Here is a 57671-nt window from a genome sequence, read left to right on the forward strand (position 1 = left end):
TGGCGAGATAGCTCAGTTGGCTAGAGCACGCGGTTCATACCCGCGGTGTCGAGGGTTCGAATCCCCCTCTCGCTACTTTTTATTATGTGTGTGTAGCTCAGCTGGATAGAGCACTTGGCTACGGACCAAGGTGTCGGGAGTTCGAATCTTCTCACGCACGCTAAAAAAGACTTTGGAATTATCCAAAGTCTTTTTATTTTAACTATTAGCTGTAAGCAATTCTTCTATTTTCATATTTCTATCGTCGATGTAGATGTCACAAGTTATTTTTCTACTGTTATTTCCGTATAGCTCAACTATTTCTGGAAGGTTATCATTGATTGCATCAAAAATAAGGCCGTGCTTTTTACACCAGTCAGTAGCATCTTCAAGAGGCTTGCCAGCGCGACAGGTCCAAAGAATGATTTTGCTTCCGGATGCTTTTTGTTTTTTTAGGTATTGTATTAGCGGTAGATTTGGCTTGCCTAGATTAGGCCAATCACTGAAACATAGTGTATTATCGAAATCTACTGCAATGATTTGATTTGCAAGTTCCATAGGCTTTCTCTCCATGTTTGTATTTGTATATGAGATTATGCAGCCATGTATTCTAAATAATCGTCCTCTGTAGCAAATAACTCGTATTCGCCATCAACATATCCCATATATCCTGCGTCAATAATGTATCCTTTCATAAAAACACCTCCGTATAAGTTGCTATTTACTGTATTAACTGTGTATATAGTAACTTATGATGGTGTCCATATTTACTCCCACCAAAGAGAGGATAAGTCTAATAACGGCTTAATAGTATTTTCTCTGCAACAACATCTGATAATGCATAAGGAATTAATTCTTCAGGACTTGAGGAAGGATTTATCCATTCATCAACTTTATCTTCAGGTAGCATTAAGGGCATTCTGTCATGTATTTGCTTAAGATTTTCTGTTGGTTCTTTTGTAAGAATAACGAATACTGGATATCCATTTTCAATATTATATAAACCACAAAGCCAGGTAATAGTAGAACCATTTGGCTGTATTGCGTATTTGTCTCCAGTTTTGACTCGACCATCTGGGCTTCTAAAATGTTCCCATTCAAAATAGTATGATGCTGGAATAATACATCTGTGAGTTCGCCAGGCTTCTTTGAAAGTGGGCTTTATGCTGGCAGTTTCGTAGCGAGCATTGAAGATTGATCGTTTATTATCTCTGCCGATGAACCCCCATTGCATTGGAAAGACACTTCGCGCTCCCTTTGAATTAGGAGCTATAACGGGAACAATATCAGTTGGACGTACTTCGCCGTCAGTGATAAGTGGCTTGGCATGGGTATCGATAAACTTTGTTGTGAGAGAAGAACGCTCTGCTATTTCAATAATATCTTTTAATCCTGTAAGGCTTTTTTCTAAAGCATATCTTGTACACATAATAATTCTCCATTTATCGAACATAATTTCCGAAAATATGTTTGCTTTTTGTAATCAGATGATACACCCTAAAGAAGTGTTTTTCAATCCCGAACATTAATGAAATTTTTATGAAAAAACAGAACAAAAATTAGTTATAACTAACCTCGGGGAGGGACTTAATTAAGCCCCATTTTATTAAAGCACTATGATATACTTTTGATAGTAGATATGTAGGGAGAAATGCTTAATGTAGGTGGTTTATGAAAATATTACTTGTTATTGATGTACAACAACGATATTTAAAGAACTATAAGCCAGATTTGGTTGAGAGGGTAAATAATAGAATAGCTGAGGCAATAAAAAAAGATATTCCTGTAGTTTATGTTAGAAATACAGGAAGAAGTGGCAATGATGACAATTTTGATTTAGCCGAAAGCCTCTTAATTGAATCAGATTGCGTATTTAAGAAGAGATTGCCTAGCGCCTTTTCTAATGCAGATTTTGAGCCCTTTCTTAACAAGATGAATGTTGATACTATAAATGTTGTTGGAGTTGATGGAAGATGCTGTGTATCTAGAACAGTGATGGATGCATTAGATAGGGGATATGGAGTGCATCTTCTTATGGATGCAATAGAAGCTCATAATGATAAATTCTATTATACGGAATTAAAGACCATGGAACAAAATGGAGCTGTGGCGCATATGAAATTAGAAAAAATGTAGCGTCTATCAATAGATAGGCGCTATTGTTTGTACATGAAGAAATTCACCATCAGGTTCATGAGTGGTACACAGACGTTTCTGGAAGAATTCTCCTTTATGCTTAATATTTTTTTCTTTCATGATTGTCAGAGGTAGTGACAAGTCCCAAACGTTTTCACAGAGCTTGCCCTCATCGTCGTACTCTGTAGGAATGCTATATTCATAGACAAAACATTTGCAGTTTCCAACTGGGATTATTGTTTGCTTATCGTCATTTGTAAGCTGTTCTGTTAAATCGGGCTGGATAGCGCCCCACATTCTTTCAAATTTTCCAGGTTCTAATTGGTATGCTGAAGAATCCTGCATCTTCACGTATTGTGTGGCATTCATACTAAAGTTGTCTTTCCAAATAGCAGAATCTCTTCCTTGTTTTCGTTTATCAAAATCAATAAATGTAAAATAGGACAATGGTAATTCTTCTATGCGCCAGCTTTCTTTATTTTTAATTCTATCTAGAGCAGAAGTGGTGTCATCAATTTGATTCATTAAAAACAGTAAATTAATGATTTCTTCGCGTTTGGCTTGAAGAGCATTTTTATAGACATCAAGACGTTCTTCAAGACTTGATGTATCAATAATTGATTTTGCATCCTCCAGTGATATCCCCATGTTATTTAACTGTTGTAGCTCAATAAAATGGATGATTTGAAAATCAGCGTAATATCTGTAGGCTCTGTCATCCTTCCATATAGGTTTTATTAAATTCTTTTTATCGTAGAACTTGAGATATTCAGGGGATACCCCTACCATTTTGGCGTATTCACCAATAGACATAAATGATTTTGACATAACATTAAAACCTCTCCTTTAGCCATTATATAGGCAGAATTAACAAATATCAACGACCATATTTTTCCTTGCTCGGTAGTAACTACCGGCCAATATAATCAAGGAAAATCATAATTTATCAAAGGAGAAGGATGAATATGAAGAGAAAGATTTTTTTAGCATTAGCTCTAGTTTTAGCGCTAGGAGCAACAGGGTTTTCAAGCATTAATGTTTATGCAGCTACGAACGTTTCTGTGGAAAACCAGACCGCAACAGCTAGTTTAGTAAAAAACACACAGTTTGGAGCAGTGGAAGGAACAAGTAAAGATAATTGTAATGTATGGTATTCGATTCCATACGCAGCTGCACCTACAGGAGATTTGCGCTGGGAAGAGCCAAAGGATCCAGCAGCTTGGACAGATGTATTAGATTGCACCTCTGTAGGCAATAAAGCAATTCAGGCAGGAACAGATTATGCAACAGGTGAGACAGTTGTATCTGGCTCTGAAGATTGCTTGAACTTAGATGTATATGCACCAAATAATGCAAAGGATTTGCCAGTGCTTGTATACATTCACGGTGGAAATAATCAGACCGGAAGTTCATCAGAAATTGAGGGATCACAGATTGTTGTAGATGAGAACTGCATTTATGTATCTCTAAATTACAGACTTGGAATATTAGGATTTAACGCACTTCCAGCATTCCAGACTGATGCAGATTCTACAGGAAATTACGCAATGCTTGATATTGCAAAAGCTCTAGATTGGGTTCGTGCAAATATCGAACAGTTTGGAGGAGACCCAAACAACATTACTGTATCAGGATTTTCAGCTGGTGGACGTGATGTTATGGCCATGCTCATCAGTCCTGTCTTTGAAGGCAAATTTGATAAAGCAGTAGTATATTCAGGTGGTATGACAGTTGCAGACGAAGATGCAAGTGCAGATAGAATCGCAGAGGCAGTTGCTCCACTTGTTGTAGAAGATGGCTTAGCATCAAATGAGGAGCTGGCAAAGGCGTGGTTACTATCTAGTGACCCAGCGGTAGTTACATATATGAAGTCTGTTGATGCAGATCGTTTGTGTCAACTTATGTCAAATGCAGGAATAAGAATGAGCGTGTTCCCTCATCTTTATACAGACGATGTAGTTATTCCTTCTGAAGGTTTTGATACTACTGAATACAATAGTGTACCAATCCTTATGTTAACAGGAGAAACAGAGTTTAGCTTATTCTCAGCTTTTGATGGATATTTCTATAGTCCAGATGTGATGGCATTAGATTCTCAAACACAGGATTTAGCAAAGTCATTTGCAATTGAGTATGGTTCTGAAATGTACAGAATATTTAATGCACAGTGTTCAGCACAAAAGATGTATGCAAATTATGATAACAATATTTATATTTGTCAGGTTAGATATGGTAGTGATGACAGTGCAACCCAAATCCCAATGATGGGATCATTCCATGGAATCTTTGTCCCAATGCTTACAGACAATCATTCATATGGAAGTTTTGCAAATTTTGATAATGCAGGATATCAGAATATGGCAACAGTATTCGATAGCTATCTGAGCAACTTCCTAGTATCAGGAAATCCAAATGGTGATTCACTTGCTACATGGAATAATTGGACACCAGCAAATCCTGTATCATTAGTACTAGATGCTGATGATTCGAATGCTATTGTCACTGTAGAAAACACAACTTCATCTTACAAGCAGATAATTGGTCAGATGGAAGCAGACAACAGTATTTCAGATGATGTTAAGAATCTTATGATTAATCATGTAATGAATGGAAGATGGTTCTCTGATGTATTGGATGAGACATATAAAGATTAAGTAGAAAAAAGGAACTCTCATTGGAGAGTTCCTTTTTTTTAATCCAATTCCTGTTCAAAGTATGATATTAACGTATTTACGTTAGTGTCGGAGTGCTCAACTTCTCTAGAATATAGATATATGTTTTGGGCTAAGTCCATATTAGGATGTGCAGCTTGAATCATCATAATCCAATGAGTGCTCATTATGGCAATCATAGCTCTGGCATAAATCTGTCCATCATATACAGCGCCGCAGAAGTAATTAAATAGAAGAGAAATTAGTATCTTTTCAAAAACAAAGGTTGCATCCTCTGAGCATGGTTTTGCGGGATTGTTATTCCAATAGGATATCGTTTCACTAATAGTTTCATGCCATGATTCTTCTAACACTTCTAATTCAAGGAGGGTGCTGAGTCCACTCATGGCATATTCTAATGAAATGTTGGACTTATCTTCATAGGAGATGTTATCCATCTCAAAGATTTCACCTTCATCGTAGAGATTCTGCAAGGCAAATGCAGAACTTCTAATGCGTTCCAATCGTTCTGAAAAAGGAAGAGAGCTATCTTTTGCAAGTTCCATCATTTTATCTCTAGCATATTCCAACTTGTCAAAGAGCAGGAAGTCAAAGTCTTCAAATTCTTCTGGCTCGTCGAAAATATCATCCTCAGTCTCCTCAAATGAAAAAGTATAGTCAGGGGCTATAAGCATTCTAACTGCCTCAGGACATGAAAGAGATAGTGAATATTCGCGGATGTCCTGAAATTCTTCAACATGACGAGGATACTTGCGGCAGGTGTTGCAAAGATAGCTTTCCCCTAAAGTAGATTGCAAATCACAAAGACCTGTTTCATTAAGCATGCTACAACGAGTGTTGCTTTGAAGGAATGAGCCTTCTTCATAATTAATAGAAGATTTTAATCTATGTCCAAAGTCTCCAGATGTGGTAGCGTATTTATCAAGACTATCCTCATCAATCATGATTTGCCAACCGATACAGCAGCTTTTGGGACATTTATCGGCAATGCATTTGAAGTTATCAAAATCTTTTTGTTTTCTGTAAATCATAAAAATACCTCTAATATAAATCTTTACCATGGTATCACGTATAGGAATGAGTTGCTAGTCATTGCATCAATCTGTAACATGGACTATTATGTCATGAGAATAAAATAGCAGATAAAAGAGGACAGGATTTTGAGAATATTATTAGTACGACATGGACAGACAGATTTAAATGCACAAAAAAGATTGCAGGGAAGTTCGGAAATACCCCTTAATGAAAGAGGGCGTCAGCAGGCAAGAGAGACACATGAACTAGTGAAAAGTCTTGGCCTTATTCCAACAAAACTAATAACCAGTCCGCTTGGAAGAGCAATTGAGACAGGCTGTATAGTAGCTGGAATTGATATTAGTGACTATCAGGAAAATGAAATAACTAAGGACAATAAGCCTGATGATGTGGTAATTGAGCCAGATTTAATAGAAATGTCTTTTGGAATATATGAACAGAAAAATATGGAACAGGAAAATCCGGAATTTCTTGTTGAATGTTTCGATAAACCTGAAACTTATAATCCTCCTGAGGGTGGAGAAAGCTATGACGAGGTTATAGCAAGAGCGGGACGTGTGGTAGAAAAGATTAGAAGTGCTGTAAAGACTGGTCAGTTTAATGATGATGACATTGTTATGCTAGTCAGCCATGGAGCACTTAGCCATGCTATTTTTGAGACTATTAAAAAGACTCCACGAAGCCAGTATTGGGATGTGGATTTCAACAACTGCGCCATAGCAGAATTGTTTATAAGTGAAGATGGCACAAAAGACAATTACCAGTTTATCTCAGATGGATTTGAGAAAAACTGGTAATTGATAATCTTATTATTCAGAGAAGACAACCTTGTTGCGGCCTGTTTCTTTGGCCTCATACAAGGCTTTGTCAACTTTGGCAAAGGATTCAATCTTATCCATATCCTTGCTTATTAGGCAAACGCCGATGCTTATAGTTACCTGATTAACAGGACTAAAATCTGTCACCGATACGCTTATGCGGATACGCTCTGCCACATTAATAGCAGTTTCTTTATCGCAATTTGGAAGAAGACACATAAATTCTTCTCCACCCCAACGTGCAAAAAACGCATTATCTGGAAGTCTTTCCTTTATTGTATTTACAACTCCTGTAATTACTTGATCTCCTACGTCATGACCATATGTATCATTCACACGCTTGAAGTGATCAATATCAAACATAATCATAGCGATGGTGTCTAAGGCTGAAATATTGTGAATTAGCTCATCATAATAATAGTCAAGAGCTGCTCGATTATAGATTTTTGTAAGCTGATCATGACTAGCCATATTTGCAAGAAGGTTTATATTCTCATTTAAATCCTCTGTTGTTGATTCCAGGAATGAAATAAGTCGATCTCTTAAATCTATAACCTCAGGCTCAGCTTGTAATCGTGGGTCGGTAATAGGAGAGGTATCTGCGACTGGTTTGTTACCTTCCTTTATACCTACAGCAACCAGCGAACCGTTTAACAAGCCATCCCCTTGATCATCATAAAGAAGCTCTCCGTATCCACATGACCAAGTTACATTAGGATTAACCTGTTTAAAGTATGAAAATTCTCTTTCAGCTAGTTCATCCCCCATAAGAGTTCTACGGCTCATGCATGCATAAATTAATATTGCATCAGGATTAAACTCCTTCATCTTATTAGCGCAGGTCAAGGATTCATCCAAAAGATAATTCGCTTTTGCATAGGCTAAGCTGAACTTTGTTCCCTCTGGTATTTCAATTCCAAACTGAAGAGAGGTTACTGTGTGCTTTAATGCAACACGGGCAACCAGCTTATTGTTATGCTTGAAAATAAAAGGAAATGCTGCTGTATTCTCGAAAAAGTATTCATTAATAGGAACCCCTAAATACTTATTATATACAGTGACAGCAGGCTTATCATTTATTTTGTAAACCTTTCCATCAGATGAGCTTTCTGTAACAGTAAAGGTGTTTCCTAAAGGTTTCCAGCCAAGATTATAGTGGGTGGTTATCTCCAGAGTAGGTCCGTGAAATACCACAATTACCATACCTCTTTCATATACGTTGTTGTTATGGAAAACCAAAGACTCGTCTGATTTTAAAGTTGAAGTGCCAGCCAAAGCACCAAACAAAGGAATATTAGGATACTTCGCTGATACTACATCTATAAAATCCTGAGGAGTCAGTGTAATATCTGAGCCCATCATTAGAATACCTTTTACATCTTTGATGTTTTCCAGTTCCTTACATAATTCAATACCTACTTCTCTAGGAGTTAGTTTATGGCAGTCATAAGAGAAGGCTGTATAATCGTTTTCTTCAAATAAAAGAACGGATACAACCGGAAATTTTGCGGCATGAGTATCATGGGTCATAGCACAATGAGAAGTCATACCAATGATTGTTATTTCTGGAAGTGCAATATGAGCATACTCCAGTCCATTTTTTATATAATCAATATCGCCGCTAGGCTCTACAGCTTGAAAAAGAACTTTTTTGTGTGGCGTTTCTTCAATAAAGTTAAGCAGCTGTAGGGCAACATCATCCATTTCATCAGCTTTGTCAAATACAATAGTTCGTTGCTTCATATTGCCTCCTAAAACGATATGTCAATATTGTCACTTTGGGACATAACGTGACAGTATTAGTATATTGAAAAAAAAACAACATTTCATGGAAATTGTGTGAACATACTCGAAAATAGAAAAAATTTGTGATACAGTTAGGTTGCTGGGGAATATATTGTCAGAAAGGGGTAATTATGCAAATATCAATTGGTACATCAATGAAGGCTGATGTCAATTCAGCCGTAGCCGAAGTAATTGGAAAGGCTAATAATCCTAAATTATTAATTTTATTATGCGCATACGAGCATTTGAAGGACGCTTCGGAACAGATTGCTAATAAGTTCCCTGGTGTTGATTTAATCGGCACAAGTACAACGTCTTATTATGAATCAGAATCATCAGATAAGCGAATGGTTTTGATTTCGTTTGGTGCAGATGCAGAGGTTGAAGTAGGAATCTTGCGAAATCTATCGAAGGCACCTCTTCAGGATATTGCATCAATGGAACAAAAAGTTTCTAAGATTGGGGCAGGAGATGGCAACACAGTTTGCATTGAGTTCTGTACTAATGATGAGGAACGTTTGGTTTCATCTATGAATGTGGCTTTAGAGAAAGCTAACATTCCTATTGTTGGTGGTACAATTTTTGGATACCCAGCAGATGCAACAGGATATGCAATGCTTAACGGTGTTCTTTATCCAGATGCATGTTGTTATGCTTTAATTAAAAATAAAACAGGAAAGATTAGAACATATTCTGAGCTAATTTTCAGACCTATAGAAGGGGCAAATACACATATTGCAACAAAGGTTAACCTGGCGAAGAAGGAACTTATTTCTTTGGATGGTAGACCTGCAGCTGATGTGTATTGTGAGGATGCTGGCGTTAGTAGAAGCGAGTTAGTAGACAATGTTTTGGTTAGTCCGCTTGGTCGTGTAATCGGTGATGAAATCTTCATCAGTAGCCCTTATGCGATTGGTGAGAACGGTTCATTGATTAATTACAAAAAAATCAATGAAAATGATACCATTCAGATAATGGAACTGATGGATTACGACGAGATTGGTGCAGAAACAAGACGACAAATCAAAGAAGAGAATAAGAAAATCTCATTTGTATTCTCTGTAAATTGTATCTATCGTCATCTACTCTACACTCAGAGGAATTATCTAACCGAATATTTGACAGCCATGAAGGGCGTTGGCCCACATGTTGGAATCATCGGTGGTGGTGAGCAGTACAAGAAACAACATGTAAATCAGACAATGGTATGTGCAGTATTTGAGTAGGGTAGATAGGAGGACGATATGGGACTTTTTGGTAAGAAGAAAGTAGTTGAGCAGGAAGTTGCAACAACTACGCCAGCAAGTGAGAAAGCTGTTAATTTAAAAGATAAAATGCATGCCTTAAAAGAGGTTGGTAGATTCTCGATTGAGCAAAAGAATATGCTTCAGAGAGAAGAGGCAAATACTATTCAGGGTATTGAGACAATCAGAGATTCTTTCTCAGTTGTTGAGGAAAAGTATGGTAACATTTCTGATTCAGTTGCCAGATTCCAGGATCAATTCAAAACAATTGAGGAGATTACACAAGCCTTTGATGAAATCGTAAAGAAGCTTGAAATTACAGCTGACGATTCTCATGAAGGTATGGAAAATGTAGATAGAAGCTCTAGTGCAGTTTCAGATACAATCGCAGAGGTTGAGGAAGTGTTTGAAGCATTCCAGAAGAGCTTTGATGACATTCGTGAAAAGGTTGAACAGATTGGTGGCTTTGCAAAGCAGACAAATCTTTTGGCCCTTAACGCTTCAATCGAAGCTGCACGTGCAGGCGAGGCAGGCCGAGGATTTGCCGTTGTTGCTGATGAAGTAACAAATCTTTCTACTGAAATCCAAAGCGTTGTAACATCTATCTTTGATAGTATGAAAGAACTTGATGAGAATAATAACCGCTTGGTTGAATCAGTTGATCATACAAAGGATGCTATCAGTGCTTCGCATGAGAGAGTAGTTGAAACTCAGGAAGTTGTTGGAAAGATTAAGGACGTTGCAGATGAAGTAACAGGCCAGAGTGCTCAGATGGCAGATGTATTTAAGAACTGCGAATCATCAATCAATGAAATCTCTGACAACATTGACGACTCTCAGAGATACTTCGATACAGTTTCAGACGACATCGAAGATATCAAAGTTAAGATTACTAAGAAGGGATTTATGTTTGAGGATATGAATAATGTTCTTGAGCAGATTGCTCCTCTTACTGAACTTTAATTGAAAAGATTTATCACGAGTGGGACCGGCTTTTTGCTGGTCCCTATTTAATGTGGTAGAATACTACAGAATAACAGTTTAGAGGAGACGCAAAATGAATTTTCCAAAAGATCCAGTGATGCTTCTTTCTGTAGTAAATACTGCATTAAGAGATTATTATTCAAGCTTTGATGCATTGGTGGAGGATAATGAAATTGATGGTGATGAAATAATTGCAAAGCTTGCAATGATTGATTATCACTACGACGCTGAAAAGAACAAATTCAGATAATAGAGAGAATAAGCTTATGAAAAAATTTTTTGCAGGATTAATTAAAACAGTACTAGTACTGGTAATAATCGGTGCTGGTATGTGGTATGCATTCGGTGAAAATGGGCCATTTAATGAGCAGGCAAAAGCCTTTGCCAAAGAGCAGGGAATGGAAGATGAGCTTCAGTGGCTAATAGGTGAGACGGAAACCACTGAGGATGAGCCTATTGCCACGGAGGCAGAAGATACTGAGGAAACAACAGAGGCAGAATCTACACCAGAGGATTTGACCACATCAATAGTATTTACTGGTGATGTAGAGCTCAGCGAATATGTTCAGTCAAATTATGATAGTCAGGGAATTGATGGTGTTGCATCAGCTGAGATACAGTCACTTTTAAATGACGCCACATTTACCATGATTAACAATGAATTTTGCTATTCGGAGCGAGGACAGCAGGCTCCAGATAAGCAATACACATTTAGAGTAAATCCTACTTATGTGACAATTCTTAATGACTTAGGTGTAGATATAGCAGGGCTTGCAAATAATCATGTACTTGATTATGGTCAGGATGCACTGACAGACACCTTTACAACACTTTCTGATGCCGGTATTGAATATACAGGTGCTGGAAACAGTCTTGAAGAGGCTAGTAAACTTATTGTTAAAACAGATGCGAAAGGCAGAACTTACGGCTTTTTAGCAGCCAGCCATGTGATACCAGTAGGAAGCTGGAACGTTCTAAACTCACAGCCAGGAGAATTCTGCTTCTATGATGAGACAGATTTATTGAATGCTATTTCAGAGGCAGACAGTCAGGTGGATTATCTATTCGTAATGGTTCACTGGGGCGTGGAGCACACAACTGAGCTTGAAGATTACCAGACCAATGATGGCTACAAAATGATTGATGCTGGCGCAGATGCTGTAATAGGCATGCACAGTCACTGCTTGCAGCCAGTTGAGTACTACAATGGTAAGCCTATTTTCTATAGCTTGGGTAACTTCATTTTTAACCAGACAATCAAGTCAGGTGGAGGTGGTGCAGTTCAATTTAAAATTGATGAGAATGATGCTATTAGCTACAGAATAGTACCAATTAGCGCCTCAAATGCAGTGACTTCAATAGACGAATCAGGCTATTCATATGTTGAAAGTATTTCTAGCAATGTAGCTGTTGATGAGAATGGATTTATATCAGAAAAAATACAATAAAGTACAAAATCGAGAACAATAAAAAAAGCCATCCATTTTTCACAAAAAAGGTGTACACTAGCTATGGTTTGTAGTAACTAATTAAATTTTAAATAAATAGTTAAAGAAAGAAGAGGAATTAAAAATGGCAGGATTTGGAGCATTAATTGACATCCTTAAAAAGGATCCTAAGAAAATCGTATTTACAGAAGGTACAGACCCACGTATTATTGAGGCTTCTAGCCGTCTTCTTGGTTCAGATTTCCTTCAGCCAATTCTTATTGGTAAGGAAACAGAGGTTGCAGCAGCTGCAGAAGATGCTGGTTTCAACATCCGTGGAGCAGTTATCATTGATCCAGATAACTATGACAGATTTGATGAGATGTGCGAGCTTTTCTGTGAGCTTAGAAAGAGCAAGGGCGTTACAATGGAGCAGGCAGCTGCTACATGTAAGCAGGCAAACTACTTCGGTACTATGCTTGTAAAGATGGGCGTTGCAGATGCACTTCTTGGTGGCGCTACATACTCAACAGCTGATACAGTACGTCCAGCACTTCAGGTTATTAAGACAAAGCCAGGTAACAGCATCGTATCATCATGCTTCATCATGGTACGTAACTCTGCTACAGGTGATAGAGAAGTTCTTGCTATGGGTGATTGCGCAATCAACATAAAGCCAAACGCTGATGAGCTTGCAGAAATCGCTGGCGAGACAGCAGCATGTGCAAAGATCTTCGGTATCGATCCAAAGATTGCTATGCTTTCATACTCAACACTTGGTTCTGGAAAGGGCGAGGATGTTGATAAGATGCGTGAAGCTACAGCAAAGGCTAAGGAGAAGTATCCTGAGCTTGACATCGAAGGCGAGCTTCAGTTTGATGCAGCAGTTTCACCACGTGTTGCAAAGACAAAGTGCCCAGGCTCTACAGTAGCTGGTCATGCAAACACATTTATCTTCCCAGATATCAATGCTGGTAACATCGGATACAAGATTGCACAGCGTCTTGGTGGTTTCGATGCTTATGGCCCAATCCTTCTTGGACTTAACGCACCAATCAACGACTTATCTCGTGGATGCAATGCACAGGAAGTATATTCAATGGCTATTATTACTGCCGCTCTTGCTTAATATTTATAGAACGACTAAATTCCGCGACGGAAGTCGCGGAATTTTTTTAACGGAGAGAAATTGTTATGAGTAGATGGATTCTACAAAGAAAAGCTGCAGACTATGCAGGCTTAAGTTCGAAATTAAATGTGGACCCTGTTATTGTGCGCCTTATGGTAAATCGCGGTCTTAAAACATATGAGGAGATGAATGAGTATCTTCATCCTACGTTAAATAATTTCCCTGACCCTCATCTTTTTGCTGATATGGATAATGCTTGCGAACTACTTCTTGAAGCTATTGATGAAGGAGTAAAGATTCGCGTTGTAGGTGATTATGATGTAGATGGCATCATGTCTACATACATTCTGACCAGGGCTATCCAGGAGGCAGGGGGAGATGTAGACTATGCAGTACCTGACCGAATGATTGATGGATATGGCATAAATCCAGATATGGTTCAAAAAGCGTATGATGAAGGTGTTAGATTCATCATTACTTGTGATAATGGTATTGCAGCAGCTCCAGCAGTCAATTTGGCGAAAGAACTAGGCATGACAGTTGTTGTAACGGATCATCATGAGGTGCCATTCGAATTGGCAGATGATGGAGTTACTAGAAAGCAAATTCTTCCTAATGCAGATGCTGTGGTCGATCCTAAGCGAGAGGATTGCCAGTATCCATTTAAAGGAATCTGTGGAGCACAGGTAGCATGGAAGCTTGTAGAAGTTCTTTACGAGTTCATTGGAATTGAAAAAGAAGAATCTGATAAGTTTCTTCAGTTTGCCAGTATTGCTACGGTTTGCGATGTTATGGAATTAAAGGGTGAAAATCGCTCCACTGTATATCACGGAATCAAGGCAATTGAAACTACTGACAACATCGGCTTAAGCGCTCTTATTGCTAGAACAGAGCTTTCAGGAAAACCATTGAGCTGCTATCATCTTGGGTTTGTAATTGGGCCATGCCTTAATGCCAGCGGCCGTTTGGATACTGCAGCTAAAGCAATAGAGCTTTTGATGGAGGAAAATCAGGCAAAAGCACTTGCAATGGCAAATGAGTTGGTGGAACTTAATGCGGAACGAAAGGCAATGACACAAACCGGTATTGATAAAGCTAGAGAGCTTATCGAAACTACCGACATTGTAAATGATAGAGTTCTAGTAGTGTACATTCCTGAGCTTCACGAAAGCTTGGCTGGTATCGTGGCAGGACGTATTAGAGAAAGCTACAGCAAGCCTGTACTTGTGATTACAGATGCTGAGGATGGAGCAAAGGGAAGTGGCCGTTCAATTCCGGCTTACAATATGTTTGAGGAGCTTACAGCGGTTAAGGATGTGTTTACAAAGTTTGGTGGACATCCAATGGCAGCAGGTGTCAGCCTTCCAATAGAAAAAATAGATGAGCTTCGCCAAAGACTTAATGCAAACTGCAAATTGACAGATGATGATATGCAGGAAATTATTAATATTGATTGCGATATGCCTCTAGGATACATCACTGAGGAGCTTGTAGATTCAATAGACTTACTTGCTCCATTTGGTACAGGTAATACAAAGCCATTGTTTGCGTTGAAAAATATACCTATAACCAGGGCGGCTTATATTGGTAAGGAAGGTCAGTATTTACGCTTATCATTACTTACAGAAAAAGGCCAAAATATAACAGCTCTTATGTTTAGAAATGTTCCTGAATTCGAAAACGCTGTTATCCAAAAATATGGAGATTCCAGCTGGCAAGGACTCTTTTCAGGAAGAAATACAGGCGTTAAAATGGATATTGTATACGAGCCATCTATTAATGAATTTAGAGGCCAGCGCAGTGTACAAATTATGATTGAACAGTTTCAATAGATTGCGTGTGATTTATTGAATCTCGCTGTTAAATCATTTAGAATCAATATAAATGCAAATATAAGGGGGATATATTTATGGGAAAACAGGAGACTTATACATTTGTTTCAAAGGATGGACATTCTGTAATACATTGTAGAAAGTGGCTTCCAGACAGAGAGCCAGTAGCTGTTTTACAGCTTGTTCACGGCATGGTTGAATATATTGAAAGATATGATGAATTCGCTACATTCCTTGCATCAAAGGGATACGTCGTTGTAGGTCATGATCACATTGGTCATGGTCAGTCTGTTACAAAGGATGAAGAGCTTGGTATCATGACAGGCAAGCATCCTGCTGACGATATGGTAGAGGATATTTATACACACTATGCAAAGACCAAAAAGGAATATCCTAATCTTCCTTATTTCATTTTAGGACATTCTATGGGCTCATATATGCTTCGTAAGTTCTTATCTGATAAAACTGCTTATTTGGAAGAGCTTACTGGTGCTGTTATTATGGGTACAGGTCAGGAATCTGCAGGCACATGTAATGGCGGTCTTGCTGTTATTGCTGTTCTTTCACTTTTAAAAGGCAAAAATTACCGAAGCACATTTGTAAGAGATATGACATATTCTGCACCTTACAAGCAGTATGATTGCTACGGAAATGATTATGCTAATTCATGGCTTTCTAAAAACATTCAGAGCGTTGAAAAGTACTACCATGATAAATATTGTACATTCACATTCTCTTTGAATGCATATAAGGGCTTAGTAGAAGCTACAAAATATGTTGGAACAAAGGCTTGTGTAGAAAAGATGCGCAAGACTTTACCACTTTTAGTTGTATCCGGAGACGAGGATCCAGTTGGAAATATGGGCAAAGGTACAACAGCTGCAGCAGATGCTTTTAAAGCTGCAGGCATAAAGGATGTTACTCTGAAATTATACAGGGGTGACAGACACGAAATATTAAACGAGCTTGATAGAGAGCAGGTTTACGAAGATATCTATCAGTGGCTTGAAGCACACAAATAAAGGTAAAATGGAGTAGTTATGGATTCTTTGGAGCATTTAATAACAAGGTCAATAAAGACATATTATAAAAGTAAGCTATATGCTCCTATTGTCTTTTTGGTGATTCTTATTGCGGTAACATTTATTTTCCCAATAGGACATTTGCTTTTTCCAAGGACACACAGCGAGGATTCAATCAGCTTATACGAAATGTATAACGATGGTGAAAACTACGCCAAATTTGATTTAAAGAACTTATATTTTACAGGATATACCAGCAAATGGCTGGATAGAACCAGAGGCTACTATTATTACACTATGATTAATTCTGAGTGTGTTATAGTGCTTCTGGATCCTGATACTTGTGAGCAGGGCTCACCTACTATTGAAGAACTTACCATAAAAGGTGAAATCCTTTATGATTCTGAGGCAGCCAGAAACCTTTTAGCAAATTTGGCTAGTGATTTGAATTGGAGCGAGGAGGGCATTCTTTCTACAGTTTCTACATACACTATTTCAGAGCCAGATGCTACAGGACCTTCGGCAGAGGCCTTCCAGTTTTTCTATACGATTTTTGGTCTATACAGTGTTGCATCAATCATAGTATACAGTTTGTATATTGCATTTCCGGTGTTGTCTTTGCCAGTTCAGAAAACAAGAGCTTACGGCAAGCCAGCAGAAATACTTGAGGAAGCTGAGGAAGAGCTTGCTACATTACCACAGCTTGCAACAGAGGATATGTTTATTACAGAGCATTATTTTATTGAAACAAGTAGCTATGGTGTTGCCATTGTTCCAATTGATGCTATAATTTGGATTTACAAGTATTCAACAATGCACAAGTTTTTATGGCATCATTTCTCTATTACTTATACATTGCACATTACTGCAGGAAAGAGACACTATATCAAGTGTCCAAAGAATATCAAAAGTGATATTGACGGTATTATGGACTATTTGGCTGAGGCCAACCATGATATACTTGTGGGATTCTCGGAGGAGAATCGTCTCAAGGTTGAAGAAATTCAAAATGATTTTGATGTTATCAGAAAGATAACAAGCTTTTTATCTAAGAGGGTATAACAGGATGGAAGCTTATACAGGCTTTGCCACAGTCTACGATAGATATATGGACAATATTCCATATGATGATTGGGCACATAATATAAAAGTACTATTTGAAAAATATAATATGCCAATGGAAATCGTATGCGATTTGGGCTGTGGTACAGGACAGATGACAAGACGCCTTAAGGAAATGGGCTACGATATGATTGGTATCGATGTCTCCTACGATATGCTTATGGAGGCTATGAGTCAGGAGGATTCCGATGGAATCCTTTATCTATGTCAGGATATGCGTTCCTTTGAATTATACGGAACAGTAGGAGCGGTAATCAGCCTTTGCGACAGCATGAATTATCTGGCTGATACAGATGAATTGCTTCAGGTTTGCAAACTGGCAAATAATTATCTTGATCCTAAAGGGCTTTTTATATTTGATATGAAAACAGACAGCTACTATAAAAAGCTAGGAACTGGTACGATTGCGGAAAACCGCGAAGAAGGAAGCTTCATTTGGGAAAATGAATACAATCCTGACACCAGAGACAATTATTATTACCTGACCATTTATGAAGAAAATGAAGAGGGCACTTTTGACAGATTCGAGGAAGAACATATGCAGCATGCGTTTACCGTCGATGAAGTGAAGGCTGCCATTAAAGAAAGTGGCTTAGAACTTCTTCAGGTGCTTGATGTTTCCACAATGGAAGCACCTACAGAAGATAGTGATAGATTGTATTTTATAGCAAGAGAGGTTACAAAATGAAAGACTATATAGTTAGAGCAACAGCAGCAAATGACGCAGTTAGAGCATTTGCAATTACAAGTAAGGATTTAGTTGAAGAGGCAAGAACTCGTCACAATACATCTCCAATCGTTACAGCAGCCCTTGGAAGAATGCTTTCTGCAGGCTCTATGATGGGTGTTATGCTTAAAGGCGAGGATGATTTGGTTACACTTCAGATTCAAGGAAGTGGTCCAATGAAGGGAATCACAGTTACATCCAACAGCAAGGGTGAGGTTAAGGGATTTCCTAATGTATCAGTAGTTGATTTGCCACCTAAGAATGGAAAGCTTGATGTAGGCGGAGCAATCGACCTTGGTATTATGAGGGTTATCAAGGATATGGGCCTCAAGGAGCCATATGTTGGTACTGTTGAGCTTCAGACTGGTGAAATTGCAGAGGACCTTACATACTATTATGCAGTTTCAGAGCAGATCCCATCATCAGTAGGACTTGGCGTTCTTATGAATAAGGACAATACAGTAAATTGTGCAGGTGGATTTATTGTTCAGCTTATGCCTTTTACTCCAGAGGAAGTTATTACTCAGCTTGAGGAGAATTTAAAGACTCTTCCTTCAGTTACAGATATGCTTTCAAGTGGTAAGACACCAGAGGAGATGCTCCAGATTGTTCTTGCAGGATTAGATGTTGAGATTAAGGAAACATATCCAGCAGCATACAAGTGCGATTGTTCAAGAGATAGAGTTGTAAAAAGTCTTGCATCACTTGGCAAGGAAGATATGGACGAAATCATTGCAGATGGCAAGCCAGTAGAGGTTAAGTGTCAGTTCTGTAATGAGGCATATGAGTTTACAATTGACGAGCTCAAGAGCTTTAGGAGGAATTAGTCAAATAATTGCGCCCTATTAGATAAAAGTTTAGTTGTTTTTATTTGCTGATTTCCTGTAAACTAACACACGGAGATTTATTATCATTTTTAGAGGATTATGCACAATGAAAGCAAAAGGTCGCAAAAAGATTTATCCACCAAGTTATTACAGAGCAAAAAGAATCAGACTTGGAATAATTCTTGGTATTATTCTAATAATATATTTGGCAGGAAGCTTGTTCTTTAGAAATCACTTCTATATCAGAAGTAAGGTTAATGGCGTTGGTGCTTCATTTAGAACAGCTCAAAGCACATACGACAAAATCATCAACAGCGCTGATAAATACACTATTTCATTTATTGACGCTGATGGAAATGTTATCAACGAAGTCAGCTCAAGTGAATTAGGCGTAGGAGTTAACTACGACGAATCAGAGGTTCAGACACTTCTTGATTCTCAGTCAGGTTTCAACTGGGTACTTCGTTTGTTTGCCCCAGCTGAGTACTACACAGCTACAGGCAACTCATATGATTCAGCAAAGGTCACAGCAGTAGCAAGCAGCCTTGATTTTAGTAATCAATCATCTACAACAGAATCACAGGACGCTACCATTCAGTTTGATGGCGAGAAGTTTGTGATTGTTGATGAAGTATATGGAGATAAAATCACAGAAGAGGGCGTAGAAGAAGCAATCATCTATGCAGTTGAGAATCTTCAAACTGAGATTAATCTTGCAGATGGCACATGCTACGAAAAGCCTAATGTATTAGCATCTGATGCTAATATTCAAAAGGCTGTTGATGTTTTAAACAATTACATGGATACAGATATCCATTATGATTTAGGCGAGGGCATTACAGAAGAAATTCCAGCTGATACAAAGGCTACATGGTTCACATGGGATGACAGCTTTAATGTTTCCTTCGACAGAGATGCTATAGGCGAGTATGTAAACTCAATGGGAGATAAGTACAACACCTATGGCAAGAAAAAAGAATTCACCACCACATCAGGTGAGACAATAGAAGTTCCAGCAGGTTCATTCGGTTGGAGAATAGCATATGATGGCGAAATTGATGCAATTATTGCTGATTTAGATGGGGGCGAGGATGTTACTCGCGACTTCACATACCTTTATTATGGAACAAGCCATGGCGAACACGATTATGGCAATTCCTATGTAGAAGTTAACCTTACAGAACAGCATGTGTATGTTTATAAGGATGGTGAAATGGTATTTGATACAGATTGTGTATCAGGTAAGATTTCAGCAAACCACGGTACACACACAGGTGTATACCCAATTGCTTACAAGCAGACAGATGCCACACTCAAGGGTGACAATTACGAATCACATGTAAATTACTGGATGCCATTCAACATGGGCGAGGGGCTTCACGATGCAACATGGCGCTCAAGCTTTGGTGGCACAATTTATAAAACTGGCGGAAGCCACGGATGTGTTAACCTTCCACTTTCCGCTGCAGAGCAAATCTACAATATAGTAGAAGCTGGTTGGCCTGTTATTGTTTTCTACACTGGCGACACAGAGGAAGAAAACTACCTTATCCAGAATCCACAGGTTAAGGTATCAGAGCTTATCGCAGAAATTGAGACAGTTACACTTGAGTCTGAACCTCAGATTGCTGAAGCTAGAGCACAGTACGAAGCTTTAACAGAAGAGCAGAAGGCACAGGTTTCAAATTATCAGGATCTTGTTAACGCAGAGCTTACACTTCAGACATTGAAGTTACAGGCTGCCGCAGAAGCGGCTGCAGCAGCTCAGGCTGGCGGTACAGATACAGGCGTTGTTCAATAGTGCACGATAGCGAGGCAAAATATGGCTAATTGGAAGAGTAATGTTAGAGAGGTAGTACCTTACACTCCAGGCGAGCAGCCTAAAACTAAGGTAATTAAGCTAAACACAAATGAAAATCCATACCCACCAAGTCCTTTGGTGGGTAAAGCTATTTCTAAAATAGAATTGGATTCTCTTAGAAAATACCCGGATCCAGGATGTCAGTCACTGATTTCGGCGTTGGCTAAATATCATGGGTTTGATGCGGAAAATGTTTTTGTCGGAGTTGGCTCAGATGACGTTCTTGCAATGAGCTTTCTTACATTTTTCAATTCAGATAAACCAATCTTTTTCCCAGACATTACCTATTCGTTTTATGATGTTTGGGCATCACTTTTTAGAATTCCATTTGAGACTAAAGCACTTGATGAGGATTTTAAAATTATAAAAAGCGATTATGACACGCCTTGCGGAGGAATAGTTATTCCTAATCCTAATGCACCTACAGGAATAGCAGAGCCTGTTTCATTTTTCGAGGACATTGTTAAGGCACATCCTGAGTGTGTTGTGATTATAGATGAGGCTTATGTGGATTTTGGTTCGAAGTCTGCTATAGACTTGGTTCGTAAATACGATAATGTTTTGGTAGTTCGTACATTTTCTAAATCAAGAGCTATGGCAGGAAACCGTATTGGCTATGCTATTGGTTCGAAGCAGCTTATTAAGTATTTATCAGATTGTAAGTTCTCATTTAATTCATACACAATGGATACAATCACACTGCAAGCAGGGGTTGCTTCAATCGAGGATGACAGTTATTTCAAGGAAAAGCTTGATGCTGTTATTTCCACAAGAGAATGGACAAAGGCTCAGCTAAAGAAGCTTGGATTTACATTCCCAGATTCAAAAAGCAATTTTATTTTTGCAAAGCATGAATCTGTGGAGGCTTCAGTTATTTTTGAAGAGCTTAAAAAGCGTGGTATTTATGTGCGCTACTTCTCAAAACCACAGCGTATATCAAATTACTTGCGTATTTCTATTGGAACAGATAAAGAGATGCAAGTATTTATAGATGAATTAGAAAAGATATTAAAAGGAGTTTAGATTTAATGATCAAGTATTTAACAGTATTTTTTGTATCAATGGTTCCACTTATTGAGCTTAGAGGGGCTATTCCATTTGCCTATGGATTTAAGGCAGCAGATCCAAGCTTCAATTTACTTTTAGCTTATATTCTTATTGCCATTGGAAACATGATTCCGGTACCAATCATTTATTTCTTCGCAAGAAAGGTACTTGAGTGGGGCAAGGATAAGCCAGTTATCGGTGGTTTCTTTACATTCTGTCTTGAAAAAGGTGAAAAGGGTGGTAAGAAGCTTCAGGAAAAAGCTGGTAGAGGTCTTTTCGTAGCATTGTTATTGTTTGTTGGTATTCCACTTCCAGGAACAGGTGCATGGACAGGTACTCTTGCAGCTTCAATTCTTGATATGGACTTTAAGTCTTCAATTCTTGCAGTAATCTGCGGTGTAGCTTTAGCGGGAATCATCATCGGTGTTTTATGTACACTTGGTCTTGGTGCATTTATAGGAGTGACAGCTTAATGGAAACAGTTAATATGTTGATAAATGTTGTAGCTATTCTTGTTGGCCTTGGGCTTTATATGGCTGTAATGAATTCTGCCTGGGGCAAGAAACATCAGGAATACATGTATGCAATAATGCTAGGAACAATACTTGTGGCTGTTCTAGTAGGAGGTTTTATTAGATGGCTAGTAATAGTAAGGTAAAAAAATCTGGTAGTACTGCCTGCGAATATTGTAACAATTTCGTATGGGACGAAGAGGATGAACAATATTATTGCGAAATGGATATGGATGAGGATGATTATGTTAGATTGGTAACAGGTCATTACAGTGAATGCCCATATTTTGTTAATGGAGATGAGTACAAGGTAGTACGCCATCAGATGTAAAATATTTGTATTTATCAGTTAAATAATACAAATTATTATGATATTATATTACTAGTTTTATTTAGGAGGTCAATGAAGTGAGAAAATTTAAAGCTTCAAAAGTGTTTAAGTCACTTGCAGCATTGATGCTTGCTGTAGTGATGACTGTATCCACACCAATCACTGCAAATGCAGCTGGTGCACAGGGTATCGATGTATCAAAGTATCAGGGGGCAATTAACTGGGCAGCAGTTGCTCAGTCAGGAGTTACATATACATTCATTAAGGTAGGAAGCACAAAGAGTGGTGTTGATCCTTATTTCGCAGCTAATGTAGCAGGAGCTCAGGCTGTAGGTATTCGTACAGGTGTATATATTTATTCATACGCAACAACAGTTGAGGCTGCTATCCAGGAAGCAAATCTTGTTCTTCAGTGGATTGAGCCATACAACATCAACTTCCCAGTAGCATTCGATTTCGAAGATGCAACTCAGAAGGGTATTGATGCTAATACATGTACAGCAATGGCAAATGCATTCTGTAGTGTAATCGCTCAGGCTGGTTACACACCAATGCTTTACACATACACAAACTTCTACAAGGCACACTTTACATCAGCACTTGCTTATGATAAGTGGATTGCTCAGTATTCAGATCACAATGATATTGCTGGATGGGCTATCTGGCAGTATTCATCAAGCGGAGCAGTTGCAGGTATCAGCGGCCGTGTAGATATGAACGTAGCACAGAAGGACTACACAGCATTCATTCCAGCAGCAGGTCTTCTTGATTTAGGCGCAGGAAATGTTTACTTCTTCAACAACTACCGTAAGCAGTTTGGTTGGGTAGATATTGCAGGAGTTAAGTATCATACAGATGAGACAACAGGTATTGTTACAACAGGTTGGTATGTAGATCCAGCAGGTACAGGTACATACTACTTCACACCTGGTACAGCTAATGCAGCTGTTGGTCTTACAACAATTGACAAGGCAATTTATTACTTCAATGAGGCTTCACAGCTTCAGACAGGTTGGTTAGAGCTTGGCGGAAGCACATTCTTCTTTGATCCACTTGCAAACGGTGCACTTTACACAGGATGGTGGACAGATCCTACAGTTGGTACACGTTACTTAGATACAACAGACGGACACATGCTTGTTGGTCTTGCTGTAATCGGTAAGGATATGTACTACTTTAACGAGCAGGGCTTACAGCAGGTAGGCTGGGTAACAGTTAATGGTCTTACATACATGTTCAATCCTAACGACAACGGAAAGATGTACAAGGGATGGTGGACAGACGCAACTGGCACATACTACTGTGATCCTTCAGATGCGCACAGAGTATCAGGTCTTGTAGCAGTTGATGGTTCTATGTACTACTTCAACGAAGCAGGTCAGATGCAGGTAGGTCTCATCACAATCGGTGGTGCAACATACTACTTCGGAGCAGACGGAAAGATGCTTACAGGCTTACAGACAATCGGAACAGCAGCTTACTACTTTGGAGCTGATGGAAAGATGGCAACAGGTCTTATAAACGCAGCCGATGGTAGTGTTTACTATGCAGGTTCAGATGGAATGCTTATCGCTGGTCAGACAGTAAAGATTGGTGGAAGTGATTACCTCTTCGGGCTTGATGGAAAGCTTGTAATCAATCAGACAATCCAGATTGGAACAACTTTGTATCAGACAGATGCAAATGGTGTAGTAGTAGCTTCAGCTCCAGCTGCAGCTGCTGCACCAACTAAATAATTAATATATGTTAGATGAAAAATAAGAAGGTCCCTAGTAGACATCAAGCTCTGATAGTTCTAAAGCGAAACATGTTGTTGAGAGTAGAACTCATCAGGCTTGTAGTCGTAACTAGGGACCTTCTAGATTTTTAGTATTATTTCAGACCTACGTATTTCTCTTCGCAGTATTTGCAGCGATAGATTTCACGTTCCTCATCAGTGAGGATGAAGATTTGGTCTAGCTCTTGCTCTACGGTGCTGATGCAACGTGGGTTTTTGCAAGAGATTACATTTTTTATTTCGTGAGGAAGCTTAAGCTGTCTCTTTTCTACAATAACGTCATCTTTAATAATGTTGCAGGTGATGTTGTGATCAATGAATCCAAGAATGTCTAAATCGACACGTTCGATTGGACATTCTATTTTTATAATGTCTTTGCGGCCCATTTTGTTGGACTTGGCATTCATAATCATGGCGATAGTGCAATCGCTGCCAAGGTTATCCAAATGAAGGTCGCGGTAAATTGTCATGGATTCGCCTGCCTTGATATGATCAAGCACGAATCCCTGGTGAATTCCACTTATATTTAGCATATTATCCTCCTATACTAATTCCAAAAGAGTAAGTATCAAAGCCATTCGGATGAATACTCCGTATTTAGCTTGAGTGAAATACATAGCTCGTGGATCATCGTCAACGTCTACAGAGATTTCATTAACTCGTGGAAGTGGATGAAGAACCATCATATTTTCTTTTGCAAGCTTCATCTTTTCTGGTGTAAGGATGAAGAAATCCTTCAAGCGGATGTAGTCTTCTTCGTTGAAGAAACGTTCTTTCTGTACACGTGTCATGTAGAGAATATCCAGCTCTCCCATAACATCGTCTAAAGAATCAACTTCTTTGTACTCATATCCATTTTTTTCTAAAACATCTTCGCGAATATACTCAGGAACTTTGAGTTCTTCAGGTGAAATTAGTACGAATTTGATTCCAGGATAACGTACTAACGCATTGATAAGAGAATGAACAGTACGGCCAAATTTTAAATCACCGCAAAGTCCGATAGTAAGATCTTTGATTTCTCCACGTAAAGAGCGGATAGTAAATAAATCTGTAAGTGTTTGAGTGGGATGCTGATGACCGCCGTCTCCTGCGTTAATAACTGGAATAAGTGATCGCTGAGAAGCAACGAGTGGAGCGCCTTCTTTAGGATGACGCATAGCGCAAATGTCTGCGTAAGAAGAAATAACGCGAATGGTGTCGGAAACACTTTCGCCTTTGGCTGCTGAAGAAGAATCAGCTGAAGAGAAACCAAGGACTGAACCACCAAGATTAAGCATGGCAGCCTCAAAAGATAGTCGTGTACGTGTGCTTGGTTCGTAGAAACATGTAGCAAGCTTTTTGCCGTGGCATTTCTCGGAATACGAGTCTGGATGATTTTTAATATCCTCCGCCAGGTCCATTAGCTGCTCTAGTTCCTCTCTAGAAAAATCTAGAGGGCTCATTAGATGACGCATTGGAAATCCTCCCTATTTAAATTAATTTCCTGATAACTAAATCGTCTAATTATATCACACTCGTTTCAAAAATAAACTAGTTATGTTAAAATTGTTTCCATGAAATATGCGGATATAATTATTGATATCTCTCACGAGAGATTGGATAAGACATTTGAATATATTGTGCCTACAGAGCTTGAAAATCAAGTAACTGAGGGCGTTCAGGTAGTAATTCCATTTGGACAGGGCAATCGCGCCATCACAGGATATGTGGTGGGATTGCACAACAAGCCGGAGTTTGATGTTACAAAGCTGAAGCCTATTGCAAGAGTGCTAAAAGATAGCATTGCCATAGAGTCTCAGCTTATTTCTTTGGCTGCATTTCTTAAAAAGAATTATGGTTCTACTATGAATCAGGCGTTAAAGACAGTTATTCCTATTAAGAAAAAGGAAAACGAAAAGCTAAAGAAAGAAATCAGCCTGAATATTTCACTTGAACAGGCCCAGATTGAGTTGACACAGATTCTTACTAAAAAGAATCATGCAGTGGGAAAAGAACGCCTTTTGAGGGAGCTTCTTGAGGTGGATGTTCTTGACTGGGAGCTTGCTACAAAAAAGCTTCAGATTCCATCGTCAAATATCAGGGATTTAGAATCTAAGGGAATTGTTAAGGTTGAGTCCGTTAGAACATTCAGAAACCCTCATATCAACAAGGACGCAAATCAAAAGCACATCGTTTTAAATGAGGAGCAGGAAGCCGCTGCAGAAACAATCAAAGCAGATATAGATACAGGTCGAAGAAAGACATATCTTATCCATGGTGTTACAGGCTCAGGCAAAACAGAAGTATACATGGATGTTATGGAGCATGTGATTTCCATGGGACAGCAGGTAATTGTCCTCATTCCGGAAATCGCCCTTACATACCAGACAGTTATGCGATTTTACACCAGGTTTGGTGATAAAGTAAGTATCCTGAACAGTAGGATGTCTCCTGGAGAGCGTTTCGATCAGTTCGAGAGAGCTAAATCAGGGGAAATCAGCATTATGGTAGGACCTCGTTCTGCGTTGTTCACACCATTTGCAAATCTTGGATTGATTATAATTGACGAGGAGCACGAGCCAAGCTACAAATCCGAAGTCATCCCTAGATATCACGCTAGAGAAACTGCAGTGTACCGTGCAAAGCTAGCAGGTGCTACTGTAATTCTAGGTTCCGCTACCCCTAGTCTTGAGGCATATAGTCGCACACAGACTGGCGAATATCAGCTTATTACTCTTCATTCCAGAGCGATGGGGCAGGATATGGCCTCTTGCGAGATAGTAGACCTTAGGGCGGAGCTTCAGTCTGGCAATCGTTCTATGCTTAGTCGCAGATTGCAGGAGTTGATGGCAGATAGATTGAACAAGCATCAGCAGATTATGCTGTTCTTAAATAGACGCGGGCTTATGGGTTTTGTTTCTTGTAGGGCCTGCGGCCATGTGTTAAAATGTCCACATTGCGATGTTGCCCTTCATTTACATGCAGGTGGCAAGATGAAATGTCACTATTGCGGTTACACAACAGTGGCAGCAAAGACTTGTCCAAGCTGCGGCAGCAAATATATCGGCAGTTTCAAGGCTGGTACTCAGCGCCTGGAGGAAATCGTAAAGGAATTATTTCCAACAGCCAGGGTACTTCGAATGGATGCCGACACCACAAAAGGCAAGGATGGTCACGAGGAAATCCTTTCAGCATTTGCAGCACACGAGGCAGATGTTTTGATAGGTACTCAGATGATTGTCAAAGGTCACGATTTTGCAAACGTCACTTTAGTTGGTATAATAGCAGCAGATATATCACTAAACGAAAGCGATTATCATAGTGGGGAGCGTACATTCCAGCTTCTTACCCAGGCAGTAGGACGAGCTGGTAGAGGCTCGGAGCCAGGCATAGCTGTTATTCAGACATATCAGCCTGACAACTATTCAGTAGTTGCCTCTGCAAACCAGGATTATGACAGCTTCTATAGTCAGGAGTATGCATACAGACGCTTGCTTTCATACCCACCATGCTCACATATTTTGGGCATACAGGTTAGCTGCGACAAGCAGCAGGATGCTATCAAACAGGCAGATATTCTAGCAGATATCATTAGACAGGCGGATTCAAACATCATTATCATGGGGCCAGAGGACGCCTATATTGGAAAGCTAAAGGACGTTTACCGTAGGGTAATCTACGTAAAGGCCGACGAATACGATAGGCTTGTTAATGTAAAAGATACTATCGAGGCATTCTTATTGCAGCAAAAGCAATACAGAAATACCTCTACATGGTTTGATTTTGATCCGATATCTACAATATAACAGGATTTTAGAAAGGAATTATTATGGCACTTTTAGAAATTAGAGAATATGGTAAAGACGATGTTTTACTTAAGAAATGTAAGCCAGTAAAGGAGCTTACACCACGTCTTAAGACACTTATCGAGGACATGCTTGATACAATGTATGATGCAGACGGTGTAGGTCTTGCTGCACCTCAGGTTGGCGTTCTTCGTCGTATCTGCGTTATCGATATAGGTGAGGGCCCAGTTGTTCTTATCAACCCAGAGGTTCTTGAAACATCTGGCGAGCAGACAGGCAGCGAGGGATGTCTTTCAGTTCCAGGCAAGACTGGTATTGTGACTCGTCCAAATTATGCAAAGGTAAAGGCATTAAACGAAGATATGGAAGAGATTATCGTGGAAGGTGAGGAGCTTATGGCAAGAGCGCTTCTTCATGAAATCGATCACTTAGACGGTAATATCTACGTAGATAAGGTAGAGGGAGAGCTCTACAATGTAGAAGATTTCCTTGAGGAAATTGAAGACGAAAATTAATAGTATCCTTTTTGATAAAGGCCATCAACTGTATGTTGATGGCCTTTGTTACATTTAATGGTTAAAATATAGACATAGATGATAAAAATTTAACAATGTGCCGGCAAATTAATTGTTAAATGTAAAAGGAGGAAATAAATTGAAGTATCAAGGACTTTTCGAGCCTATTAAAATTGGCAAGCTCGAAATTAAGAACCGTTACGCAATGGCTCCAATGGGACCACTTGGTCTTGGAGATTGCGAAGGTGGATGGAATGACAGAGGTATTGATTACTACACAAGACGTGCTCAGGGTGGCATTGGTCTTATCATTACAGGTGTTACTTTCTCTGATACAGAGGTAGAGAAGCCTTCATTCCCTAACACACCAAACTCAACATACAACCCAGTTCAGTTCGTAAGAACTAGCCGCGAGATGACCGAGCGTGTACATGCTTATGGCTCAAAGATTTTCTTACAGATGTCAGGTGGATTCGGACGTGTTACTATCCCTACAAACTTAGGTGAGTTCCCACCTGTTTCTGCATCGGCAGTACCTCACAGATGGTTAGACAAAACATGTCGTCCACTTACTGTAGAGGAGATTCATGGTATTGTAGAAAGCTTTGGTAAAGGCGCATACAATGCAAAGCGCGCTGGTTTCGATGGTGTTGAAATCCATGCTGTTCACGAAGGATACCTTATTGACCAGTTTGCTATTTCATTCTTCAATCAGAGGAATGATGAGTACGGCGGAAGCTTAGAGAACAGACTTCGTTTTGCTAAGGAAATCCGTGAGGAAATCGCAAAGACATGTGGATGGGACTTCCCAGTTGCAATGAGATTCTCACTTAAGTCTATGATTAAGGACTTCAGAGAAGGTGCTCTTCCAGGCGAGGAATTCGAAGAGAAGGGACGTGACATCGAGGAAGGTATCGAGGCTGCAAAGCTTCTTGAGAAGTATGGCTATGATGCCCTTGATGTAGATGCAGGAACATACGATGCATGGTGGTGGAATCACCCACCAATGTATATGGAGAAGGCTCCTTACAAGGAATTTGCAAAGATTACAAAGGAGCATGTAAACATCCCTGTTATTATGGCAGGTCGTGTTGATAATCCAGATACAGCACTTGATTGCTTAAACAATGATATCTGCGACATGATTTCACTTGGTCGTCCAACACTTGCAGATCCAGATATCGTAAACAAGATTCGTACAAACAAGCTTAGCCAGATTCGTCCATGTATCAGCTGTCAGGAAGGCTGTATGGGACGTATCCAGACATACTCACTTATCAACTGTGCAGTTAACCCACAGGCTGGTAAGGAAAGACTTAACACATACAACCCTATCGTAAAGAAGAAGAGAGTTCTTGTTGTAGGTGGTGGTGTAGCAGGTTGCGAGGCTGCACGTGTACTTGCAGAAAGAGGACATGAGCCAGTTCTTTACGAGGCAGCAGGACGTCTTGGTGGAAACCTTATCCCTGGTGGTGCTCCAGCATTCAAGGAGGACGATATCGCCCTTGCTAAGTGGTATGAGGATGAAATGACACGTCTTGGTGTGGAGGTTCACCTTAACACAAAGGCTACAGAGAAGGAAATTCTCGATAAGAGCTTTGACGCAGTTATCATGGCTACAGGTTCTCGTCCAAAGATGTTCTCACTTGGCGATGATGAGAAGGTTTACTCAGCAGAGCAGGTACTTCTTGGACAGAAGGAAGCTGGCAACAATGTTATCGTTGTTGGTGGTGGACTTGTAGGTTGCGAGCTTGCACTTGATCTTGCTCAGAAGGGCAAGAAGGTAACAATCGTTGAGGCACTTGATAAGCTTATGGCAGTGAACGGACCACTTTGTTCAGCAAACAAAGAAATGCTTGAAAAGCTTATTCCTTTCAACGGCATCGATGTTGTTACAGGTGCTCGTGTTACTGGATTCAACAATGGCGTACTTACAGCTACTGTAGGAGAAGAGACAAAGGAACTTAATGCTGATAGCGTAGTTCTTTGTGTCGGTTATGCTAGCGAGAACACTCTTTACAACCAGTACAAGAACGAGCTTGACGAAGTTTATCTCCTTGGTGATGCTAGACAGGTTTCAAATATCATGTATGGTATTTGGGATGCCTTTGAAGTAGCAAACCACATTTAATATAAATTAGTTTAATAACCACTTTTTTCGTATAATTTTTTTACTCCCCGTGAATGGCCTTGATGGACATATTGTCTATCAAGGTCATTTATTCTATAATTAATTTTATGAATACAAGAAATTTTAAATGTTTTCAAGCTGTATATGAGGAAAGAAATCTACAGGCGGCAGCCAACAAGCTGTTTCTATCACCACAGGGCCTTAGTAAAATTATTAAGGGCATTGAGGATGAGTTTGGAACCAGTTTGTTTATTAGGTCAAAGGAAGGTTTCATTCCAACTGAAAGTGGAAGATTATTCTACGAAAAATCTAAAACAATAAGCAGAGATTTAAATGATTTGTTTTCATCAATAGAGGCGTTAAGTGAAAAAGAAAAACGCTTCAAGGTGGGATTTGCAGCAGGAACAATTAGAGCAATTGATGTTCCTAGTGTTGCATCTTTTATGACGGATAATCCTGAGATTCTCGCTAGCTGGTATGAGTATGAAAATGAAAATGTAATCCAGCAGGTGGTGAATGATGAAATAAGCTTTGGATTTGTAGTAGGAAAGCAATCTTTACCAGGCGTAGTCTGCGAACACGTAAAAGCAATTGATTTGGTGGTCTATGTCTATAAAGGACATAGATTTTGGAATGAAAGTCAAATTGAGCTAAAAAATCTGAGGGATGAGAAAATCATTTCCATGAATGAGAAATATCATGTATATCATGATATTGTGAATGCATGCCATCTCAATGGTTTTGCACCAAATATTGTTGCCAAGGTAGATGAAGGAGAGTCGCTGTATCTATTATCAAAGAATAGAGCTGGCCTTGGAATCTCCCCAAGATTCTTCCCAGAAACAGATGAAATAAAACCACTAGTCATTAAGGACTCATACACCTGGAATGTGTATGGAATCTACAGAGAAGACTCTGCGGACAAAGATTTAGCCAAGAAGTTTTTAGCGGCTATTAAATAATTGGGAGAATAAAAATGAATAACGGACATCGTGGAAGTAGCAGACGTCGCAGAAGATTGAGACGTAGAAGACAGTTGATGATGGCTGCCTGCTGTCTAGGACTTGTAGTATTGGTATTGGGGACAGTTCTCATCGTCAAAAAGGTAAAAGGTACGGACGATGAGCCTGTTGAGGTTGCGGCAGAAGTAGATGTTGCAAATGAAGAGCCTGAGGATGGAACTACAATCGAAGTGGTAGAGCCTGAGGAGACAGAAGAGACAACAGATGAGACTGATGCGGAAGACCCAGGGGCTTCAACTCAGTCAGAACAGGGAGCCTCAGTAAATGTGGAGGATATTGTTAATGCCAGCAATGTTGGTGAAAACAGTACCACTACATACGGAATCGACGTATCAAAATTCCAGGGCACTATCGATTGGGCTCAGGTTGCCAGCTCAGGGATTAATTTTGCAATGATTCGTGTCGGCTATAGAGACTCTACAACAGGAGAAATAAAGCCAGATACAAATGCAAAATACAACATGCAGGAAGCAGAGAAAAATGGCATAAAAATCGGAGCCTATTTCTTCTCTACTGCAGTTACAAAGGATGAGGCCATAGAAGAGGCCGATTGGGTTGCAAGCTATGTAGCTCAGTATCCAATCACATATCCAGTAGGATACAACTGTGAGGGCTTTGAAAACAGCACTAGCCGCCAGTACAATCTTACAAAGGATGACAGAAGCAATATTGCTATAGCATTTCTTGGAGAAGTTTATAACAAAGGATATACTCCAATCTTTTATGCTTCTAAGAATGAAATGGCATCAGATGCAAAATGGAATACATCCACAATTTGTGCCAAGTACAAAATCTGGATGGCATGGTACAATCAGGATTCTTCAAATTTGGCCACAGGCCCATCGGCAGGATTTAAATACGATATGTGGCAGTACACCAATCAGGGAACAATTCCTGGCATTACAAAAAAGGTGGATGTGGATGTAGCATACTTTGGATACAACGGCACAGAAACGGCTAAGGACACTTCAGAAAGAGCAACGGCATCAGCAGATGTGGAAGCACTGATGAAGTTTACAGAGGTTAATGAGACTGTCACAGCAAAGAGCAAGACAAACCTTCGTAATAAGCCTAGTCAGGGCGCAGATAGCAAGGTAATGGTTACCCTTGAAAATGGTCAAACAGCCACAAGAACTGGCACAAGCACAAGTGGTTGGTCGAGGGTGGTTTATAATGGCGCCACATACTACGCTGTATCAAGTTATTTGACCACAGATTTAAGTGCACCTGCACAATCTGCAGCGCCAGCTGAGCAAGCTCCTGCAACAGAGGAAGCACCAGCTCAGGCACCTGGTTTTAAAACTAAATTTACAGATGTTAATGAAACAGTTACTGCAAAGGAAGTTGTAAATCTTCGTTCAAAGCCTAGTGTTACGGATGCTGATTCTCAGGTAGTGGCTACACTTAGCGCAGGCCAGACAGCCATTCGAACAGGTATCAACAACGAATATGGCTGGTCGCGAGTGGAATACAATGGACAAGTTCTTTACTGTGTAAGCAGTTATATAAAGGTTGTGGAATAAGAAAAAGCTGGCAGCAATGCCAGCTTTCGATTTATTCATGCTTCAAATAGAATATAGCAAGTTGAGTTCGATCTCTCAGGTTGAGCTTTTCTAGGATGGTAGACAGATAGTTACGTACAGTGCCTTCCGAAAGGAAAAGCTTCTGGGAGATTTCTTTGTTTGAAAAGCCTTCAGCTACAAGTTGGATGACTTCAAATTCTTTTTCGGATATATCGTATTTACGATAGTCAAAGCCTTCATCATCAGTGTTGGCCTGATTCATGAGAGTAGGAAGTTTGTCGATAACAGCGCCTCCAAATACGCTTTGACCGTTGATTGCAGCGTGAAGTGCAGCAGGAAGAGATTTATAGTCCTGTTTAAGTAAGTAGCCTTTTACGCCAAGTTTCAACGCTTTTACGATATATTCATCATCTGAGAATGTAGTTAGGAAGAGGATAGTGGCATCACGATGATTTGTAAGAATCTCTTCGGCAGCTTCCAATCCATTCATATCGGCCATACGAATGTCCATAAGAAGTAAATCTGGATTGAGCTCATCATAGAGAGCTATAGCTTCCCGACCGCTTCCACCTTTTCCAACTATTTCAAAATCAGCCTCAGCAGAGATAATCATCTCTAGTGACATTGTGATAAGTTCGTCATCGTCTACAAGTAAAATTCTTTTCTTTTCCATAATCTATCCTCGCTTGTTTTCAAAAGGTAATCTGGCAAACACTGTAAAGCCATCGTTTAAATAAAAGTAAGCTTCTCCGCCTAGGGAGCTTGCTCTGTTTTTAATGTTGGTAAGTCCTATTCCGTCATAGTTCTCAGCACCAAGCTTTAACTTCATATCAGAACTAAGGGTTCCATTATCTGTAATGGAAATAGTGCAGAAGCTGTTATTCTGATGGAAAATCACTGAAACAGTATCTCCATTGGAATGCTTTATTATATTTGTAACAGCCTCCTTTAAAATACCAATCAGTGATAGTTTGATATTTGTTGGAAGTGCTTCATCCAAATCTAATTCCGTATTTACGGTAAAGTTTTTTAGTTCTCCAAGAATTTCATCTATATTTTTCTTTAAGTCTATTGAATCATCATGTAAATCATGTACGGAGCTTCGCATCTTTTCCATAGACTCATCCAGGGTGTCCGAAAGCATCTTTAATTGAGGCGCGATATTTTCATCTTTGTTTACTGTGACAATGGCTCCAAGCAGTAGGATTCCGCGGGAAAGCAGATGGCCTACATTATCGTGGATTTCTCTGGCGATGCGGTTTCTCTCTGCGAGGGTAGCAAGATGTACCTGCTGGTCCTGCTCAGAGAGAAGACGTTTATTTTTATCCTTTAGAATGGATTCCAATTCAAAGCTGTCATCACGGGTGCGGTGCAGCTGTGCCTGCAATTCCATCATTCTTGCCCAAAGAATAGTAGATATAAAAGTGAATCCTCCCAGGACAAAGATTGAAAAAACAAGTGGAAGACTGGCATCTATAACCGCCACCATATATACAAAGGTTATAACAAATGGAATTCCTGTCAGAGTGAGATAGACTGGTTTTTGATTAAACAGAAGGCTTATTTCAAGAAGTAAAAAAACACAAATAGACATTACAACCGAGGTGGTTGTAATGCCATTTGAATTAATTATTAATCCTAATCCTACCGCTGCCAGAGAGCGGATGACTATATCATATAGCATATTGCTCCTTTTTCTTTGTGATGATAAGACCTGCTGCGAAGAATACCATTGCAAAGAGCACTTCTATTAATAAGTAACTAGCGAACTGACGGCTCCAGATGTTGTTGATTGGAGTATCGTTTATAAATTTGATTGCTGTGGTGTACCAGTAGAGTGGCAAAAAATGTGCTGCCTTTACAATTGAAGCTGATAAATACTGGGTGTCTACAAATACTCCGCAGAGGAAACTCATGGAGAGTACAAACATATTTGCAACCATGTTTATAAGGCTCTCGTTTACTGTGATTGAACAAATGAAATATGCCATTCCAAGTCCTACAAACATGAGAGTGTAGGTGTCTATTGCGTAGAAGATGAATTTCGTATTTTCGTATTCAAGACCCATCAGGCTGATTACTATGATTGCCACAGTAGTGATAGCAAAGCCGATGAAGATTACTGCTGCGATTGAAGCAGCGTTTCTGGTGAAGAAATGCATTCCACTAACGGAAATACGATTGTTTACATCTCTGTTCTTCATGAATGTAAGAGTGCATGCGCAGCATACACAAAGTAACATCATAAGTGTGTAGCCGTTGAAGGTATACATTCCTGAGTAGTAAGAACGATGATTTTCTTCTGATTTATCAACGACTGTAGCCTGTGTATTGCTAAGCTTTACCATCTGGTCGTGAGTGAGAGAAATAGCCTCATTCTCGCTGTAACCACTATTTAAATATACCACAACATCCTGTAAATAGTCATTAAGCTTCTCTGTAAGTAAGAACTGTGAAGCGGTAGTTCCAGGGGCGATGTAGGTAAGAGCATCTTCCACATCACCTGACTTAATCTGTTCCTCAAATCCCTCTGGAATAATAAGTGCATAATCGTAAATTGCGAAACGCACATTGTCATTCATTACCTGTGGATCATCGGTTCCAGGGGCAACAACTTCCTGAGTTTCTGTAAGATAATCAACCAGTGCCTGGCTGAGGTTTGAATTATCATTATCAGTAACTGCTACCTTCACTGTGACTTCTTCAAAGGCGCTTTCCTGAGTGCTTGTGGTTGCCTTAGCCTGCATATTTCCGAATACTGTAAAGATAGTTAAATATACAATGATTGTTGTGATATTTGCTTTTAATGATTTTAGTATTGCATTAAAGACTGACATATTTTCTCCTCCTTAAAAGGATTGCGCTTATGAAAAGGCTGACTACAATCATGATGCTCATAATTGTTATATCCTGGTAGTACATTGCTGTTTTGCCGTAGGTGGCTCTTGTGTAGAGGCAGTCGACTAAAAGGGCTGCTGGATTAATTCTGTTAAGAATAGGTGCTTTGCTTTCGATAAGCTGTCTAATCTGGTGCCACATAAGGCCACTGAAGAATGAACAGGTCATTGTGAAGCAAAGTGGAACAACCATTAATAGTCTTGAATTCTTTATGAGGGAACCCATAAGGACACCACAGGATACACCAAGAGCACTTCCCAATGTTGTTATGGTGATTATGTTTACAAGTGGAGCTCCAAAGCTTATCTTTAATATTTTTTGTACATAGATAACAACTACTGCATTTGAGACTGCCTGCATTATCATTGCTGCGCAGATACCAGCCACGATGGCCATCAACTTGCTTGTTGGTGAGCACTCAAAGCGTTTTCCCTGCTCAGTCATATTTGCACAGATGCCTTCAAGGATTGTTGTGCTAATCCATGAACTGAAAAGTGATGACATTGCAATTAATGCGAAGAAGTACTGCACATAAGGTGATGTGTTATTTCCAAAATCATGTTCCTTTATTATTGCAAGATTTTCTGTCACCATATCCAGGGCTGACTGGATGTTCTCTGGATGATCCTTTGCTATCGTATCAATCACATTCTTTTTGTTCTCGTATTCTCGTACAATTTGGTTCATGACGGTGGCGTTGTAGCCATTGGTAGGAACGATAGTTTCGATTTCTTCACCATCCTCCATGTAGAATCCAAATATTTCATCTGAATTCATGGCATCCATAGCTTCCTGCTTTGAACCGTATTTACGAAGGGAGAGGATAGCTTCATTTCCATCTGTTTCTTCTGTAAGTTCATCAAGAACCGTCTCGAAGTTTGATTCCGCCTGATTCGTATTTACGTATCCTACTTCTATGGTGTGGAAGCTGTCCGGGTCATCCTTAATCATATTTCCAAATCCCAAATAGAAGACTGTGGCAAGTACGATTGGAAACAGGAAGTTCCAGCCAACCATATAGCGGTTTCGGATTATCTCCTTAAATTTATATACAAAAATTCGTCCGAACATTAGTCTCTGAGCTCCTTTCCTGTGATTTCAAGGAATACATCATTTAATGTAGGAAGTTCTGTTGATACGTGACCAAAAGGAATGTTGTTATCTGTCAGATAACTGAGGACATGTACCAGATTATGATCTCCACCATCACATTTAATAATAAGATCATCTCCATCCTCCTTAATCTTATAAACATGATTGATTTCCTTTAATCCGTTGATAATCTCATCAGATTTATTAGGAAGATTTACTCGGATTGTCTCACGGTTCATAAGAGATGACTTAAGTTCATTTGTAGTTCCGTTGGCAAGGTTTTTACCGTGGTCCATAATGATTACTCTTGAGCAAAGCTCCTCAACCTCTTCCATATAGTGTGAGGTGTAGATGATTGTTGCACCGTCCCTGTTCATCTTCTTGATGCCTTCAAGGATCGCATTTCGGCTCTGAGGATCAACTGCAACTGTTGGCTCGTCGAAGATGATAAGCTTTGGCTTGTGAGCAATTCCGCAGGCTATGTTAAGTCTTCGAAGAAGTCCGCCTGAAAGCTTTTTAGGCTTCTGCTTTTTGAATTCTGTAAGACCTGTAAACTCAAGTGCCTCTTCAACATATTGCTTTCTTGTTGCCTTATCCTTTATATATAGCCCACAGAAGAAATCTACGTTTTCATATACATTCAAGGTATCGATAACTGCTACATTCTGCATTACCACACCAATCTGTGATTTGATATCGTATGCATCCGGGCTCATTTCTTTGCCCCAGATTTTGATATCCCCTTTATCAAAAGTAAGAAGAGAAAGGAGACAGTTGATTGTGGTAGTCTTTCCTGAACCATTTGGACCAAGTAGTCCAAGGATTTCCCCTTCTTCAATGCTTAATGAGAAGTGATCTACAGCTACATTCTCACCATATCGTTTTACTAAATTGTCGATTGATACTACTGTGTTACCCATTTCATTTCTCCTTTTTATTTGTACTACAGCCCTCGGCCGTGTGTTTCTTTTGTTGTTCTGAGATTATAATACCGAAACTTTTGTCACATCTGTAGTGAACTGCGTCATAAAGGCACATGACAATTGTCATGTTGTTGAAGTGAGTGGGATATGCTATATTCAACGTAATGTTAAGTAGGTGGGGGAGGATTACCACTTTTGATGAGGATTATTGTTGTGCAGAGGTAAATAATTGAAATGATTACCACTTATAATGCTGGTCATGCTGAATTCAGTGGTAAATTAACAAAAGATTTACCACTGAAATGGAGAATTAATTACTAGAGAGAGGTAGGGAGAAAGATTCAATGTGTATTATTTGCGACAGAATAAAGATGATAAAAGAAGGGGCAAATCCATATTTTGTTAGAGAACTTGAAACAGGATATGTTGTTATAGGTGATAATCAGCATTTTGAAGGGTACACACTATTTTTGTTTAAAGAGCATGTTGTAGAGTTGTTTAATATTGAACCTGCAGTTAAAACAAAGTATTTGGAAGAAATGAGCATAGTTGCAGAAGCTGCTTATAAGGCTTTCAAACCTGAAAAAATGAATTATGAATGTCTTGGAAATGGTGATGCTCATTTACATTGGCATTTGTTTCCAAGAAAACAGGGAGATATAGAAAATTATGGAAATAATGGAAGAGGACCTGTTTGGTGGTACCCTATGGAGAAAATGTATTCAGATGATAACAGGCCGAATGCGGAGAAACTCGAAGAGATGAAACGACGATTAAATGATGAGTTAGAGGCATTATTAGCGTAGAAAAATTGGGGTTTACCACTAGCGATTTCAAATTAAGCCACTGCTAGTGGTAAGAAAAAGATATTATTACCACTAGCAATTACAAAGCAAGCCTCCGCTAGAGGTAAAAAAAGATAGTTGTACCACTAGCGATAGAGATTTCAATGAATGCTAGAGGTAAGGAAATGAAAGATTACCACTAGCAAATGTAAATCCGGGGGTTGCTAGAGGTAAAACTCAAAAAATGTACCTCTAGCAGGCAGGAATGTAGCCAACGCTAGTGGTAAAAGTCTAATATTTAAGCATATAGGGAGGTTTTACAATGAACAATATAGAAAGAAGAGACAAAGAGCTGGTATATATTTCAGATAATGAGGTATTTGAAGAGCAAAAGATAGCAAGACGCCTTACGCAGGAACTAAATACTGTAGATAGGGCTGACTTCGATGCTATAAAGAAGATAGTTAATAAGCTTTTGGGAAAATCTGATGCTGATACTTTTATTAATCCACCTTTTTATTGTGATTATGGAAGCCATATAGAGGTGGGAAAGAATTTCTTTGCAAACTATAATTGCACCATGCTGGATGTTGGAAGAATCAGAATAGGCGATAATGTACAGATAGCTCCCAATGTAGCTATATATACTGCGGGACATCCAGTTCATCCTGCCACAAGAAACACTTTATATGAATACGGAATAGACGTCACCATAGGTAACAATGTGTGGATAGGAGGCAATGTGGTGATATGTCCTGGAGTAACAATAGGGGATAACACTGTGATTGGTGCTGGTTCTGTAGTTACTAAAGACATTCCTGCCTGGTCCATTGCAGCAGGCAACCCATGCCGTGTGCTAAGAAAGATAACAGAAGATGACCGCAACAAATATTTTTCTGGCAGGGAGATAGACGAAGAAGCATGGCAGGATATCCTGCGAATCCAGCGTGAAGCAAATGATGAGAGGAAATATCCGAAGGCATAAACTATATCTGTTGGTTTGGCGAAAGGCCATACTGTGATGGTTCATACAGCATTATCTAAAATAGGCTATGTCTGTGGTGGGGCGCAGGCCGTTATTGAGGCATTGATTGAAGTGGTTGGAGAAGACGGTACAATCATGATGCCTGCACAATCCTGGAAGAATCTTGATCCTGAGGATGGAGTCCATTGGACCGTTCCGGAAGAATACTGGCAGATAATCCGCGATAACTGGCCGGCTTATGATAAGAGAATTACGCCAACAAATACCATGGGAGCTGTAGCTGAAGCGTTCCGTCAATGGCCGGGAACCCTGCGAAGCGACCATCCGGCAAGATCTGTTGCGGCATGGGGCAAACACGCAGAATATCTTGTTAATGATCATGACCTTTCCAATATTTTCGGAGAAGCCTTTGAACAGAGCAATGCTGTTAACAAAGCCATGATTGGAAATGCCGAACTACGCTTAATGAATCAAAAAATACTTGTGGATTTTGCTGTTGACTGGATTCAGAAATATAGAAGAGGATGAACATTACACTGCATTTCACCCCACATAATATGCATTTCACCGTCCATTTGTTGAAGAGGAATTAGTTCTTCCCTACACTGATATGTGTAGGGGGAACTTTAAATGAAAAAGAGCAAATGGGGGATTCTTTTTATATCACCATATATCATCGTTTATCTATTATTCACGGCTTTGCCGATCGTTATTTCCTTGTATAAATCTTTATTTGTAAATTATTGGAAGGGACTAGTGGAAGTGGGTCCGTTCTTTTGTGGTCTCGAAAATTATGTGACGTTGCTTACGGACAAGAGCATCTACACTTACCTTGGTAATACGGCCATCATGTGGATTCTTGGATTTGTGCCACAGTTAGTTTTATCGGTCACGCTGGCGGCATGGTTTTCGGATCATAGATTGGGTCTAAGAGGAATCCAGTTTTTCAAGACAGTTATATATTTTCCAAATCTGATTATCGCCGCGTCAATCGCATCTTTGTTTTTCTCTTTTTTTGCAGACTGCGGTCCTGTAAATGCACTGCTGATGGAGCTGGGAATTATTGATGAGCCATTTCAATTTTTCTCAAATACCTGGTCCACAAGAGCCTTGGTGGCATTCATGAATTGCACCATGTGGTTTGGTAATACCACTTTGCTTTTGTTGGCGGGAATGTTGGGGATTGATAAGTCTCTAAAGGAAGCAGCTGAAGTGGATGGAGCCAGCACCTGGCAGGTATTTACAAGGATCACGCTGCCACTTATTCGACCAATCCTTTTGTATGTGATAATTACATCTCTTATAGGTGGAATCCAGATGTTTGATGTTCCACAGATTCTCACCAAGGGAACGGGAGATCCAAATCGTTCCACCATGACTGTGCTGATGTATATGAACAAGCACATGTTTAGCAAGAATTATGGTGTGTCAGGAGCGTTGTCCTTTATATTGTTTATGGTGACAGCGGTGCTTTCTATCATCGTTTTTAGCCTTAACTCTAAGACAGAAGAAGGGAGGGGCGTAAGATGAGTAGACGTGTGCAAAGAATCTTCGCATATACGATATTGATCCTCGTATCTTTCCTGTGCCTGTTTTGGTTTTATGCCTTATTTATAAACGCCACCAGATCTAACAGCGAGCTATCAAGTGGATTTTCACTGATACCTGGAACGGCCCTTGTGAAAAACTGGAATAGCATGAGACACTGCGCCTTGCCTGTAATGAATAGCATGAAAAACAGCATGATGATAGCTCTTTCTTCGTCACTACTTTGCAGCTATTTTTCCATTATGACAGCCTATGGAATTCATGCATATTGCTTCAAGGGCAGGAAGCTTTTTTACACCATTATGATTGGTTTTATGATGATTCCAAGACAGGTGACGGCCCTTGGATTTATAAGCTTGGTGGATGATATGCATCTGATGGATACGTTTATTCCGCTGATTATACCGGAAATAGCATCTCCAATCGTTTTCTACTATATGATAAAATACATGGAGAGTACGCTTCCAATGTCACTAGTGGAAGCGGCAAGGATTGATGGTGCTTCAGAGATTTTTGTTTTCAATAGAATCGTGTTGCCACTGATGAGACCGGCATTTGCGGTGCAGATGATTTTCAAATTTGTGGAATCTTGGAATAATTATTTTATTCCGGCACTGATTTTACATGAGGATAATAAGAAAACAATGCCAATTGTAATATCGCTTTTACGAAGTGCAAACTTTGCAAATTACGATAACGGTCTGATCTACATGGTAATTGCCTTTTCAATCCTGCCATCTATCATAATCTATCTATTTTTGTCGCGTCTGATAATCAGCGGCATAACAAGCGGGGGAATAAAAGGTTGATGAACATCAATATCCACATCATTGAAGACTCCATGGAGGAGATACTGGATATCTTCTGCCATGAGGCCAATAAGGAGAGGCTGCAGGAGATTGCAAAGGAGCTAGTGGAGGGCAATCAGAAAATCACTTGTAAGAAAGATGATAAGACATATCAGATTCGTCTGGATGAGGTCTTTTATATAGAGACAGTTGATGAGAGATTGTTCATTTATTGTGAGGATGATGTTTATGAAAACAGGATGCGTCTTTATGAAGCAGAGCAGCTGTGCAGCGGCGCTGATTTTTTCAAGGCATCAAAGTCTATGCTAATCAACATTAAAAAGATTGAAAACATGAAGCCATCTCTTTCAGGGCGATTTGAGATTACCATGATAAACAAGGAGAAGCTGATTGTTTCCCGAAAATACGTAGCTGATTTAAAGGAAAAGATGGGATTATAGGAGTATGACAGATGAAACAAGAGATATTAAATGTTCTTAGAAGATTTATAAATGTGTGCGCTGGCATGCTGTTTATTATGGTGATTTTAGGGCCAGTGCTTGGAATTGTGGATGGTATAAATAATGTGCAGTTTGCAGTGTTGATAATCTGTGCAGCTGCAGCGGCACTTTCTAGTTTGGTGTTTATATCAAAGCAGGAGTTGCACGGGGCAGCTTGGTGGTGCAGAGAGATTATCTGCATACTGATAAATATGGCCATCACATTGCCGTTGACTTTCTACGCAGGCTTGTGGGAAAGCCTGGTGGGAATGCTGGTGGTGATGTTGATAATACTTGTCATCGCCTTCGGAAATCATTTCGTTGAATTCTTATATGATATGAAAACAGCGAACTTGATTAATAGCAAAATCAAGGAGATGAGGTAGTAGTACAAAGGGTAGAGAAATAAATAGAAATATGGTAATATACTTTAGATTTAGACTAATTTTTTAATACGAAAGAATATTTATATATAGAAGGAGATAAATTACCATGAAATTGGGCATAGTAGGTTTACCAAACGTCGGTAAATCAACACTTTTTAATTCACTTACAAAGGCAGGAGCACTTGCAGCAAACTATCCATTCGCTACAATCGACCCTAATGTTGGTGTCGTATCAGTTCCTGATAAGCGTCTTGACGAGCTTACAAAGATGTACAACTCTAAGAAGACAGTTCCAGCTACAATCGAATTCGTTGATATCGCTGGTCTTGTAAAGGGTGCATCAAAGGGTGAGGGACTTGGAAACCAGTTCCTTGCAAACATCCGTGAGGTAGATGCAATCGTTCACGTTGTTCGTTGCTTCGAGGATGCAAATGTTGTTCACGTTGACGGCAGCATCGATTCACTTCGTGATATTGAGACAATCAACCTTGAGCTTCTTTTCTCAGATATGGAAGTTATGGAGCGTCGTTACTCAAAGACAGAGCGCAGCGCTCGTATGGACAAGACACTTCAGAAGGAAGCTGCTATGCAGAAGCGTCTTCTTGATCATATGGAAGCTGGCAACATGGCAAAGACATTCGAGCTTAACGACGAGGACGAGGAAGCATACTTCAAGGAGTACAACCTTCTTACTGCAAAGCCAGTTATCTACGCTGCAAACGTAGAGGATGAGGATCTTGCAGATGACGGCGCAAACAATAAAAACGTTCAGGCCGTTCGTGAGTACGCTGCTAAGGAAGGTTCAGAGGTATTCGTTATCTCAGCTCAGATTGAGCAGGAGATTTCTGAACTTGAGTCAGAGGAAGAAAAGCAGGAGTTTCTTGAGGCTATGGGACTTGAAGAGTCAGGTCTTGATAAGCTTATCACTGCTTCTTACAGACTTCTTGGCCTTATCTCTTACCTTACATCAGGAGAGGATGAGACACGTGCTTGGACAATCAAGAAGGGCACAAAGGCTCCACAGGCTGCTGGAAAGATTCACACAGATTTCGAGCGTGGATTCATCAAGGCAGAGGTTGTTAGCTATGATGACCTTATGGCAAACGGTTCTATGACAGCTGCAAAGGAAAAGGGCCTTGTTCGTATGGAAGGTAAGGAATACGTTGTAGCCGATGGTGATGTAATCACATTTAGATTTAATGTATAACAAATTGTGAATTATGTGGGAAAAATCCCTGATTTATCGGCATATCTGTTGATAAATAGATTTTGTTTGATATTATATTGATAAAGATAGTTAACAGTTTGTTTTTTACCCATAAGGAGGTATTTATGAAACTTACTAATATTAAGGACACAGAAGCATTTTTTAAGGTTATCGATAGCTGCCAGGGAAAGGTAGAGCTTGTTACAGGTGAAGGTGACAGACTTAATCTTAAGTCAAAGCTTTCTCAGTTTGTTTCACTTGCAAATATCTTCCAGGCTGATGAGAGCATTCCTGAGCTTGAGCTTATTGCATATGAGCCAGACGATGCAAAGAAATTATTGGAGTTTATGATTAACCAATAATCACATTGAAAAGAGGAATGAACATTCCGAATTAGAAAGAAAAAGGTTCTCAGTGTACGCTGAGAACCTTTCTTAAAGTTTATAAATAATATTGGAGATTAGTTATGCGAGCTTATGAAAGACTACTAAATTATGTAAAGGTTTACACAACCAGTGATGAAGAGAGCACTACAGTTCCTTCAACTGCCAGACAGTTTGATTTGGCAAAGATTCTTGTTGAAGAATTGAAGGGCCTTGGCATCGAGGATGCAAAGGTAGACGACAAGTGCTATGTTTATGCAAGCATCCCAGCAACAAAGGGATACGAAGACAAAAAGGCAATTGGCTTTATTGCACACATGGATACTGCGCCAGATTTCTGTGGTGAAAACGTAAATCCGATAATCGAAGAAAACTACAACGGTGAGGATATCGTTCTTGGCACATCTGGAAGAATTATTAAGGTATCAGATTTCCCACATCTTAAGGAATTAAAGGGACGTACTTTGATCCACACAGATGGAACAACACTTTTAGGCGCTGATGACAAATCAGGTATTGCCGAAATCATGACATTTGCAGAGGAGCTTCTTGCAAGTGATGAGCCACACGGCAAGATTTGCATCGCTTTCACTCCTGATGAGGAGATTGGTGCTGGTGCAGATCATTTTGATGTTGAATACTTTGGAGCTGACTTCGCATATACGGTAGACGGTGGCGAAGAAAACGCAGTAGAGTACGAGAACTTTAATGCAGCTGAAGCAAAGATTAAATTCAACGGTGTAAACATTCATCCAGGTGATGCAAAAGATATTATGGTTAATGCAGCACTTGTTGCTATGGAGTTTAATTCAATGCTCCCACCAACACAGACACCTAGCCAGACAGAGGGATACGAAGGATTCTTCCATCTTCTTGATATGTCTGGAGATGTTGCAGAGGCAAAGCTTTGGTACATTATTCGTGACCATGATGCAGATAAATTTGAAGAGAAGAAAAAGGTTATGGAGCATGCTGCTAATATCATCAATCAGAAATATGGTGAGGGCACATGCGAGCTTAACATTAGAGACCAGTATCAGAACATGCTCGAGATGATTAAGCCTCACATGTTCCTTATCGATTATGCTTTCGAGGCATTAAAGGATGCTGGAGAGAATCCAAAGGCTGTTGCTATCCGAGGCGGTACAGATGGAGCACGTCTCTCATTTATGGGATTGCCTTGTCCAAACCTTGGAACAGGTGGCTACAACTTCCACGGTCCAATGGAGCACATTACAGCGGAGGGCATGGATACCGTAGTCAAGGTACTACACGGTATTACAAGCAAATTTGCTACAGAATAAGTTAGCCGATGAGCTGGTGAGAGCGTAACCAGCGGACTGGGGGAATTATGTCAGCGGAAAAAAGAAAAGAATTATTTGTAGATATTTTGATGGATGCCTTATCAGGTTTGTGCATCGGTATTGCAATTTATAATTTTGCAGCAGATGCCAAGTTTCCATTGACCGGGCTTACTGGTATTGCAATGATTTTCTATCAGTACTGGGGATGGAAAATTGGTCTTATGACAATCATAATGAACATTCCACTGATAGTGGTTTCATACAAAGTTTTGGGACGAAAGTTTCTTCTTAAAACTTTCAAGACTATGGCCATAGGCACTGTTATGATGGATTTTGTGGCACCTCTTGTGCCTAAAATCGAGATTTCAAATATCCTTTTGAATGCTCTAGTGGTAGGTGTGTTTACTGGATTGGGTTACGCTCTTGTTTATATGCGTAATTCATCCACAGGTGGTGCTGATTTTATCATGATGCTTATCAAGGCAAAGAATCCACACATGTCACTTGGTCGAATCTTTTTCATAGTTGATGTGGTTATCATTGTAATCGACACAATCGCATATGCGCACTCATTTGAAGCGCTGTGCTATGGTTTTGTAATCAGCTATGTAGGTTCACTTGTTGTGGATAAGGTAATGATTAATGCCGATTCAGGTATGATGTGTATGATTGTTACCAACAAAGCAGAAGCAATTGCAGATGCTATTGATAAAGCAGTTGAGAGAGGAACAACAATCTTCACTGCAAAGGGCGGATACAAAGGCGATGAGCGCCAGGTTTTGATGTGCGCCTGCTCAGACAAGCAGATGTACCAGGTTAATCGTGTTGCAAAAAAGATTGACGTGGACGCATTTATTGTCATAATGGAATCAAAGGCAGTATATGGTGAGGGGTTCAAGAGATTTAAACCTTAAGGAGTATAGAAATGTCAGAAAAGATTTGCGTTCTTGGTGTAGCAGGAGGATCTGCTTCAGGCAAGACTACAATTATTAAAAAGCTTCAGGATTATTTTGGAGAGGACATTGCGGTTATCAGCCATGATGCATACTACAAGGCACATCCTGATATGTCATTTGAGGAGCGTAGCAAATTAAACTACGACCATCCAGATTCATTTGAATCAGATAGAATGGCAGAGGATGTTAGAAAGCTTATCAAGGGATATGCTATCGATATGCCAGTTTACGATTACGTAAATCATAATCGTTCAGAGGAGACAATCCGAATTGAGCCAAAGACAGTTATTGTCATGGAGGGTATCCTTATTCTTGAGAACAAAGAGCTTAGAGATTTGATGGACATCAAAATCTTTGTTGATACAGATGCTGATGAGCGTTTAATGCGTCGTATCCAGCGTGATATGATTGAGCGTGGTCGTAGTATCGAATCAATCATTGGTCAGTACAGCGATACTGTAAAGCCAATGCATGAAGAGTTTGTTGAGCCTTCAAAGAAGCATGCAGACATCATTATTCCACGTGGAGGAGAGAACGCTGCAGGTCTTGATATGCTCATCACATACATGAACAAAAAGCTTCATGAAGAAGAAAACTAAATAGACGTTTATGCAATGTGCGACTTGTGCCACAGTGGTTTTTGTTGATAAGGACGAAAATCACTGTGGCTCTTTTATTTCCTTTAATTTGGAATATCCCTATGCTAAAATTGAATAGTAATTGATAAAAAATTATCAATTATGGAGTATTAAAAGGGAGAAATAATTAATAATGGGAAACAAACCAATCGTGTTGGCTGTTGCCGGTAAGGGCGGAGTAGGCAAAACTTCGTTAGCTTCGGTGATGGTCAAGTTGTTAGTGGAAGCTTATCCAGACAAACGCATTCTAGCAATCGATGCTGACCCAGCGGTGGGACTTTCGACAGCACTTGGTGTTGAACCAACTCTTACTCTTGATGATATCAGGAAAGAGGCAGTGGAAGCTGCAGAAAATGGTGATACCAAGGCAACTGTAGAAGTGCTTGGGGAAGCAAGATATCGTATTTTCGATGCTATGGTGGAAATGGAGGGCTTTTCTTTTATTGCAATAGGAAGACCGGAGGCTGCTGGTTGCTATTGCAAGATCAATACTTATCTCAAGGAAGTAATCTCTTCAGTTTCAGACAATTTTGATTACATAGTAATAGACGGAGAGGCCGGTATCGAGCAGATTAACCGTCGCGTTATGGAGAAGGTGACACACCTTATCCTTATCACAGATTCTAGTAAGAAGGGCTGCGATGTAGTTAAGACAATCAAGAATGTGGCTGACAATCTTGTTATGTACGACCAAATCGGAGTGGTAGTAAATCGTGTGCCATCTGAGGAAGTTTTGGAATATATGGATTTAGGAAATATTCCACTTCTTGGCTGGATACCTGCAGATGCCAACCTTACCGAATGCGACCTTAAGGGAAAATCGGTGCTAGGAATTTCAGGGGAATCACCTATTGTGGTTGATATGCACAGTGCATTACATAAGCTAGGAATAATATAAAGTGTACAATTTTTATGTGAGCAGGTAACTATCAAGCTCTTGGTATTACTCAAGGAGCCAATCTCGCGACGGAGTAATACCAAGGCTTGAGAGTGTGACCTGCGGACTATAGGGAGAAAATATATGAAGGATTTAAAGCATCTTATATATTTTGAGAACTTGCTTATGGATGCTGATAATGACCTAGTGAGAGCGGCTCAGGCTGAGGGTCGTGTATGCGTAGGTAGTGTGTGTTATCAGATACCAGAGGTTCTCATGAATCTAGGTAATTGCTTTACCGTAAGACTTCGCGCGCCAAGAACTGGTTCTATGGAGATGGGAACTTACTATTTGACCAGTTTTTTGTGCGAGTATTCAAGAGCATTGCTTGAGCGTGCAATTGAAGGGGGATATCAGTTTTTGGATTGCCTCATCGCGCCAGATGGTTGCACCATGATCAACAGATGTGTTGAAAATATGGAGCTTCTTAAGATGAATGAAAAGGAGCACTTTTTCTACAAGTATCTAGAGGTTCCAATGAAGGCTGATGATAATGGATTAAACCTCTATGTAGGTCAGTGCCGTTCAAAGATTTTGGAGCCGCTACATGAAAAGTTCGGAGTGGATATTTCCGATGAGGCACTTCGTAAATCTGTAGAAAATCACAACAAGATTTGCCGAATCATTACCGAGCTGGGCAACTTTAGAAAAGAGGAAAAGCCACGTATCACAGGATACGAATTCCATATCATCACAATGTGCACCTATGTGTGCCCACAGGATTTACTTCTTGAAAAGCTTGAAGAGACACTTGAAGAAGTAAAGAATCGTGTGCCAGATGAAAAATGGCCATATCGCGCCAGAGTAGCGGTTGTTGGTTCCGAGGTAGACGATATCGATATGATTAAGCTCATCGAGGAATCAGGGGCATATGTATGCGCAGATAGATTCTGCTTTGGTTCATTGCCGGGGCGTGAGGAAATCATTCTCAATGATGAGGAAGATGTGCTTACACAAATTTGCCGTCATTACATGATGAACTGTATGTGCCCTCGACACATGGATACTCCAAAGATGAATCGACGTCGTGAGTACGTTGATGAAATTGCAAAGGAGTACAAGGCAGACGGAATCATCTATGAGCAGATGAAATTCTGTGATCCATGGGCTTATGAAAGAATGGTAGGAAGCCATGTTCTTCGTGATGAATATGGTTATCCAGTGCTTACAATCGATAGACCATATGCGGTGGGTTCATCGGGACAGATTCGTACCCGTGTCCAGGCCTTCGTGGAAAGTATCGAAATCAAAAAGATACAAGGAGGTAGACGCTAATGGGAAAAGCAGTAGGCAGCTCAAAATTAGGTGAGCTTTATAGCGGTGATAAAAAGGTTTTTAAGCACCGCGAGTGGAGAGGAATCAGGGATACCTGGTACGACTACACCAGATGGCTTGGAATCATAGCTATGCTTGGAAAGTTTATGCTCCACCCAAAGAATGTAAAGGGATTTTTCAGATATCGTTGGATGCTCAATTATTTGGCAGTTCCAATGATGATTGATAAACATTCCATGGGACTTCGTGGAACTCAGCTTCGTATTTGCCGTGAGGAATACGATTTAGTTGCATCGGACGTTGCAAAGCTTTTGACAAAGATTTTTTCAATGGATAGAAACCTTGGGGCAAGTCCAGAAAAGTCAAAGCATGTAGTTCTTATGGATGAAAACGAAATGACTAACATCATGTGCGGCTTCCCAAATCTTGAGGGACTCAGTTGGGAGACAGCAAGCTGTTATGTATGCGTTCTTCTTCAAGGAGATGCCATGACACATTATTTGGATGTTGTTCAGGAATGTGGTATGCCAGGTGATGTTTGTCCTATGCCTGCATCTGAGGCTGGCATTTGTATTGATGGGGATATGCCTGTTTTTGGCAAGTGTGCAGTTCAATGCAACACTACTTGCGATGGTTCGCTTATGGGAAATGGTGTTATTTCAAGAGCACTGGAGCGAAACGGCATTCCAGTTCATCAGCTTGCTACACCACTTCGTCACACAGAGCCTGGTGTTCAGGAGTATGCAGCTCAGGAGGTTAGAAATGCCATCGCCTTCATCGAAGAGCAGACAGGTGAAAAGTTCGATTGGGATTATTACTTTGAATGCGCTAAGCGAATCAATATAGGTGCCCGCGAATGTACTGAGTGGCTTGAAATCACAAAGACAGATTATCCGCAGGTTATCGGAAACAACATCCTGCTTTATCGCGAGACAGAGTATATGGCTATCGCAGGAAAGGTTCCAGCATTTGCCAAGCTTGATAAAAAGATTACCAAGATGGCAACAGAAGCTTATCAGAAAAAGACAATGCTTGCAAAAGAGTATCGTCATCGTGCTGTTATATGGGGCGTTCAGTCACAGTTCTACACAGACTTTTTGGCATGGCTTTTGAACTGCTGGGGAATTCTTCCAATGTTCGACATGCTCACCATGGTATCCCTTGATCCTATTTCAGAGGACGACAAGGAACAGGCCATCTACGATATGGCACATCAGTATGAAAACATGATTATGAGAAATCGTACTCATGGTGGCTATGAGGTGCTTCTTGATGACCTTTGGAGATACTGTGAGGAATTCCGCGCTGATATGGTTATCCTTTGGGAACACATAGCATGCAAGGCACTTGATGGTATGCATGGTATGTTCGAAGAGCAGGCGAGAGAACACGGTATCAAATTGGTTTGGGTAAACCATGACCTCTATGACCCACGTGTCATCCCTCGAAAGAACCTTCGCCAGGACGTAAACCGTTACATGCGCTCAGTCCTTCGCGAAGAGCCATTGGACCCAACGTTGGAAGATTACGATGATACCAACTTATGGTAAAAGGAAATGATTTTGCAAACTTGATTTAGGAGAATAAATATATGAAATATTTTGGTGGATGTGACTCAGGTAGTACATATACTAAATGCGTCATTATAGATGAGAATGGAAAGATGGTGGCGGACGTCACCTTAAAGAGTAGGATAAATGCTGTGCTATCTTGTCAGGATGCCCTTGATCAGGCAGTGGCACAGGTGCCAGATTTAAATAGTGCAGAGGATTTGACTTATCTTGTAGGTACAGGATATGGCCGTAACAAGGTTCCTTTTGCTGATGAGAATATTTCAGAGATTAGCTGCCATGCTATGGGGGTTCATGTGGCTGACCCAACAGTAAAGGCTATTATTGATATTGGTGGTCAGGACGTAAAGGGAATTGCAGTTGATACTGATGGAACAGTTCTTAATTTTGCCATGAATGATAAGTGTGCAGCAGGAACAGGTCGTTTCTTTGAGGCCATGGCTAGAGCATTTGAGATGGATTTGGATGAGTTCTCAAATCTTTCTCTCAAGGCAAAGAATGTCATTCCGATTACAGCACAGTGTACCGTGTTTGCGGAGTCAGAGGTAATCTCTCTTGTTGGAGAGGGAAAGCCAATGGATGAAATTGCAGCAGGTATTGAGCTTTCGGTTGCAAAGAGATGCTTTGTAATGTCAAAGAAGGCTGGTGCTACAGATAAGATTACACTTACAGGTGGATGCGCAAAGAATGCAGGACTTAAGGCTGCCATCGAGCAGGTTCTTAAGCTCAAGGTTATAGACCTTCCAATTGACCCACAGCTTATGGGTGCTCTTGGTGCAGCAGAGTTTGCACGTAAGAAAGGAAATAGATAATGTTGAAAGTTTTAGGAATTATCGCAATAGTGTTGATATGCCTTTGGATTTTATCCATGATTGTTTATTTCTTCAACCTGGATATGAAGCTCACAAGCGCATTACAGCCACTGCTTGCAAAGCATTACGATAAGATTAAGAAAGATAGAAAGATTTAATGAAGCTATATGATGAAAGCATTAAAGAGCTACTTGCTGGATTAGATATTTCTAAGGCCAAGAGTCTTGATATCGCAAATGCGAATTGGACTGATGTGGGAGACCATAATCTAATTCTTAGAGCTGATATGGCTTATGAATTGGGAGGAGGTACTAATCCTGCAGTATCAGCTATGGCTGTTACCTGCAATGACGAATTCGTAAATGCGGATGAAGTTATTTTGATTGGTCCAGATTTAAATGAAATCAAAAACGACACGCCATACGCAAGAATAGCCATTGTGAAGGTGGCGGAGGAAAGCCTTGGGGATGGCAATGCACTTTATAATGCAATTAGAAAAATAGAATACGTTAGGTATCATATTAATCCAAAGGGATACATGACCCGCATCTCTGCATCAAACAACAGAGAGCCGGTAAGAGTTGGAAAGGATGCTCTTAATGAGGGATTAGATTTCGCCAAGGTTGGAAAGCTGTTCCTTGATACCTACCATGAAAACAAAAATATTGAAGCTGTAAAGCTCATATTTATAACTGACCCAGCTTTTGACTACAGGTCATTAGCTGAGCAGGCAAAGCATCTTGAAGATATCACTGGCGCAATAGATCATATCTTCAAGAATGTAATGATGGACTGCGGAAGCTGCTCATTGCAGAAGGTCTGTGATGAAGTGGAGGGCTTACGCGAACTCCATTTCTCAGTTCATTAAATAATTAAATGAGGCAGTAGATAACAAGCTCTTAGGTTTCTGAATGAGACATGTAGTCGAATGAAGAAACACTAAGGCTTGTAAGCGTAACTGCCGGATTATAGTTAAGAAAGGGAGTATAGGATATGCCAGAAATGAGCAAAGCAATCATGCCACCACACATGCATGATAAAGAGCCAAGCAAGAAGATTATTGAGCTTGGAAGAAAAATAACAGATGTAATGCCACACAAGATGTTTGGCGTTAAGGTAGAGGACCCAGAATACTGGGGACTTGCAGAAATCGTAACAGAGGAGATGGCTGAGGTTGGCCTTACAATGAAGGTACGCCATCACTACACATTTGAGGATCTCTGCAAAATGAATCCTGAGAAGGCAAAGGATAAAGAGGCTTTTCAGAAGTTACTTGATGATATGTCATACATCGGACTTTTAGAGTACGATTATGGAAATCACTACGATCATAATGGACGTACAGCTCCACAGTCTGAGAGAAGATATGTGCTTCCTATCTTCGTTCCAGGTTCTGCAGAGCTTTTCAACATGGAAGAGTCAATTCCAGGCGAGCGTTCAAACAATAGAATTAAGCAACATCCAGCTGTAGCATCATTCTTCGAGAGAATGACATACATTCCACTTGATGGTTTGACACACCTCATCCCACCAGGAGGCGCTGGTGTAGGTATGCACGTTATCCCTGTGGAGAAGGCTATCGAGTTTGAAAACGAAAAGGTAGACCTTGAGCAGATTTCATACTGGCTCAAGAAATATGAAGGACATATTGGCGTGGGCCAGTGTTCATGCCGTGTATCACGTGCTTGTCTTGAAGAAGGTTGCGGTGATGACGAGATGAACTGGTGTATCGGTCTTGGTGATTTCGCGGACTACTGCCGTGAGACAGGCAAGGGCCACGATATCACATACGAAGAGGCTATGCGCATCGTTGAGCGCGCTGAGACACTTGGCTTCGTTCACCAGATTACAAACATCGATGGTGAAAACAAAATCTTCGGTCTTTGCAACTGTAACGTAAATATTTGTAACGCACTTCGTACATCACAGCTCTTCAACACACCTAATATGTCACGTTCTGCCTACACAGCTCACGTAGAAGCAGAGAAGTGTGTAGCTTGTGGTAAGTGCGTTGAGTATTGTCCGGCAGGTGCTGTTAAGCTTGGCCAGAAGCTCTGCAAGAAGGACGGTAGTGAGGTTGAATATCCAAAGGTAGTTCTTCCAGACAGAGTTCACTGGGGCAAGGATAAATACAATGAAAACTATCGCGATGACAATAGAAAGAACTGTTACGATACAGGTACAGCTCCATGTAAGGTAGCATGTCCTGCCCACGTATCTGTTCAGGGCTATGTAAACATGGCAAAGAATGGCCGTTACGATGACGCTCTTGCACTCATCAAAAAGGACAACCCATTCCCAGCTATCTGCGGCCGTGTATGTAACAAGAGATGTGAGGCTGCTTGTACACGTGGCACTATCGATGCACCAGTTGCTATCGATGATATCAAGAAGTTTATTGCTGAGCGTGATCTTCATGCTGAGACAAGATATATTCCACCAATCGACATCCCTTCAAACCGATTAACACAGTGGGATGACAAGATTGCAATCATCGGTTCAGGTCCTGCAGGTCTTTCATGTGCTTACTACCTTGCAACAAAGGGCTACAAGCCAACAGTATTCGAAAAGAACAGCCGTCCAGGTGGTATGCTCACATGGGGTATTCCAACATGGAAGCTTGAGAAGGATGTAGTTGAAGCTGAAATCGATGTTATCCGTCAGCTCGGCGTAGAGATTAAATGCAATGTTGAAGTTGGTAAGGATATCACGCTTGATGAGTTACGTGCTCAGGGCTACAAGGCATTCTACGTAGCAATCGGATGCCAGGGTGGTAAGATTCCACCAATCCCAGGAACAGATGCAAAGGACGGAATCGATATCGCTGTTACATTCCTTCATAAGGCACTTGAAGACCAGACACAGAAGATGGATGGTAACGTAGTTGTTGTCGGTGGTGGTAACGTAGCTATCGACTGCGTACGTACTGCTGCTAGATTTGGCGCAGGCAACCCACAGATGTTCTGTCTTGAACCTAGAGACGAGATGCCAGCTAACAACTCAGAAATTACAGAGACTCTTGAAGAAGACATCGCAATCAACAATGGTTGGGGGCCAAAGGAAGTTCTCAAGGATGCTGAGGGCAATGTATCTGGTATCGTATTCAAGAAGTGTACATCTGTATTTGATGCTGACCACAAGTTCAATCCACAGTACGATGAGAATGACATAATGACAGTAGAGTGCAAGCACATCATCTTTGCTATTGGTCAGGGCATCGAGTGGGGCGGACTCCTTGGTGATGGAAAAGAAAAAGTAGAATTCTGGCACGGTAATTATCCAGTAGCGGACAAACTTACATACCAGACAGCACAGCCAGATATTTTTGTTGGTGGTGACGTATATTCTGGCCCTAAGTTTGCTATCGACGCTATCGAAGCTGGTAAGTGTGCAGCAGATTCTCTACACAGATTTGTACAGCCAGGATGCTCTATGACAATCGGTAAGAACCGTCGTGACTTTATTGAGCTTGACAAAGACAACATTCTTGTGGAAGAATATGACACAGCGGGCAGAAATGAGCCAGCTATAGATACAAGCATTGATATGAAGCATTCATTCCGTGATGCTCACCTTACACTTACAGAAGAGCAGGTAAAGGCTGAGGCTAGCCGTTGCTTAAAGTGTGGCGCATCAGTTGTTGATGAGAATAAGTGTATCGGATGTGGTGTCTGCACAACTAAGTGTGCCTTCGACGCTATCACCCTCCACAGAACTCATCCAGAGTGCACACATATGGTTAAGTCTGAGGACAAGTTCAAGCATATCGGTGCTTATGCAGTAAAACGTGCCGCTAAGATTGCATTCTCAAAGAAGAGTGAAGCTGAGAAGCAAGCGGAGCGAGAGCACAAGGAGTATAAGAAGGGTAATAAGTAATTATGCATGAATTAGGTATTGTGTTTCATGTGGCGAAACAGGTTGAGGAAGTTGCTCAGGAGAATAATGCAGATCACATCAGCGAAGTAGTTCTTTCGATTGGTGAGGTATCTACAGTTATTCCAGACTATCTTATTGATTGCTGGGCTTGGAATGCTAAAAAGTATCCAAGACTTGATGGCAGCAAGCTTACTTGCGAAACTATTAAGGCAGTGACTTTCTGCGAGGATTGTAAACAAGAGTATGAGACAGTTGCTTATGGAAAGACATGTCCACATTGTGGCAGTGGCAACACTTATCTTGTTACAGGAAACGAGGTTATCCTCAAAGAGGTTATAGCTGACTAAGAAAAAAGAACCTTTGGGTGGCTGAAGCCCAAGGTTCTTTTCTTTTGCACATCAACCGACATGCATTTGAAGGGAGAAAATATATGAACGGTCCGAATGACCAAGTAATTAACTAATTAAAAGAAGCAACATAGGTTGCAAATTAAGTTTAAGAAAGCCATGCTAATACACCATCTGGCTACACCGGAATATGGTCTGTAGTAGCCGTAGCTGGCACTTCTGTTTTCATACCAACCACTGGTAAAGTTGATGCTTTGCTCAAACTGTCTATATCTAAAGTTGCTTGGCTCTAGTGCGATGGCTCTGGAAATGTATTCTCTAGCATCGTTTAAATTGCCAAGTCCCTGAGATGCAACTGAAGCGAAGAAATACCACTGCCCATTTCGGCCACTGTCAGGAATGCTGTAAAGCACATTCATTGCGGCGGCAAACTGTCTGGCGTTGATATAGTTGGCAGCTGCCTGCATCTCTACTGAGCCAGCGCCCTGACTACCGTAGGAGTTATATCCGTAAGAGTAGTTGTCACTGTAGCTGTTAGAGTAGCTTCCATTTTGTCTTTCATCCATTATCTGGTTGTAAGCTGCCTGAATCTCTTTGAACTTTTCTTCTGCCTGAGCCTTGTTAGGATTGTTGATGTTGGCATCAGGATGATATTTTCTGCTGAGATTTCTATATGCTTTTTTTATTTCCTCATCTGAGGCGCCTCTTTCGACACCTAAAACGCTGTAAGGATTGAGCATTTATGGTTTCTCCTTTGGAGTGTTTTTCTTTATCTGCAGGTACTCGTATTTGGTCCATACACCTGTGTAGATAATGTTTCTAAGAATATCTGCATTCTCCACTATTGGCAATCGTTCAAAGGATTTTGCACATTCTGCCATGAGAGATGTGAGATTGATTCTCACGAAGGTTTCGAATTCCTTTGGTGATTCCTTTTTCATAAATGAAAGAGGGTTGTAGTTACCATTTTTTTCATCCTTCTTTAAATCTTCGTAGGCATCAATGATATAAATGAACTTGCCCATATGAAAGCCCATACAGTTAAGGGTACAACTCCAATCGTCATCCTTCCAATTCATAAGCGTACCAAGCATTTCGCCTGTGTAGCTGGAAACCTTATCAATGTTGGCTTCGCGGGCTTTTTCAGCAGCTGAAAGCTGCGCTATATATTTTTCAACAGCAGCAGTTTGCTTTGGATATTTATCCTTTATGCG

The 57671-nt window shown here is 40.2% G+C and carries 58 protein-coding genes and 2 tRNA genes (1 of these 60 running past the window's edge); 46 read left to right on the forward strand and 14 right to left on the reverse strand.

Going from position 1 to position 57671, the window contains the following annotated elements; all coding sequences use genetic code 11:
• Position 1 precedes the first annotated feature (1 nt).
• A tRNA-Met gene (locus tag BMY66_RS06475) sits at positions 2-75 on the forward strand.
• An 11-nt stretch (positions 76-86) separates the two neighbouring features.
• Positions 87-160, forward strand: a tRNA-Arg gene (locus BMY66_RS06480).
• A 38-nt stretch (positions 161-198) separates the two neighbouring features.
• On the opposite strand, the gene BMY66_RS06485 is transcribed toward BMY66_RS06480, so the two are convergent.
• Positions 199-537, reverse strand: a complete 339-nt coding sequence (locus BMY66_RS06485; protein WP_044938450.1) for a hypothetical protein — start codon at positions 535-537, stop codon at positions 199-201.
• Positions 538-772: 235 nt separating this feature from the next.
• Positions 773-1408 carry an SOS response-associated peptidase gene (locus BMY66_RS06490; protein WP_177175602.1) on the reverse strand — a complete coding sequence of 212 codons (636 nt, stop codon included), beginning with the start codon at positions 1406-1408 and terminating at the stop codon, positions 773-775.
• Between the two features lie 242 nt (positions 1409-1650).
• Here BMY66_RS06490 and BMY66_RS06495 point away from each other — a divergent pair, with 242 nt between their 5' ends.
• Positions 1651-2115 carry a cysteine hydrolase family protein gene (locus BMY66_RS06495; protein WP_090394598.1) on the forward strand — a complete coding sequence of 155 codons (465 nt, stop codon included), beginning with the start codon at positions 1651-1653 and terminating at the stop codon, positions 2113-2115.
• 6 nt (positions 2116-2121) lie between these two features.
• On the opposite strand, the gene BMY66_RS06500 is transcribed toward BMY66_RS06495, so the two are convergent.
• On the reverse strand, positions 2122-2943 hold the full coding sequence (locus tag BMY66_RS06500; protein ID WP_090394599.1) for a helix-turn-helix domain-containing protein: 822 nt from the start codon (positions 2941-2943) through the stop codon (positions 2122-2124).
• Positions 2944-3080: 137 nt separating this feature from the next.
• Here BMY66_RS06500 and BMY66_RS06505 point away from each other — a divergent pair, with 137 nt between their 5' ends.
• Positions 3081-4769 (forward strand): carboxylesterase family protein, encoded by a 1689-nt coding sequence (locus BMY66_RS06505; protein WP_090394600.1) that lies wholly within the window; start codon positions 3081-3083, stop codon positions 4767-4769.
• A gap of 38 nt (positions 4770-4807) precedes the next feature.
• Here the strand turns inward: BMY66_RS06505 and fliB are convergent, their stop codons facing one another.
• Positions 4808-5818 (reverse strand): flagellin lysine-N-methylase, encoded by a 1011-nt coding sequence (gene fliB / locus BMY66_RS06510; protein ID WP_090394601.1) that lies wholly within the window; start codon positions 5816-5818, stop codon positions 4808-4810.
• A 129-nt stretch (positions 5819-5947) separates the two neighbouring features.
• Here fliB and BMY66_RS06515 point away from each other — a divergent pair, with 129 nt between their 5' ends.
• Entirely contained in the window at positions 5948-6619 is a 672-nt protein-coding gene (locus BMY66_RS06515; RefSeq protein WP_177175603.1) for a histidine phosphatase family protein, read from the forward strand.
• 12 nt (positions 6620-6631) lie between these two features.
• On the opposite strand, the gene BMY66_RS06520 is transcribed toward BMY66_RS06515, so the two are convergent.
• Positions 6632-8383: a sensor domain-containing diguanylate cyclase gene (locus BMY66_RS06520; RefSeq protein ID WP_090394603.1), complete on the reverse strand. Its 1752-nt coding sequence runs from the start codon at positions 8381-8383 to the stop codon at positions 6632-6634.
• Between the two features lie 173 nt (positions 8384-8556).
• On the opposite strand from BMY66_RS06520, the gene BMY66_RS06525 reads away from it, so the two are divergent.
• From BMY66_RS06525 to BMY66_RS06600, 16 genes are all read left to right on the forward strand, one after another.
• Entirely contained in the window at positions 8557-9651 is a 1095-nt protein-coding gene (locus BMY66_RS06525; RefSeq protein WP_044938428.1) for an FIST signal transduction protein, read from the forward strand.
• Positions 9652-9669: 18 nt separating this feature from the next.
• Positions 9670-10632 carry a methyl-accepting chemotaxis protein gene (locus BMY66_RS06530; protein WP_044938424.1) on the forward strand — a complete coding sequence of 321 codons (963 nt, stop codon included), beginning with the start codon at positions 9670-9672 and terminating at the stop codon, positions 10630-10632.
• Between the two features lie 94 nt (positions 10633-10726).
• Positions 10727-10903, forward strand: a complete 177-nt coding sequence (locus tag BMY66_RS06535) for a DUF4250 domain-containing protein (RefSeq protein WP_033151501.1) — start codon at positions 10727-10729, stop codon at positions 10901-10903.
• A gap of 16 nt (positions 10904-10919) precedes the next feature.
• Positions 10920-12101, forward strand: coding sequence for a CapA family protein (locus BMY66_RS06540; protein ID WP_090394604.1), 1182 nt, complete (start codon positions 10920-10922; stop codon positions 12099-12101).
• A 124-nt stretch (positions 12102-12225) separates the two neighbouring features.
• Positions 12226-13209: a phosphate acetyltransferase gene (gene pta, locus BMY66_RS06545; protein ID WP_090394605.1), complete on the forward strand. Its 984-nt coding sequence runs from the start codon at positions 12226-12228 to the stop codon at positions 13207-13209.
• Positions 13210-13274: 65 nt separating this feature from the next.
• A complete protein-coding gene (recJ, locus tag BMY66_RS06550) occupies positions 13275-15041 on the forward strand; it encodes a single-stranded-DNA-specific exonuclease RecJ (RefSeq protein WP_090394606.1) in 1767 nt (588 codons plus the stop codon).
• Between the two features lie 77 nt (positions 15042-15118).
• Complete coding sequence (locus tag BMY66_RS06555; protein ID WP_090394607.1) at positions 15119-16063, forward strand: alpha/beta fold hydrolase; 945 nt, start codon at positions 15119-15121, stop codon at positions 16061-16063.
• Between the two features lie 141 nt (positions 16064-16204).
• Positions 16205-17125: a DUF6709 family protein gene (locus tag BMY66_RS06560; protein WP_242942686.1), complete on the forward strand. Its 921-nt coding sequence runs from the start codon at positions 16205-16207 to the stop codon at positions 17123-17125.
• Positions 17126-17129: 4 nt separating this feature from the next.
• On the forward strand, positions 17130-17873 hold the full coding sequence (locus BMY66_RS06565) for a class I SAM-dependent DNA methyltransferase (protein ID WP_090394609.1): 744 nt from the start codon (positions 17130-17132) through the stop codon (positions 17871-17873).
• A complete protein-coding gene (gene hslO, locus BMY66_RS06570) occupies positions 17870-18739 on the forward strand; it encodes an Hsp33 family molecular chaperone HslO (protein ID WP_074792194.1) in 870 nt (289 codons plus the stop codon). Before BMY66_RS06565 ends, hslO begins: the two co-directional genes overlap by 4 nt.
• A 106-nt stretch (positions 18740-18845) precedes the next feature.
• Positions 18846-20540 (forward strand): L,D-transpeptidase family protein, encoded by a 1695-nt coding sequence (locus BMY66_RS06575; RefSeq protein ID WP_090394610.1) that lies wholly within the window; start codon positions 18846-18848, stop codon positions 20538-20540.
• A gap of 21 nt (positions 20541-20561) precedes the next feature.
• Complete coding sequence (hisC, locus tag BMY66_RS06580) at positions 20562-21623, forward strand: histidinol-phosphate transaminase (protein WP_090394611.1); 1062 nt, start codon at positions 20562-20564, stop codon at positions 21621-21623.
• A gap of 5 nt (positions 21624-21628) precedes the next feature.
• Positions 21629-22120, forward strand: a complete 492-nt coding sequence (locus BMY66_RS06585) for a COG2426 family protein (RefSeq protein ID WP_033151492.1) — start codon at positions 21629-21631, stop codon at positions 22118-22120.
• Positions 22120-22305 carry a hypothetical protein gene (locus BMY66_RS06590; protein WP_033151491.1) on the forward strand — a complete coding sequence of 62 codons (186 nt, stop codon included), beginning with the start codon at positions 22120-22122 and terminating at the stop codon, positions 22303-22305. Before BMY66_RS06585 ends, BMY66_RS06590 begins: the two co-directional genes overlap by 1 nt.
• Positions 22284-22490 (forward strand): DUF6472 family protein, encoded by a 207-nt coding sequence (locus tag BMY66_RS06595; RefSeq protein WP_044938395.1) that lies wholly within the window; start codon positions 22284-22286, stop codon positions 22488-22490. The genes BMY66_RS06590 and BMY66_RS06595 overlap by 22 nt, the downstream gene beginning before the upstream one ends.
• Before the next feature lie 77 nt (positions 22491-22567).
• Entirely contained in the window at positions 22568-24226 is a 1659-nt protein-coding gene (locus BMY66_RS06600; protein ID WP_044938391.1) for a GH25 family lysozyme, read from the forward strand.
• Positions 24227-24362: 136 nt separating this feature from the next.
• On the opposite strand, the gene BMY66_RS06605 is transcribed toward BMY66_RS06600, so the two are convergent.
• Both BMY66_RS06605 and pyrB read right to left on the reverse strand, forming a co-directional pair.
• Positions 24363-24800 carry an aspartate carbamoyltransferase regulatory subunit gene (locus BMY66_RS06605; protein WP_090394612.1) on the reverse strand — a complete coding sequence of 146 codons (438 nt, stop codon included), beginning with the start codon at positions 24798-24800 and terminating at the stop codon, positions 24363-24365.
• 9 nt (positions 24801-24809) lie between these two features.
• A complete protein-coding gene (gene pyrB / locus BMY66_RS06610) occupies positions 24810-25724 on the reverse strand; it encodes an aspartate carbamoyltransferase (RefSeq protein WP_044938387.1) in 915 nt (304 codons plus the stop codon).
• 99 nt (positions 25725-25823) lie between these two features.
• Between pyrB and priA the strand changes: the two genes are divergently transcribed.
• The 5 genes from priA to BMY66_RS06635 all read left to right on the forward strand — a co-directional run bounded on the left by priA (position 25824) and on the right by BMY66_RS06635 (position 33246).
• A complete protein-coding gene (priA, locus tag BMY66_RS06615) occupies positions 25824-28055 on the forward strand; it encodes a replication restart helicase PriA (RefSeq protein ID WP_074792183.1) in 2232 nt (743 codons plus the stop codon).
• A gap of 23 nt (positions 28056-28078) precedes the next feature.
• A complete protein-coding gene (gene def, locus BMY66_RS06620; protein ID WP_044938381.1) occupies positions 28079-28570 on the forward strand; it encodes a peptide deformylase in 492 nt (163 codons plus the stop codon).
• 139 nt (positions 28571-28709) lie between these two features.
• Positions 28710-30701: an oxidoreductase gene (locus BMY66_RS06625; protein WP_090394613.1), complete on the forward strand. Its 1992-nt coding sequence runs from the start codon at positions 28710-28712 to the stop codon at positions 30699-30701.
• 107 nt (positions 30702-30808) lie between these two features.
• Complete coding sequence (locus BMY66_RS06630; RefSeq protein ID WP_177175604.1) at positions 30809-31663, forward strand: LysR family transcriptional regulator; 855 nt, start codon at positions 30809-30811, stop codon at positions 31661-31663.
• Between the two features lie 14 nt (positions 31664-31677).
• A complete protein-coding gene (locus BMY66_RS06635) occupies positions 31678-33246 on the forward strand; it encodes a GH25 family lysozyme (protein WP_090394614.1) in 1569 nt (522 codons plus the stop codon).
• Positions 33247-33277: 31 nt separating this feature from the next.
• Here BMY66_RS06635 and BMY66_RS06640 read toward each other — a convergent pair whose 3' ends face one another.
• The 5 genes from BMY66_RS06640 to BMY66_RS06660 are packed head-to-tail and all read right to left on the reverse strand — an operon-like array spanning position 33278 to position 38156.
• Positions 33278-33919, reverse strand: coding sequence for a response regulator (locus BMY66_RS06640; protein WP_090394615.1), 642 nt, complete (start codon positions 33917-33919; stop codon positions 33278-33280).
• Positions 33920-33922: 3 nt separating this feature from the next.
• On the reverse strand, positions 33923-34930 hold the full coding sequence (locus BMY66_RS06645; RefSeq protein WP_090394616.1) for a sensor histidine kinase: 1008 nt from the start codon (positions 34928-34930) through the stop codon (positions 33923-33925).
• Positions 34920-36083: an ABC transporter permease gene (locus BMY66_RS06650; RefSeq protein WP_090297997.1), complete on the reverse strand. Its 1164-nt coding sequence runs from the start codon at positions 36081-36083 to the stop codon at positions 34920-34922. The genes BMY66_RS06645 and BMY66_RS06650 overlap by 11 nt, the downstream gene beginning before the upstream one ends.
• Complete coding sequence (locus BMY66_RS06655) at positions 36070-37215, reverse strand: ABC transporter permease (RefSeq protein WP_044938368.1); 1146 nt, start codon at positions 37213-37215, stop codon at positions 36070-36072. Before BMY66_RS06655 ends, BMY66_RS06650 begins: the two co-directional genes overlap by 14 nt.
• The gene (locus BMY66_RS06660; RefSeq protein WP_090394617.1) at positions 37215-38156 is read right to left on the reverse strand and encodes an ABC transporter ATP-binding protein; all 942 of its coding nucleotides are present in this window, start codon (positions 38154-38156) and stop codon (positions 37215-37217) included. The genes BMY66_RS06655 and BMY66_RS06660 overlap by 1 nt, the downstream gene beginning before the upstream one ends.
• Before the next feature lie 347 nt (positions 38157-38503).
• Here BMY66_RS06660 and BMY66_RS06665 point away from each other — a divergent pair, with 347 nt between their 5' ends.
• The 20 genes from BMY66_RS06665 (at position 38504) to BMY66_RS06755 (ending at position 56457) form a co-directional block, all read left to right on the forward strand.
• Positions 38504-38965 carry an HIT family protein gene (locus BMY66_RS06665; protein ID WP_090394618.1) on the forward strand — a complete coding sequence of 154 codons (462 nt, stop codon included), beginning with the start codon at positions 38504-38506 and terminating at the stop codon, positions 38963-38965.
• A gap of 301 nt (positions 38966-39266) precedes the next feature.
• Positions 39267-39929, forward strand: a complete 663-nt coding sequence (locus BMY66_RS06670) for a sugar O-acetyltransferase (RefSeq protein ID WP_090394619.1) — start codon at positions 39267-39269, stop codon at positions 39927-39929.
• Between the two features lie 36 nt (positions 39930-39965).
• Complete coding sequence (locus tag BMY66_RS06675) at positions 39966-40457, forward strand: AAC(3) family N-acetyltransferase (protein ID WP_090394767.1); 492 nt, start codon at positions 39966-39968, stop codon at positions 40455-40457.
• Positions 40458-40559: 102 nt separating this feature from the next.
• Entirely contained in the window at positions 40560-41459 is a 900-nt protein-coding gene (locus tag BMY66_RS06680; protein WP_090394620.1) for a carbohydrate ABC transporter permease, read from the forward strand.
• Positions 41456-42286: a carbohydrate ABC transporter permease gene (locus tag BMY66_RS06685; RefSeq protein WP_090394621.1), complete on the forward strand. Its 831-nt coding sequence runs from the start codon at positions 41456-41458 to the stop codon at positions 42284-42286. The genes BMY66_RS06680 and BMY66_RS06685 overlap by 4 nt, the downstream gene beginning before the upstream one ends.
• Positions 42286-42726: a LytTR family DNA-binding domain-containing protein gene (locus BMY66_RS06690; protein WP_090394622.1), complete on the forward strand. Its 441-nt coding sequence runs from the start codon at positions 42286-42288 to the stop codon at positions 42724-42726. Before BMY66_RS06685 ends, BMY66_RS06690 begins: the two co-directional genes overlap by 1 nt.
• A gap of 11 nt (positions 42727-42737) precedes the next feature.
• A complete protein-coding gene (locus BMY66_RS06695) occupies positions 42738-43151 on the forward strand; it encodes a hypothetical protein (RefSeq protein WP_044938344.1) in 414 nt (137 codons plus the stop codon).
• Positions 43152-43257: 106 nt separating this feature from the next.
• Complete coding sequence (gene ychF, locus BMY66_RS06700) at positions 43258-44358, forward strand: redox-regulated ATPase YchF (protein WP_044938340.1); 1101 nt, start codon at positions 43258-43260, stop codon at positions 44356-44358.
• A gap of 125 nt (positions 44359-44483) precedes the next feature.
• Complete coding sequence (locus BMY66_RS06705; protein WP_033154554.1) at positions 44484-44720, forward strand: hypothetical protein; 237 nt, start codon at positions 44484-44486, stop codon at positions 44718-44720.
• A gap of 104 nt (positions 44721-44824) precedes the next feature.
• Complete coding sequence (gene pepT / locus BMY66_RS06710) at positions 44825-46045, forward strand: peptidase T (protein WP_090394623.1); 1221 nt, start codon at positions 44825-44827, stop codon at positions 46043-46045.
• Between the two features lie 47 nt (positions 46046-46092).
• Entirely contained in the window at positions 46093-46959 is an 867-nt protein-coding gene (locus BMY66_RS06715) for a YitT family protein (RefSeq protein ID WP_090394624.1), read from the forward strand.
• Positions 46960-46970: 11 nt separating this feature from the next.
• Positions 46971-47600 (forward strand): uridine kinase, encoded by a 630-nt coding sequence (gene udk / locus BMY66_RS06720; RefSeq protein ID WP_033154551.1) that lies wholly within the window; start codon positions 46971-46973, stop codon positions 47598-47600.
• A 172-nt stretch (positions 47601-47772) separates the two neighbouring features.
• Positions 47773-48537 (forward strand): ATP-binding protein, encoded by a 765-nt coding sequence (locus BMY66_RS06725; RefSeq protein WP_090394625.1) that lies wholly within the window; start codon positions 47773-47775, stop codon positions 48535-48537.
• A gap of 123 nt (positions 48538-48660) precedes the next feature.
• A complete protein-coding gene (locus BMY66_RS06730; RefSeq protein ID WP_090394626.1) occupies positions 48661-49851 on the forward strand; it encodes a 2-hydroxyacyl-CoA dehydratase family protein in 1191 nt (396 codons plus the stop codon).
• Complete coding sequence (locus BMY66_RS06735; RefSeq protein ID WP_090394627.1) at positions 49851-51401, forward strand: 2-hydroxyacyl-CoA dehydratase family protein; 1551 nt, start codon at positions 49851-49853, stop codon at positions 51399-51401. The genes BMY66_RS06730 and BMY66_RS06735 overlap by 1 nt, the downstream gene beginning before the upstream one ends.
• 41 nt (positions 51402-51442) lie before the next feature.
• Complete coding sequence (locus BMY66_RS06740) at positions 51443-52234, forward strand: acyl-CoA dehydratase activase (protein ID WP_044938319.1); 792 nt, start codon at positions 51443-51445, stop codon at positions 52232-52234.
• Positions 52234-52392 (forward strand): hypothetical protein, encoded by a 159-nt coding sequence (locus BMY66_RS13740; protein ID WP_177175605.1) that lies wholly within the window; start codon positions 52234-52236, stop codon positions 52390-52392. The genes BMY66_RS06740 and BMY66_RS13740 overlap by 1 nt, the downstream gene beginning before the upstream one ends.
• The gene (locus BMY66_RS06745; protein WP_090394628.1) at positions 52392-53102 is read left to right on the forward strand and encodes a carbon monoxide dehydrogenase; all 711 of its coding nucleotides are present in this window, start codon (positions 52392-52394) and stop codon (positions 53100-53102) included. Before BMY66_RS13740 ends, BMY66_RS06745 begins: the two co-directional genes overlap by 1 nt.
• A gap of 125 nt (positions 53103-53227) precedes the next feature.
• Complete coding sequence (locus BMY66_RS06750) at positions 53228-56110, forward strand: FAD-dependent oxidoreductase (protein ID WP_090394629.1); 2883 nt, start codon at positions 53228-53230, stop codon at positions 56108-56110.
• A 2-nt stretch (positions 56111-56112) separates the two neighbouring features.
• Positions 56113-56457 (forward strand): hydrogenase maturation nickel metallochaperone HypA, encoded by a 345-nt coding sequence (locus tag BMY66_RS06755; RefSeq protein ID WP_033154545.1) that lies wholly within the window; start codon positions 56113-56115, stop codon positions 56455-56457.
• A 116-nt stretch (positions 56458-56573) separates the two neighbouring features.
• On the opposite strand, the gene BMY66_RS06760 is transcribed toward BMY66_RS06755, so the two are convergent.
• Both BMY66_RS06760 and BMY66_RS06765 read right to left on the reverse strand, forming a co-directional pair.
• Entirely contained in the window at positions 56574-57197 is a 624-nt protein-coding gene (locus BMY66_RS06760; RefSeq protein WP_090394630.1) for a J domain-containing protein, read from the reverse strand.
• Positions 57198-57671 carry the 3' portion of a DUF5685 family protein gene (locus BMY66_RS06765; RefSeq protein ID WP_044938307.1) on the reverse strand. Its footprint extends 372 nt past the window's final position, so 474 of the gene's 846 nt are visible here — the last part of the coding sequence; its start codon lies off the right edge, out of view; it ends in the stop codon at positions 57198-57200.

The organism is Pseudobutyrivibrio sp. C4 (genome assembly GCF_900111635.1).
GTDB classification, from domain to species: domain Bacteria; phylum Bacillota; class Clostridia; order Lachnospirales; family Lachnospiraceae; genus Pseudobutyrivibrio; species Pseudobutyrivibrio ruminis.

Coding starts and splice junctions, on each gene's coding strand:
- BMY66_RS06680 (WP_090394620.1), top strand. CDS start 40,560: ATGAAAAAGAGCAAATGGGGGATTCTTTTTATATCACCATATATCATC.
- BMY66_RS06675 (WP_090394767.1), top strand. CDS start 39,966: ATGGTTCATACAGCATTATCTAAAATAGGCTATGTCTGTGGTGGGGCG.
- BMY66_RS06630 (WP_177175604.1), top strand. CDS start 30,809: ATGAATACAAGAAATTTTAAATGTTTTCAAGCTGTATATGAGGAAAGA.
- pepT (WP_090394623.1), top strand. CDS start 44,825: ATGCGAGCTTATGAAAGACTACTAAATTATGTAAAGGTTTACACAACC.
- BMY66_RS06530 (WP_044938424.1), top strand. CDS start 9,670: ATGGGACTTTTTGGTAAGAAGAAAGTAGTTGAGCAGGAAGTTGCAACA.
- BMY66_RS06690 (WP_090394622.1), top strand. CDS start 42,286: ATGAACATCAATATCCACATCATTGAAGACTCCATGGAGGAGATACTG.
- BMY66_RS06605 (WP_090394612.1), bottom strand. CDS start 24,800: ATGCTAAATATAAGTGGAATTCACCAGGGATTCGTGCTTGATCATATC.
- BMY66_RS06525 (WP_044938428.1), top strand. CDS start 8,557: ATGCAAATATCAATTGGTACATCAATGAAGGCTGATGTCAATTCAGCC.
- BMY66_RS06655 (WP_044938368.1), bottom strand. CDS start 37,215: ATGTTCGGACGAATTTTTGTATATAAATTTAAGGAGATAATCCGAAAC.
- BMY66_RS06735 (WP_090394627.1), top strand. CDS start 49,851: ATGGGAAAAGCAGTAGGCAGCTCAAAATTAGGTGAGCTTTATAGCGGT.
- BMY66_RS06595 (WP_044938395.1), top strand. CDS start 22,284: ATGGCTAGTAATAGTAAGGTAAAAAAATCTGGTAGTACTGCCTGCGAA.
- BMY66_RS06745 (WP_090394628.1), top strand. CDS start 52,392: ATGAAGCTATATGATGAAAGCATTAAAGAGCTACTTGCTGGATTAGAT.
- def (WP_044938381.1), top strand. CDS start 28,079: ATGGCACTTTTAGAAATTAGAGAATATGGTAAAGACGATGTTTTACTT.
- BMY66_RS06750 (WP_090394629.1), top strand. CDS start 53,228: ATGCCAGAAATGAGCAAAGCAATCATGCCACCACACATGCATGATAAA.
- BMY66_RS06575 (WP_090394610.1), top strand. CDS start 18,846: ATGAAAGCAAAAGGTCGCAAAAAGATTTATCCACCAAGTTATTACAGA.
- BMY66_RS06505 (WP_090394600.1), top strand. CDS start 3,081: ATGAAGAGAAAGATTTTTTTAGCATTAGCTCTAGTTTTAGCGCTAGGA.
- BMY66_RS06555 (WP_090394607.1), top strand. CDS start 15,119: ATGGGAAAACAGGAGACTTATACATTTGTTTCAAAGGATGGACATTCT.
- pyrB (WP_044938387.1), bottom strand. CDS start 25,724: ATGCGTCATCTAATGAGCCCTCTAGATTTTTCTAGAGAGGAACTAGAG.
- hisC (WP_090394611.1), top strand. CDS start 20,562: ATGGCTAATTGGAAGAGTAATGTTAGAGAGGTAGTACCTTACACTCCA.
- BMY66_RS06500 (WP_090394599.1), bottom strand. CDS start 2,943: ATGTCAAAATCATTTATGTCTATTGGTGAATACGCCAAAATGGTAGGG.
- BMY66_RS06715 (WP_090394624.1), top strand. CDS start 46,093: ATGTCAGCGGAAAAAAGAAAAGAATTATTTGTAGATATTTTGATGGAT.
- pta (WP_090394605.1), top strand. CDS start 12,226: ATGGCAGGATTTGGAGCATTAATTGACATCCTTAAAAAGGATCCTAAG.
- BMY66_RS06685 (WP_090394621.1), top strand. CDS start 41,456: ATGAGTAGACGTGTGCAAAGAATCTTCGCATATACGATATTGATCCTC.
- udk (WP_033154551.1), top strand. CDS start 46,971: ATGTCAGAAAAGATTTGCGTTCTTGGTGTAGCAGGAGGATCTGCTTCA.
- BMY66_RS06740 (WP_044938319.1), top strand. CDS start 51,443: ATGAAATATTTTGGTGGATGTGACTCAGGTAGTACATATACTAAATGC.
- BMY66_RS06665 (WP_090394618.1), top strand. CDS start 38,504: ATGTGTATTATTTGCGACAGAATAAAGATGATAAAAGAAGGGGCAAAT.
- BMY66_RS06495 (WP_090394598.1), top strand. CDS start 1,651: ATGAAAATATTACTTGTTATTGATGTACAACAACGATATTTAAAGAAC.
- BMY66_RS06490 (WP_177175602.1), bottom strand. CDS start 1,408: ATGTGTACAAGATATGCTTTAGAAAAAAGCCTTACAGGATTAAAAGAT.
- BMY66_RS06540 (WP_090394604.1), top strand. CDS start 10,920: ATGAAAAAATTTTTTGCAGGATTAATTAAAACAGTACTAGTACTGGTA.
- BMY66_RS06640 (WP_090394615.1), bottom strand. CDS start 33,919: ATGGAAAAGAAAAGAATTTTACTTGTAGACGATGACGAACTTATCACA.
- priA (WP_074792183.1), top strand. CDS start 25,824: ATGAAATATGCGGATATAATTATTGATATCTCTCACGAGAGATTGGAT.
- BMY66_RS06590 (WP_033151491.1), top strand. CDS start 22,120: ATGGAAACAGTTAATATGTTGATAAATGTTGTAGCTATTCTTGTTGGC.
- BMY66_RS06585 (WP_033151492.1), top strand. CDS start 21,629: ATGATCAAGTATTTAACAGTATTTTTTGTATCAATGGTTCCACTTATT.
- BMY66_RS06760 (WP_090394630.1), bottom strand. CDS start 57,197: ATGCTCAATCCTTACAGCGTTTTAGGTGTCGAAAGAGGCGCCTCAGAT.
- BMY66_RS06725 (WP_090394625.1), top strand. CDS start 47,773: ATGGGAAACAAACCAATCGTGTTGGCTGTTGCCGGTAAGGGCGGAGTA.
- recJ (WP_090394606.1), top strand. CDS start 13,275: ATGAGTAGATGGATTCTACAAAGAAAAGCTGCAGACTATGCAGGCTTA.
- BMY66_RS06650 (WP_090297997.1), bottom strand. CDS start 36,083: ATGTCAGTCTTTAATGCAATACTAAAATCATTAAAAGCAAATATCACA.
- fliB (WP_090394601.1), bottom strand. CDS start 5,818: ATGATTTACAGAAAACAAAAAGATTTTGATAACTTCAAATGCATTGCC.
- BMY66_RS06730 (WP_090394626.1), top strand. CDS start 48,661: ATGAAGGATTTAAAGCATCTTATATATTTTGAGAACTTGCTTATGGAT.
- BMY66_RS06660 (WP_090394617.1), bottom strand. CDS start 38,156: ATGGGTAACACAGTAGTATCAATCGACAATTTAGTAAAACGATATGGT.
- BMY66_RS06520 (WP_090394603.1), bottom strand. CDS start 8,383: ATGAAGCAACGAACTATTGTATTTGACAAAGCTGATGAAATGGATGAT.
- BMY66_RS06535 (WP_033151501.1), top strand. CDS start 10,727: ATGAATTTTCCAAAAGATCCAGTGATGCTTCTTTCTGTAGTAAATACT.
- ychF (WP_044938340.1), top strand. CDS start 43,258: ATGAAATTGGGCATAGTAGGTTTACCAAACGTCGGTAAATCAACACTT.
- hslO (WP_074792194.1), top strand. CDS start 17,870: ATGAAAGACTATATAGTTAGAGCAACAGCAGCAAATGACGCAGTTAGA.
- BMY66_RS06565 (WP_090394609.1), top strand. CDS start 17,130: ATGGAAGCTTATACAGGCTTTGCCACAGTCTACGATAGATATATGGAC.
- BMY66_RS06670 (WP_090394619.1), top strand. CDS start 39,267: ATGAACAATATAGAAAGAAGAGACAAAGAGCTGGTATATATTTCAGAT.
- BMY66_RS13740 (WP_177175605.1), top strand. CDS start 52,234: ATGTTGAAAGTTTTAGGAATTATCGCAATAGTGTTGATATGCCTTTGG.
- BMY66_RS06645 (WP_090394616.1), bottom strand. CDS start 34,930: ATGCTATATGATATAGTCATCCGCTCTCTGGCAGCGGTAGGATTAGGA.
- BMY66_RS06635 (WP_090394614.1), top strand. CDS start 31,678: ATGAATAACGGACATCGTGGAAGTAGCAGACGTCGCAGAAGATTGAGA.
- BMY66_RS06485 (WP_044938450.1), bottom strand. CDS start 537: ATGGAACTTGCAAATCAAATCATTGCAGTAGATTTCGATAATACACTA.
- BMY66_RS06705 (WP_033154554.1), top strand. CDS start 44,484: ATGAAACTTACTAATATTAAGGACACAGAAGCATTTTTTAAGGTTATC.
- BMY66_RS06755 (WP_033154545.1), top strand. CDS start 56,113: ATGCATGAATTAGGTATTGTGTTTCATGTGGCGAAACAGGTTGAGGAA.
- BMY66_RS06695 (WP_044938344.1), top strand. CDS start 42,738: ATGAAACAAGAGATATTAAATGTTCTTAGAAGATTTATAAATGTGTGC.